Raw genomic sequence first — 48,353 nt, 5'->3', positions numbered from 1 at the left:
GCGGCTCTGGCTTTTTGGGGTGGGTTCGGGGTCGGGGGTGGCGGGGGCCTCTCAGGGTGGGGACTTCGGGTTTGCGGCAGGGCGGGCTGGAGGGCCCGGCGGGGATCTGTGCGGTGCTCGGTTCCGAGCCGCCCCCTGATGCCCCGCGAACGACGCCCCTTTCGGACCCGATGGCATGGCCGAGCACATGGAGACGAAGGCCCCGGGCGAAGCCTGAATCCGCCCAGGCTCACCGGAACTCCATGGCCCGCCGTCGTCAGCACATCTCTCTGCGCACCGGGCGGCTGACCTTGCGGCAGCTCCCTGTTCCTATGCATTTCTCTCCCTGGCTCCGTCCCCGGCGACCAGCAAGCATGAAGGACGTCCCCTCCTCTGCGCTGCACACGCGCACGGGGCCCCTCGATCGGGACACCGTCGATCTCAGCCGTCAAGGAGCAACTCATGAGTACGTGGTTCATCACCGGCGCATCGCGCGGATTCGGCCTGGAGATCGCCCGTCAGGCACTGGAGCGCGGCGACAACGTCGTGGCGACCGCCCGCAGGCCCGAGACCATTGCACACGCACTGTCCCACCATGGTGACCGCGTGCTCGCGGTCGCCCTCGATGTCACCGACGAGGATCAGGCCCGTACAGCGGTCTCCTCCGCGGTCGAGACCTTCGGCCGGATCGACGTGCTGGTCAACAATGCCGGACGTGGCCTGCTGGGCGCGGTGGAGGAGTCCACCGATGCCGAGGTCCGCTCGATCTATGACACCAACGTCTTCGGCCTGCTGAACGTCACCCGCGCGCTGCTGCCGGTCATGCGCTCCCAGCGCTCGGGCAGGATCCTCAACGTCAGCTCCCTGGGCGGCTTCAGCAGTTCATCGGGCTTCGGGATCTACTGCTCCACCAAGTTCGCCGTCGAAGGAATCTCCGAGGCCATGCACGAGGAGCTGGCAGACCTCGGGATCAGGGTCACCGTCGTGGAGCCGGGCTACTTCCGCACCGACTTCCTCGACGACCGCAGCCTGAGCACCGAGACCACCGTGATCGAAGACTATGCCCACACCGCCGGGGTGGTCCGCGGAACGGTCCCCGGACTGAACCACACCCAGCCAGGGGACCCTGTCAAGGGAGCGACCGCGTTCCTGACCCTGGCTGACGCGGAGAATCCGCCAGTGCGGGCTCAGCTGGGCAGCGACTGCCTGAAGGAACTGGACGCCAAGATCACTCAGCTGCGCACAGAATCAGAGGCCTGGCGGGATCTGGCGGCCTCCACCGACCACGACGACGTGCTGGTCTGAGGACACTGGGCACGGACCCGGCACCGGGCGCTCGGTGCTCCCCTCGCGGAGGTGGCGGCTCTCAGCTCGTCACCTCCGCCCCGGGAAGCTCGCACAGGGCGCTGGCGTTGGCCGAGAACAGATAGGAAGAGGACGCGATGACCGAACTGGGTGATTACCTGCGCGCATGCCGCGCCAAGGTCAGCCCCGAGGCCGCCGGAATACCGAGTGCCGGTCACCGGCGGGTGCCAGGCCTGCGGCGGGAGGAGCTGGCCATGCTGGCCGGAGTCAGCGCGGACTACATCGTGCGCCTGGAACAGGGCCGAGCGAGAACCGCCTCACCAGAGATCCTCCGAGCACTGGCTCAGGCACTCGACCTCCGCCCCGACGAGGAGGAGTATCTGTTTCGCAGCGCGGCCGAGGCCACGGGCCCGGCAGCACCGGCACGGAAGACACCACCTGAGTCGCAACGTGTCTCGGCACCCACCCGGGTGCTGCTGGACAGCATGACCGGCGTGCCCGCACTGGTGCTGGGCAGGCGGATGGACATCGTCGGCTGGAACACCTTGGGGGCCGCCCTCTTCACAGACTTCGACGCACTCGCCCCGCCGCAGCGCAACCACATCCGGCTGGCGTTCCTCGACCAGCGGATCCGCAGTCTCTATCGCGATTGGGAGACGGTCGCCAAGGAATGCGTGGCCTACCTCAGGATGGACGCCGGACGCTACCCGGAGGACCCTGCACTGGCACGCCTCATCGGTGAGCTGTCCATGAAGGACGAGGACTTCCGTCACTGGTGGTCCACCCACCGGGTTCGCGCTCAGCGTTCTGGACGCAAGCACTTCCTCCACCCCACCGTCGGGGAGCTCTCACTGGACTTCCAGGTCCTCGACGTGCGCGGCGCACAGGACCAGACTCTGCTCACCTATACCACGGAACCGAACTCCCGCTCCGCACAGGGGCTGGCCTTCCTCAGCGCCTGGGCCGACTCCGACCGCACCCCCTCGGCAGATGGTGAGACCACGGAACCCGCCGGTCCTCACAGCGACCCAGCCGGCGCCGAAGAACGCTGACACCGCTGGGCTGAGGAGCCGCTTCGGAGGTGCACCGCTGCTCCACCGAAGAAGCGGCCTCTGACCTGGAAGTCCATCCAGCAGAGGCCGCCTCTTCAGTGTCCTGCCGCCCCGCTCAGGGGACGGTGTATCCCGCGGCGCGGAACAGCTCGTACCACTCCGAGCGCTCCAGCGGGACCTCGGAGCCGAGCGCGGCATCAGCCACCCGCTGGGGCGTGGTGGTGCCGAGCACGACCTGCATCCGGGCGGGATGACGGGTGATCCAGGCGACGGCGATCGCGATCACCGGGACGTCGTACTTCGCCGCCAGGCGATCGATCGCCTCGTTGAGCTCCGGATAGTCCGCAGAGCCGAGGAAGGGCCCGTTGAAGAACCCGGCCTGGAACGGCGACCATGCCTGCAGGGTGATGTCGTGGAGCCTGCAGTAGTCGACCAGGCCGTCGTCGCGGGTGATCGACTGATCGAGGCCCTGCATGTTCGCGGCCACGCCCTGGGCGACCAGCGGCGAGTGCGTGATCGACAGCTGCACCTGATTGGCCACGATCGGCTGCTTCACGTACTTGCGCAGCAGGTCGATCTGGCGGGGCGTGTGGTTGGAGACGCCGAAGGCGCGGACCTTGCCCGCCGCCTCGAGCTCGTCGAAGGCACGGGCGACCTCCTCCGGCTCCACCAGTGCGTCCGGCCGGTGCAGGAGCAGGATGTCGATGTAATCGGTGCCCAGTGCCTGCAGCGACCCCTCGACGGATTCGATGATGTGCTCGTAGGAGAAGTCGAAGTACGGCCCGGAGGGGACGATCCCGGCCTTGGTCTGGATCACCCAGTCGGCCCGCTCGCTCGCGGAGAGCTGCAGCGATTCGGCGAACCGCCGCTCGCAGCCGTGCAGATCGGATCCGTAGACGTCGGCATGATCGAGGAAGCTGATGCCGGCGTCCCGTGCTGTCCGGACCAGGGTCCGCACCTCGTCGTCGGTCTTGTCCTGGATGCGCATCAGGCCCAGGGTCACGTTGGGCACCGTGAGATCGGTGCCGGGCAGGGTGAAGGTCTTCATCGTCGAGATCATGCTCCTGTGATGTGGCGGGTTCCCGCTGCGATGCATGAGCACTGCGACGAGTGCGCACTGCGGCGGGTGTGAACAGCGGTGGACGCGTGGTGGTGGAGGTCCTGCGGTGATTCTGCCCTGTGCGGGCCGCGGCAGGCAGCCCACGGTGGATGGTGCGGTCAGTTGACCTCAAGGGGGTGGCCGCCGACGCGGCCGGAGCCGTCGCCGGGATCGAGGGCATCGATCCTCACGATCTCGTCCGCGCTGAGCTCGAAGCCGAAGACGTCGAGGTTCTGGGCCATGCGCTCACGGTGCACCGACTTGGGGAAGACGATGATCCCGCGCTGCAGATGCCAGCGGAGCACCACCTGTGCGGGTGTCACCTCGTGGGAGGCGGCGGCCTCGGCCACGGGCGCGGCCTCGAACAGCGGATACTTGCCCTGGCCCAGCGGGCCCCAGGACTCGATGTGCATGCCGTGCTCGGTCGCCCACGAGAGGATGTCGCTCTGCTGGTGGGCGGGGTGCAGCTCGATCTGGTCGACGGCGGGGACGACGCCCGTGTCCTCGACGATGCGGTCCAGGTGCTCGGGGAGATGGTTGGAGACTCCGATCGAGCGGGACAGTCCGGCGTCGCGGATCTCGATGAGCTTCTCCCAGGCGTTCGAGAAGGTGTTCTTCTCGGGGGTGGGCCAGTGCGTGAGGTAGAGGTCCACGTACTCCAGGCCCAGCTTCTCCAGGCTGGTGCGGATCGCGTCGTGCGGGTCCGTGCCCGCCTGCTTGTCGTTCCACAGCTTGGTGGTCACGAACAGCTCGTCGCGCGGGATGCCGCTGCGCGCGATCGCCGCGCCGACTCCCTTCTCGTTGCCGTAGACCGCGGCGGTGTCGATGTGCCGGTAGCCGAGCTCGAGAGCGGTGCTCACGGCGGACTCGGCCTCCGCCGGGTCGATCTTGAAGACGCCGTAGCCGAGCTGGGGGATGCTGTGGCCGGAGTTCAGGGTGAGGGTGGGAACTGATGTCATGTCGGAGAGAGTAGAAGCGCGTAATCTATACGTCCAACAGCTTGGATCGATGGCATTGAGAAGCAGGAGTGGTCAATGGAGCTTCGTCAGATGGAGTACGTGGTCGCACTCGCCGAGGAGCGGCACTTCACCCGCGCCGCCGACCTCGCCGGGATCTCCCAGTCGGGCCTGTCCTCAGCGATTCGCAGCCTCGAGGCGGAGCTCGGCACGACGCTCTTCGACCGCACCACCCGCAGAGTCGAACCCACCGCCGCAGGCCACGCGCTGGTCCCGCATGCGCGGACGATCCTCGACGAGGCGGCCCGGGCCCGTGACGCCGTGGTCCGGGTCAGTCGCACCGTCACCGGCTCGCTGCGGGTCGGAGCCGAGCAGTGCCTCGGCCTCGTCGACGTCTCCGCCCTCCTCGAGCGCTTCCATCGCCGCTACCCCCTGGTGGAGACCGAGTTCGTCCAGTCCGGATCCCATGAGCTGGTCGAGGCGGTGCGCACAGGGGACCTGGACGTCGCCTTCGTCGCGACCACCCGGCATCTGGGCGCCGTGCGGCACCTGCCGCTGGGGCACGAGCCGCTCGTGGTGCTCCTGCCCCCGGATCATCCCCTGGCCGCTCACTCGGAGCTGAGCTGGGAGCTGCTGGACGGCCAGGGGTTCGTGGACTTCGGCGCGTCCTGGGGCGTGCGCACCCTGAACGAGGAGTCGCTCGCGGCCCACGGGATCTCCCGCCGGGTGCGCTGCAGCGTCAACGACGTCCACACTTTGCTCGATCTGGTCGGGCGCGGTCTCGGCATCGCCATCGTCCCGCAGCACGTCGCTGCGAAGCCGCAGGCCGAGCAGCTGGTCAAGGCGTCCCTGCCGGGGTCGACCTCGAAGGAGTGGACGGTCAGCGCGATCAGCCCGATGCACGAGCGCACGGACATCCCGGCGGGGATGCTGCTCGAGCTGCTCGGTGAGCACTGTCCCGGGACCGATGGGGCGGAGCTCTGCGACCAGGCAGAGGCGATCGCCGGCGAGAAGGACGGCGCCTCACACGCTGCGCAGCGCGTCGACGTCAAGAAGCCGAGCGTCACGCGCTGAGAGACTCCGGCGAGGCGCGGCTCAGCCTCCCGCCGGGGGATGCTCGCGTGAGGGGCCCAGTGCGGCGTCGAGCAGCTGCGTGGCGATGCTCCGGGCCCGCCGGGCGAGGTGGCCGTCGCCGTCGATGCCACGGTGGGCGATCGCGCCCTCGAGCAGCAGGAACAGGTGCTCGGCGGTGATCTCGGCCTGGAGCTCCGGGCGCTCCTCGCGAAGGAGTTCCTCGAGCCGCCGACGGACCGCGCGCTTGTGCACCTGGACCACGCGGTAGCCGGGATGCTCGCGCGGGAGCTCTGCGGCGGCGTTGAGGAAGCCGCAGCCGCGGTCGGCCGGCAGCAGGTCCTCGGCGTAGGCGTCGAAGACCGCGAGCGTGCGCGACCCCGGGGCTGCGGCGAGGCGCTCCTCGAGCCGCTGCCACCAGGCGCGATGGCGGGCCCGGAGGTAGGCGGTGACCAGGTTGTCCTTGGAGCCGAAGCGGTCGTAGAGCGTCCGCTTCGTCACCCCGGACTCGGCCGCGATGGTGTCCACCCCGACGGCATGGATGCCCTGCCGGTAGAACAGCTCGGACGCCACCTCCAGGATCCGCCGGGCACGGGGGGTGAGCTCCGGCACCGCCATGTCCTCGGTGTGCTCTGCTGTGGTCGTCATGGCCATCCCTCCTGAAGTTCACAGATCAGTATACTCACCGGGCCAGCGGTATACAGATCTGTGAAGTAGGAGTGGTGATGAGCATCAGCACGGACCCCCACATCGACCGTGGGAAGAGGGCTCCGGCCGGACGCGGTGCGTGGGGGCTCGCTGCGGCGGGACTGTCCTTGATCGCGGTCTGCTACGGCCTGGCCCGCTTCTCCTACGGCCTGTTCGTGCCGATATTCCGCGAACAGTTCGCGCTCGGCGGCGCCACTGCGGGGGCCATCGCCTCCGGCTCCTACGCCGCCTACTGCATCGCGATCGTGCTCGCCATGCTGCTCACCCCACGGTGGGGCGGTCGGAGCGTGGCGGTCGCCGCCGGTCTCGTCGCGACGGCGGGAACACTCGTCGTCGCCCTCGCGCCGAACGCGGCCGTCCTCGCAGCTGGGGTGATCATCGCCGGTGCCAGCACGGGCGTCGCCTCCCCGCCGCTCGCCCATGCGGTCACCCGCGCGGTGCCGGGACCCCGCCGGGACCGGGTCCAGACGGTCATCAACGCCGGCACCGGGGTGGGCGTCGCGGTCGCCGGCCCGGTCGCGCTGCTCACGCACGAGCACTGGCGGCTCGCCTGGCTCGCCTTCGCCGCGCTGTGCGCGCTGGTGACGCTCTGGGCCCTCCGATCCGTCCCCGGCCCCCGGGTGGAAGTGCGGGAGGCAGAGGGTCCGACCTCCCTGCCGCGTCCGCTGCTCCCGCTGGGCAGCGGCCGGCTGATCAGCGCAGCCCTGCTGATGGGGGCCTCGAGTGCAGCGATATGGACGTTCGGCCGAGATCTGCTCGTCACGGAGGGCGGCATGAGCGGGCAGGCGTCGACTCTCGGGTGGATCGTGCTGGGGATCTTCGGCGTGCTCGGTGCCGGAGCCGGAGACCTCGCCCAGCGGATCGGACTCCGGGCGGGGTGGGGGGCCGGGATGCTCGCCCTCGCACTCTCCACCTCTCTGCTCGCGGCATGGCCGGGGATCATCGGCCCGGCCTGGGCGGCACTTGCCGGATTCGGCGCGGCATACATCGCGCTGACCGGGTTCCTCCTGCTCTGGGGGACCGCCGTCCATGCTCGGCATCCGGCATTGGGTGTCGGCACCGCCTTCCTCATGGTCGCCCTCGGGCAGGCGCTCGCCGCTCCGGTGATCGGGGCCCTAGGTGTTGCGGGTCATGACGTTGTGGACACCGCGTAGGGGATGAAGGAACGGGCCCCTGGACTGCACGATGGGTGGTGTCTAAGCAACCGTCTCGCAGGAAGAGGCCCGTTCCATGCACCACCGTAATGCGCCACTGACCGTCGTTGGAAGGCAGCGTGCTGTCGCCCAGGTCATCGACTCCGGCCGCCCGATCGCCCACGTCGCAGCCGAGTTCCACATCGCCCGCACCACGCTCTCGAAATGGGTCGGTCGCTACCGTGACCACGGCGAGGCTGGGCTCGAGGACCACTCCAGCGCGCCGGCAAACCGCCCCACCCGCCTGCCGATCTGGGTGCTCGAGCTGATCGAGTCCTGGCGACGGAAGAAGAAATGGTCCGCCCGCCGGATCGCCCGCGAACTCGCCGACGGCCACGGCTTCGCATGCTGCGTGAGAACGGTGACGCGGTGGCTGGACCGGCTCGGACTGAATCGGATCCGCGACATCACCCCGGACGGCGAGAACCTCCGCTCACCAGGGAAGATCATCGCCCGCTATCCCGGCCACATGGTCCACATGGACGTGAAGAAGGTCGGCAAGCTCCGAGACGGCGGCGGGTGGTGGGCCCATGGCCGCGGCTCCGTCCAGGACAAGAAGAAGCATGGCCAAAGAGTCGGCTACAACTATCTCCACTCGATCATCGACGGGTTCTCCCGCCTGGCCTACACCGAAGCGCTCGAGGACGAGAAAGCCGCCACGACCATCGGGTTCTTCCATCGCGCCCGAGTGTTCTTCGCTGCCCACGGCATCACGAAGATCTCCCGCCTGGTCACCGACAACGGCAGCAACTACACCGCCAAAGCGTTCCGCCGCTCGACCAGCGCGTTCATCGGCCGCCACCAGCACACGCGGATCTACACTCCCCGCCACAACGGGAAGATCGAGCGCTACCAGCGGATCCTCACCGACGAATGCCTCTACGCCCGCCCCTACGCCTCCGAGAACGAACGGCGAGAGGCCATCGCGGTCTGGGTCCATCACTATGACTACCATCGCCCCCACACCGCCTGCGGCGACCAGCCCCCGGCCTCACGCCTCCACACCGGCGTCGACAACGTCATGACCAACTACACCTAGGGGAGATGATCGGCCTGCGGGGAGCCTTCCTGATAGCGGCCCTGCTGGCCCTGGCCGGGAGCGGCTGTCGGCCTCCTCGCAGGGGGCGCGGTCGCGAGACGAGGCACGGCGGAGCTGCACCGGCTACGCTCACCCGTGAGCGGGCGGAGGACGTCGGCGCACGCGGCAGCCATCGGGGGTGCACCAGGGATGAGTGAGGCAGCAGAGCGGACCAGGCAGTCGGGGGAGTCGGTCCCGGCATCGGATCCCGCCGCGATCGCGAGCGCGACGCCGAGGAGCACCCGCAGCATCGTGCTGATCCATGCCATCCGCTCCTCCCGCACGATGTGGAAGGGGCAGCGGCGCAGGCTGAGGAACTGGGGATTCGAGGTGATCGCCCCGGACCTGCCCGGTCACGGCCTTCGCCGCGGCGAGACCTTCACCCTCGACGGCGCCCTGGCCACGATCGACGAGGCCGTCTCCGCCTGCGAGCAGCCGCCGCTGCTGGTGGGACTGTCTCTCGGCGGCTATCTCACCCTGCACTGGGCGGGGACCCATCCGGGACGGCTGTCCGGAGTGGTCGCCGCGGACTGCACGATCGTGCCGGGCCCTGCGAGCGCGCGCCTGTACGGGCTGTGGATCACGATGAAGGACTTCCTGCCCGGCGATTCCGACTCCCGGGTGGCGCGCTCCTTCGCCCGCCGTCACTCGCGCAAGGCCGCGAAGCGCTACTACGGCGGCGGCCGCGCCCACGGCGTGGTGCGGGCCGTGGTGCGGCTCATCGGCGGCCTCGACCTGCTCGCCGACATCGCCGCGATCGACGTGCCGCTCACCCTCGTCAACGGCGAGCACGACCCCTTCCGCCGGCACGAGGCCCTGTTCCTCGAGGCCGCCCGGGACGGCGAGCTGGTGATCCTCGAGGACGCCGGACACATTGCGAACCTCTCCCGGCCCAAGCGCTTCGCGAAGCTGCTGCGCGACCGTGCCCGACCGCGGACACCTCTCGGGTCGATCGCATGACCGGCGCACAGCTGCGCGACCCGTGGCCTGTGGTGCTGGTCCACGGCACCCGCACCTCTCACAGCCAGTGGGACTTGCAGCTGCCTGCCCTGCGGGCCGCCGGGCACCCTGTGCACACCCCGGACCTGCCCGGCCACGGCGAGCGACGCGACGAGGCCTTCGTCCTCGATGATGCCCTCACGACGATCCTGGATGCCGTGACCCGGGCCGGGACCGACAGCGGACTGCCCGTGCACCTGGTGGGGAGCTCCCTCGGCGGGATGCTCGCGATCCACGCCGCCGCCCGGCTCGCGACCGGCCGCGCCGACGGGGCCGCCTCGGACGGGACCACGAACGCGCTCGGTTCGCTCACCGCGTGCGGCGCGGCGCTCCAGCCGAGCCCGCTGCTGGCCCGCCTGTACGCCGGGCTGATCGGTCTCGCCGAGGCGGTCCCGGGGATGGGTGATGGCACCGCCCCGCTGTTCGTCGCTCTCCTCGGGGCCGACGGGGCCCGTGCGTACCACCGGGGAGGGAGGGCCGACGTCTCCGTCGTCGCGCCTGCCTTCGCCGCTCTCGCCGGCTTGGATCTCGCCGCAGACCTCGCCCGGATCCCGGTCCCGGTGACGTTCCTGCACGGACGGTTCGACCAGATGCGCTGGGACGAGCAGGCCTTCGTCCGCGCCGCACCGCAAGCGCGGCTCGAACTGCTCCCGTACGGCACCCACATGGTCAATCTCAACGCCCCGCACCGATTCAACGCCGACCTGCTGCGCGTGCTGGCCCGGGCGCAGCGCGAGCACGGCCGCGCGACCGGGTCCGGCGGGTCGTAGGCTGGGGACATGGATCGCACCACCCTCCGCATCGGCTTCGTCCCGGGCGTCGAACCCGACCGCTTCCTGCGCCGCTGGAAGTCCGGCCGACGCGAGGCCTGGCTCGCGCTGACTCCCGTCCCGCTCTCGAGGCAGGCCGAGGCGCTCACGTCGGGCGAGGTCGACATGTGCTTCGTGCGCCTCCCGCTGGAGTCGGAGGACCTGCACGTCGTGCCGCTGTGGGAGGAGCGGGCGGCGATCATGGTCGGCACCGAGAACGTGCTCAGCCTGCTGGACGAGGTGGGCGAGGAGGACCTCGCCGAGGAGACCGAGATCCCTGCCGCTCACGCAGACGACGCCGCCGAGCGCATCGCCGTCGCCGCCACCGGCGTCGGCTACACCCGGGTACCGCTGTCGCTGGCGCGCCTCCATCATCGCAAGGACGCCGTCGCCCGCCCGCTGCGGGATGCGGAGCCGACCCGTATCGCGCTCGCCTGGTCCCGCGCGCAGGACGACCCGCTCCGCCAGGAGTTCGTCGGCGTGGTGCGCGGTCGCACGGCACGATCCAGCCGCTGACCGCAGAGGCGTTCCCGCCTCGCCCTTGACGCACCGCCTCGCCGCGCCCCCGCCCCGCCAGCCCGTCCCGTCCAGCGTGACCCCGTCCCGCTCACCACGGCCTAATTCCATCCGCCGCACCTCGAAGGAGCCTCACCGATGACCGAGCAGCCCCGCATGAACGTCGAGAGCTTCAACCTCGACCACCGCACCGTCGCCGCGCCCTACCTGCGGATCGCCGACCGCAAAGAACTGCCCGGCGGTGACGTGCTGACCAAGTTCGACGTCCGGTTCACCCAGCCGAACACGGAGCATCTGGAGTCAGAGACCGTGCACTCCCTCGAGCACATGATGGCCGAGCACATGCGCAACCACTCGGGCGACGTCGTGGACGTCTCGCCGATGGGCTGCCGGACGGGCTTCTACGTGCTGCTGGTCGGCGACCACACCCCGGAGGGTTTCGCACCGGTCCTCGAGGCCACGCTGCGCGAGCTGATCTCCGCCGACGAGGTGCCCGCCGCCAACGAGGTGCAGTGCGGCTGGGGCGCCCACCACGACCTCGCCGGAGCACAGGACGCCGCCCGGGCGTTCCTCGACCAGCGCGAGGCCTGGGGACAGGTCACCGCGGGCTGAGGCCCGCCGAGCCACCTGGGCCGCACGGCGCTGACGGCATCGTCCTGCCAGCATCGTCCTGACGGCAGGGGCCTGTCGGCAGGGTCCTGACCGGTTGCGGTTCAGCCCTGCGCGAGGCCGTCCCGCACCGCGGTCAGCAGGCGCGCGGTGCGCTCGTCGGTCGCGATGTCATCGATCGACACCGCGGCCCCTTGGGCATCGGCGAGCGGAATCCGCCAGTTCGGGTACTCCTCGTCGGTACCGGGCTGGTTCTGGATCCGGCGCTCGCCCACGCAGTCCACCAGCGAGACGCCCAGGAGCATCGACGGCGTGCGGGCCAGATGCCGGTGCAGGGCGAGGACGGTCTGCTCGATGTCCCCGCCCTCGAGCGTGCCGGTGCCGGTGGGGTCCTCGTCACCGTGGGGTGCCAGCGCACTGTCGCGGGGCGCGAGCTCATCGCGTCGGGGCGCCAGCAGGCCCTCCGCGCGCAGCAGGTCCAGGACCTGCTCGCGCCCGGCGGCATCGGCCGCATGCTCCTGTGCGAGGTCGCGCTCCAGCAGCCCCAGCTCATGGCGCAGGGTGACGTGGTCGCCGGCGAGATAGCCGGCCGTCGGCGGCAGATCGTGCGTGTTCACCGAGGCCATGCACAGGGTGCGGTAGTCCTCGGCACGCAGCGGCCTGCCCTCGGCGTCGTACTCGAACCACAGGATCGAGGTGCCCAGGATCCCGCGGGCCGAGAGGTAGTCGCGCACCCACGGCTCGAAGGTGCCGAGGTCCTCGCCGACCACCAGGACGTGGGATCGGTGAGCCTCCAGGGCGAGGATGCCGATCATCGCCTCATGGTCATAGGAGACGTAGGCGCCGTCGGCCGCCTCATGGCCCTCGGGGATCCACCACAGCCGGAACAGGCCCAGCACGTGGTCGATCCGCAGCGCCCCGGCGTGGCGCATCAGGGTGCGCAGCATGTCCCGCCAGGGTCGGTAGGAGGCGTCCCGCAGCCGCTCCGGGTGCCAGGGCGGCTGGTGCCAGTTCTGCCCCTGCTGGTTGTACTGATCGGCCGGGGCGCCCACGGCGGCGCCGCGGGCGAGCACCTCGCGCAGCCCCCAGGAGTCCGCACCGATCTGCTCGACGCCGACGGCCAGGTCGTGCATGATCCCGATCCGCATGCCGGCATCGCGCGCCGCGGTCTGGGCGGCGCTCAGCTGCTCGTCCAGCAGCCACTGGGTCCAGACATGGAAATCGATCCGAGAGGACAGCTCGCGTCGGGCCCCGGCGAGAGCGGACTCGTCGAGATCCAGGAGCATGGATTCGTCGGCCGTGCCGCGCACCGACTCCGCGATCGCGGACCACAGCGCGAAGTCCTCCAGGCCCTGACCCTCACGGGAGCGGTAGGAGTCCAGCAGCGCTCGCCGGCCTGCGGTCAGCGGCACCGCGAACAGCTCCTCGAGGGCCTGCAGCTTCGTCGTCAGCACCTCGTCGCGCTCGAGCCGATCCACGCGGTCGTTCCAGTCGGCGACCGACTCCCGCAGCAGCGCCACACGCTGGCGCGCGAAGTCGGTGAGCTCGCGGTACTCCGGCACGTCCTCGATGCGCAGGTACAGGGCGCTGGTGAAGCGGCGGGTGACCGGGAGATAGGGGGAGGGCTCGACCGGTGGCGTCGGGTAGGACGCATGCAGGGGATTGACCAGGAGGAAGTCCGCACCATGGCGGGCGCCTCCGATGGCGGCGAGGTCGCGCATGTCGCCGAGATCGCCGATGCCCCAGGAACGCTGCGAACGGACCGAGTACAGCTGAGCCTGGAGACCGAAGGCGCGCTTCGCCGCGAACTCCTCGTGGACCGTCAGCCGGGTCGGGGTCACGACGACGTCCGCCTCGAACGGTCCCTGCACGGTCTCGGCCACGATCCGATGCCAGCCCAGAGGCAGTCCGGCCGGCAGGTGGAAGCGTGCCCGGCCGCGCAGCGTGCCGTCGAGGTCGAAGGGCGCAGTATGGTCCTCGGCCTGCTCGAGATCCCGCCGTCCGCCGTCCTCGAGCAGCAGGTGGGCGCGGACCGCGGTGCCGTGGTCGACGTGCACGGGCACGGTGGTCGCGACATCCTGGCGGAGCACCGTCACCGGCGGCAGCGAGCGCTCCCAGGGGGCGCGCTCGCGGTCGCGCCGCACGGCGGCGATGTCCTGCTCGGAGGAGACCGGCGAGCCGAGGGCGGCGAGGATCGCGTGCAGGGTGGCGTCGGCGACGTCCTTGAGAGTGCCGTCCCAGCCCCAGTACTGGGTGCTGACACCGAGGTCGCGGGCGAGATCTCGCAGCGCTGAGGAATCTGGGGCCATGCGGCAATCGTAGCGCTCGCGAGGATCCTCACACGCACTCTGCGAGGGTGCCCGACGGGCGGGGACGGAGCCTTCCGCTCAGGTCCAGGACGGCAGCCACATCCGGTAGCGCCACTGCTCGACGTCCATCACCTGACCGGTCCAGATCGGCCAGAAGAACGCCGAGACGAGCACGATCAGCACCAGCAGGGAGCCGACGAACAGCCCCCCGGCAAGGCGCCGCTCCGGCTCCGCCCGGGCGGAACCGATCACCAGCGTCATCACATAGGCGAGACACAGGATCACCCACGGAGCGAAGGCCACGGTGTAGAAGGTGAAGATCGTCCGATCGCTGTACAGCAGCCAGGGCACGTAGCCGGCGAGGATCCCCGACAGCGCCGCCCAGGCACGGCCGTCGCGGTGCACCACCCCGCACAGCAGGGTCACCACGAGAGCGAGGGTCCCCAGCCACCAGATCAGCGGATTGCCCACCGAGAGGATGTGGGCCCCGCACGTCGCGACCTCGCAGCCCTGCTCGCCGTACTCGAAGGAGCGGTAGTAGAAGTTCGTGGGACGGATCTGCAGCAGCCAGCCCCACGGATTCGCCTCATAGGGGTGCTCGGAGTCGAGACCCACATGGAAGGTGTAGGCCTGGGCGTGATAGAGCCACAGCGAGTGCAGCGAGTCCAGCACCCCGATCCCGGTGGCCTCGCCCTCCGCTGCCGCGAGGTGGCGGTGGTAGCCGGTGTCGGAGGCGAACCATCCGGCGAAGGAGACCACGTACGTCACCAGCGCGGTGCCGACCATCGCGAAGAACGCGGGGATCGCGTCCTTGACCAGACCGCCGAGCAGCCAGTCCCGCTGACCGACGGTGCGGCGCGCCCACCAGTCCCACAGCACCGTCATGATCCCGAAGACCGCCACGAAGTAGAGCCCCGACCACTTCACCGCGCACGCCATGCCCAGCAGCAGTCCGGCAGCCAGCCGCCACGGTCGCAGACCGCCCGAGACCCCGAGCGGCGGGGGCGCCTCGGAGCTCGTGTGCAGCTCCGCGGCGGCCAGCGCAAGTCGCGCACGGAAGCGGTCGCGATCGATGAGCAGCGCCCCGAAGGCCGCGAGCACGAAGAACATCAGGAACGGATCCAGCAGGCTGGTGCGCGAGTGCACCAGGTGCACTCCGTCGATCGCGAGCAGCAGCCCGGCGATCATGCCGGCCGTCGTCGAGCGGAAGAGCCGCCGACCGATCCGGGCCAGCAGCAGGACGGCGACCGCCCCCAGCACGGCCGAGGAGATCCTCCAGCCCCAGGCGTTGTCGGCCCCCAGCAGCAGCATGCCGGCACCGATCAGCCATTTGCCCAGCGGCGGATGGACGACGTACGCGCCGTCGGGCTGGTAGGAGTCGACGTCGCCGGCTTCGAAGGCGGCGTCGGGCTCCTCGGGCCAGGACATCTCCACCCCCTCCTGGGTGAGGGTGTATCCGTCCTTGACGTAATAGGTCTCGTCGAAGATCAGCTCATCGATCGATCCGAGCCCCCACATCCGCAGCACCAGCGCGAGCCCGAAGAGCGCCATCGCCCCCGCCCAGGCAAGACGGGAGAGCGGGAGGTCGAAGGTGTTCAGCCGTCGCCGGTAGGAGGCGGCCAGGGCGCGCGGCTCGTCATCGACGGCGGCGCGATGGGCGCTCGGTGTCGCTTCCTCCTCCGTGGGCACCCGCACATGCTAGGACATGGGCGGTGCCGCAGCGGGTGGAGGCCGGCGCGTCGGACGGGCCCGGCCAGGAGGCGGCGCCGCACTGTGTCCCGCTGCACCGCACGGGGCCGAAGCCTGGCGGCCGGAGCATGGCGAGGTCGGTCGACGCGGCCGCTGGTGGCTAGCATGGCCGGATGCTCGAACCCGGAGTCCTCACCCTCGCCGCCACCCCGATCGGGAATCCGCTGGATGCCTCGGTGCGCCTGATGCGCGCGCTCGGCGAAGCCGATCTCATCGCCGCCGAGGACACGCGCCGCCTCCACCGGCTGGTGCGCGAGCTCGAGGTGGAGATCACCGGCACCGTCCTGTCGTACCACGAGCACAACGAGGCCGAGCGCACCGGGACGCTGCTCGAGGCGCTGGCGGAGGGGCAGCGGGTCCTGATCGTCACCGACGCCGGCATGCCGGTCGTCTCCGATCCCGGGTTCCGTGCCGTGCGGTCGGCGACCGAGGCCGGTCATCGGGTCACCGTGCTCCCCGGTCCCTCTGCGGTGCTGACGGCGCTCGCCGCCTCCGGCATCGCCCCGGATCGCTTCACGTTCGAGGGCTTCCCTCCGCGGCGGGAGGGACGACGGGCCGGCGCCCTCGAGCCGCTCGCCGCCGAGCAGCGCACGATGGTGTTCTTCGAGTCCCCGCGGCGGACCGCCGCCACCCTCGCCTCCATGGCGGAGGCCTTCGGACAGGAACGGCACGCGGCCGTGGCCCGGGAGCTGACCAAGACCTACGAGGAGATCCGCCGCGGCACTCTCGCCGAGCTCGTCGAATGGGCCGAGGCCGAGGAGGTGCTCGGGGAGGTGGTGATCGTCGTGGCGGGCGCGGAGCCGGTCACCGCGAGCGCGGAGGACCTGGTCGAGCAGGTGCTGGCCCGCGCCGCGGCCGGAGAGCGGCTCAAGGACGCCGCGAAGGACGTCGCGCGCGGCCACGCCGGCGTCGGTGCGAGCGAGCTGTACGACCTGGCACTGCAGCGGCGCTGACCGCGTCGGGCGGTGCGGGCGCTGTCCGTGCCGCTGCTCCGCGCTCGCCGGAGGTTCGCACCGGGGGTCGTGCCGGGGCCTGGCGGTCGGCATCTGACGGCCGGTCCAAGTGCCCGGTCCAGCTGCCCGGTCACGTCGGCCGCACGTCCAGGGCATACGACGACGTCCCCGGCACTGGGTGCCGGGGACGTCGGGTGAGGTGATGCGGTGCGGGCGTGGCCCGCTCCGGATCAGTCCTCGATCTGGATCAGACCGCGCTGGTACGCCTTCGCGAGGCGACGCGGCACGGACGCGGTGCGGCCGCGGACCGTCACCTGCACGAGGTCGGCGTTGTTGGCCTTCCACTGCGAGCGACGGGAGTGCGTGCGCGCACGGGACATCTTGAACTTGGGCACTGCCATGGGACGCTCCTTGACGGTCCGGAGGGTGAACGAGCGTTGGCATCCGCCCGAGCAGCGACCCGAACCCGGTGCGGTGTGAACACTGCGATCGGGGCGCTCGGGTGCACGAAGGGACGCGCAACGACGCCCCATCTTGCCATATCCCGGCCTCCACCGCGCCCCCGGGGCCCGTGAGCTATCACACCGCACCGGCCATGGCCGGGCCTCGCGATGCAGGCCGGAGCGCCCCGCGGGGCACGGTCCGGTCACGGCGCGGGCGATGAGCAGGGGGTTGGTCCGGGGTGCTCGTCGGCCCTCCTACGATAGTCGCATGCCGTCACCGCACGAGACCCCGCCCCGCACCGATGCGTCCGCGCCGGTGCGCGATCGCGAGGACATCGACCCGCGCGGGAAGAAGCGCGACCGCTCCTGGCCGCCGGCGCCGGAGCCGCTGCCCTTCCCGGTGATCGACAACCACTGCCATCTCGACTTCGCCGACGGCGACGAGCAGCTCAGCGTCCACGACCACGTCGCCCGCGCCGCGGCCGCCGGGATCGATGCGCAGATCACCATCGGCTCGGACCTCGAGGCGGTGCGCTGGACCGCCGCACTGCTCGCCTCGGAGGACTGCCCGCCGTCCCTGGCCGGAGGTGTCGCCGTGCACCCCAATGAGGCGGCCCTCCATGCGCGTGGGCGTGATCACGAGGGTCATGAGCTGGTGGGCCTCGAGACGGCGCTCGCCGAGGTCTCCGAGCTGCTGCGCGGTCCCAGGATGATCGTGGTGGGGGAGACGGGACTGGACTGGTTCCGCACTTCGAGGAAGGACGAGCAGGCCCGGGCGGCGCAGATCGAATCCTTCCGCGCCCACATCGCGCTCGCCAAGGAGCTCGACCTGCCGCTGCAGATCCACGACCGCGACGCCCACCGCGACGTGCTCGAGGTGCTCGAGGCCGACGGAGCGCCCGAACGCACCGTCTTCCACTGCTTCTCCGGAGACGCCGAGTTCGCCCGTGAATGCGTCGACCGCGGCTGGTACCTCTCCTTCGCCGGCACCGTCACCTTCAAGAACGCGACGGACCTGAGGGGCGCGCTCGCCGAGGTGGGCCTCGGCCAGGTCATGGTCGAGACCGACGCCCCCTTCCTCACCCCGGTGCCCTATCGAGGCCGCCCCAACTCCTCCTACCTGATCCCGCTGACGATGGCCACCCTCGCCGAGGTGACCGGCACGGACCTGGAACAGGCCTGCCGCACGATCCGGGCCACCACCGAGCACGTGTACCGCTGGCCCGAGGGCGTGGCCGCATGACGGGGGCGGAGGGCTCGACCACCGCCGGAGACGGCGGCGCGGGGATGCTGCTCACGGCCCGCGACATCCGCGAGCTCGCGGAGGCCGCCGGGATCCGCCCGTCGAAGCAGCGCGGTCAGAACTTCGTGATGGACCCCAATACGGTCCGCACCATCGTGCACCGCGCCGGAGTGCAGCCCGGGCAGGCCGTTCTCGAGGTGGGACCCGGCCTCGGCTCCCTGACGCTCGGGCTGCTCGAGGCCGGAGCCGACGTGGTCGCCGTGGAGCTCGACCGCGGCCTCGCCGAGCTGCTCCCGCTCACGCTGCGCGCCCGAGGGGTCGAGGAGGAGCGCTTCCGCCTCGTGCACGCCGACGCCCTGCAGATCACCGAGCTGCACTCCCTGCCTCGAGCAGGGGAGCCGACGGCGCTGGTCGCGAACCTCCCGTACAACGTGGCCACCCCCATCCTGCTCACGATGCTGGGACGCTTCCCGTCGATCCGCTCCGCCGTGGTGATGGTGCAGTCCGAGGTGGTGGACCGGCTCAGCGCCGGGCCCGGATCGCGCACCTACGGCGGTCCGAGCGTGAAGACCGCCTGGTACGGCCGGGCCGTGCATGCCGGGCGCATCTCACGGCAGATCTTCTGGCCGGTCCCCAACGTCGACTCCGCGCTGGTGGAACTGGTGCGGCACGAACAGCCACTGGGCACCGACGCGGAGCGGGAGGCGGTGTTCGCCGTCGTGGACGCCGCCTTCGCTCAGCGACGGAAGACGCTGCGCGCCGCGCTCGCCGGCTGGGCCGGCTCTGCGGCCCGGTCCGAGCAGATCCTGCGAGCTGCCGGGATCGATCCGGGCGCCCGCGGCGAGACGCTGGGCATCGAGGAGTTCCGGGCGATCGCCCGCGCCGAGAACGGGATCACCTGATGGCACCGGACCTGCAGCGGGTGGTCGTGCGAGCTCCCGGCAAGATCAACCTCTCCCTCGGGGTCGGCGCGGTCGACGACCGGGGCTATCACGCCCTGGCGACCGTGTTCCAGGCCGTGGACCTCTACGAGACGATCAGCGCGACCCGCGCCGACGAGCTGAGCCTCGAGGTGACGTCCGAGGTGCCCGGCGAGGTCCCGCTGGACGGGACCAACCTGGCGCTGCGTGCCGCCGAGCTCCTGCGGGAGGAGTGCGATGTCCGGGAGGGCGCGGCGCTCCACATCCACAAGCAGGTCCCGATCGCCGGCGGCATGGGCGGTGGGTCGGCCGACGCCGCCGCCGTCCTGGTCGCCCTGGATCGGCTGTGGGGCCTCGGGCTCGCCGGTGAACGCCTGCGACGCCTCGGCGCGCGTCTGGGAGCGGACGTCCCCTTCGCGATGCTGGGGCACACGGCGCTGGGCCGCGGCAACGGCGCGGAGCTCACCACGGTGCTCACCCATGGCGAGTGGACCTGGCTGCTCGCGGTGCCCGGTGGGCATCTGTCCACCCCGGAGGTCTTCCGCAGGTTCGACGAGATCGCCGCCCGGGGAGGACGCACACCTGCCGAGCAGCCCACCGTCGACGAACGCCAGCTCCAGGCCCTCAGCAGCGGGAACATCGAGCTGCTCGCCGACACCCTGCACAACGACCTGCAGGTCGCCGCCTTCGCCCTCCACCCGGGTCTGGAGCCGGTCGTCGAGGCCGCCGAGCAGCTCGGAGCGCCCGCCGCGCTGGTCAGCGGCTCCGGCCCGACGATCGCGGTGCTCGTCGAGGATGAGGTGCAGGCGCGGTCGATCGCCGCCGGCCTGATGCGCGAGTCGCTGGTGGAATCGTGCCTGGTGGCACGGGGATCCGCAGCGGGAGCGAGCGTGCTCGACGAGGAGTGATCGGGGCGGCAGGGGACCGGTTGCAGAGCTCGATCGATGAGCTCGATAGCAGGACCCTGGGGCCCATCGTTGGGCTCGGAGTTCCACCCTGGGGCCCAGATCGCGACGCTCAGGACAGCGGTGCCCGGGGCGACCGGGCTCGTCCACAATTCTGCAGACCCGGTGGCAGGGTGTGGCGCACGCGGTTAGGTTGAGGCCCCCTGTCGCCTTCTCAGGAAGTTCCACACGATGGCCTCTCCTCGCCTCTGTGCTCTGTCGGTCACCGCTCTCCTCGTGCTCGGGCTCTCTGCATGCGACAGCACTCCGGAGCCGGTGAAGACGCCGCCGCCTTCGATCGGCATCTCGGCTCCCAGCGACGGTGGCGGCGATAGTGGCGGCGGGGGAGAGCGCGACGGCGGGGGCGAGGAGACGGCGTCTGGCCCCGAGGACATTCCTGCCCCGGACCCCGCCGACTTCGCCGGAATGGACGAGGAGACCCCGGAGGGCGCGGAGCAGGCGTACCGGTACTACTGGGCGGTGCTGGTGTGGGCGCACCAGACCGGCGACTCGGAGCGGGTTGAGAGTCTTTCCAGTCAGGACTGCGGTGCATGCAGCTCCTACGCCGACGAGATCAAGCAGCTCGCAGAAGATGACGGTCTTTGGATTGGCTCAGCGCATAGAGACGAAGATATCTCCCACATCGCCGGGACGAAGGAACTGGAAGAAGAAGGGTACGACGTGGCCGTAATCTACGAATTTTCCCTTTCAGAGCACTCGATAAAGGATCCCCAAACCGGTGACCGGGTGTCAGAACCGGAAGCTAATTACCGGACCACAGGCGGCCTGGTGTGGAGTGGCGAGGGATGGGTGGTGGCTGGACTTGCCATCGAGTGGGTCCGGGGGAGTTCGACGTGATCCGGCGACGGATATTATTCTCCGCCTTCATGGCGGTTCTATTTCTACACTTCGGTGGGCTTGCGCATGCTGGATTCGAATCCAAGTGTGTCGATGATGAACTGCTCTGTGAGATCAACGGAGAAAGCGAAGCTCCGGTGTCCGGGGCTACGACGGGCGGCGTTAGCGGCGGCAACAGCGGCACTGGCAGTGGAAGTGGCGCGGGAAAGGTGCCGCCCCCACCGCCACGCTTCGTCAACGTCTGGAACCCTGTTGAAGAGGAGCTCGGTGAGTGCTCCGAAAGTGGCAACGGAACTACTCTCTGTGGACCCGAGCGCGGGACATGCGAGTTTAATGGCTCACAAGTGATCCAGGTCGACACCGATGTCTTCGACCTCGTCGAGGTCGGGCCTGCAACTGAGGCCCCCGACGGGGGTGAGAACTTTGAAGGCACCCGGCGAGACACTGTGGAGGGATCGGAATCGTCGTTGGGCTACGCCTGCATGGAACCTGGAGAGGGTGCGACATCAGCGGGTGGGGAGCCGGTCGTCATCGCCGTGACCCAATCGGACTTCGCGAAGCTCCCGGTCTCCCCGCCGCAGGCTCATGCCGGTCCTGAAGCAGGATGGATCCCGGTCAACATGGTGGTCGTACTCCATGCCAGCGGTGAGGATCAGGTGCTGGAGACGACGATCCTCGACACCCCGGTGAGCGTACGGGCGGTCCCGATCGAATACTCGTGGGATCTCGGAGATGGGAACACGATCACGACCACCAAGCCCGGGCAGCCGTACCCGAGCACCGAGGTGGCCTCCGAATATCGCTACGAGGGCTGGTATGACGTGACGCTGACGACGACCTTCGCCGGTCAGTTCTCGGTGGACGGAGGTGAGTGGCAGGACATCGACGGCACCATCACGGTGGAGTCCGAACCGGTGGAGATCTTCTCGAAGTCCCTCGAGTCCCGCCTTGTGAACGGGGACGTCCCGGTCGACGAGGAGGAGGACCCTTGGATCCCGCCTCGAACCGATGAGACGGAAGGCTCTCCAGATCCGAATGCCCAGAACCGCAGCATCTGACACATCGGCGGGAGCTCAACGTCTCGCCCGAGATTCGAAAGTTCCTGAACGGGTTGCCGCGCATCTAGGTATGTGACTGTTCCTCCCGGACGAGAGTTATCCACAATTCGAGCATACTGCCGAGTATCTTCTATGCACCCCTTCCCGCGTTCGAATCCGCGTGCGAAAATAGCTTCATGACGCAGAATCGGAGCAGCGCGAGCGCAGGGCCTCAGGGTGCCGATACCGGCCCACGTGGGGCCGCTCGACGCGACTCGGATTCGATGAGCTGTCATGGCGTGCCGGTGGATGCCTCGGTGCCCGGTCGCCGTCCAGGCGCGATTCCGGTCTTCGCAGATGCAGACAGGCTCTGGATCGGTGATGTCGATGTCGCCTCGGCACGGGCCGCACTCTCCGAGATAGGTGCCGAGGGGACGACATCGCTTCATGACCTCTCGCCCGCCGGCACCATTGCTCTGCTCGCCCGGCTCCAGGACCTGAGCGGTGCTGTCGCGGCTGTACAGGCTCGGGCGCTGGTCCACCTGGAGAGCGCGGTCAAGGAGGACTGCCGACGGCGAGGCGAGACGGCGGAGGCCGCGGTGAAGGTCGCGAGGTCGGAGACCTCTCAGGCCTTGAAGCAGTCGACCTCCTGTGCAGGCCAGTCGATCTCGTCCTGCCGCCGCCTGGTGCACTCAATGCCCGGAATGCTCGCAGCGCTCGCCCACGGTCGTATCGTCCCCGCCTCCGCTCACAGGGTGGGACGGACGGTGTCACCGGCAACCCCCGAACAGCGCACTCGCGTCGACGAGATCCTGACAGCACACCTTCCCTATCTCGAAGGGTGCGGCCCGGAGGAATGGGCCGGCGAGGCAGCGAAGGTGCTCCACGGGCTCGATCCCCACGGCGCGTCGGATCGCCATCGCGCGGCGAAGCAGGAACGCAGCGTGACAGTTCGTCGAACGGAGCACGGTATGTGCACCGTGACCGCCCGGCTCAGCGGCCTCGACGGCGCACGCATCCGCAATGGCCTCTCGATCGCAGCGGAGAAGGCCCGCGCCCACGGAGATCGACGCGGGCACCAGCAGATCATGGCGGACCTCTTCGCCGATGCTCTGATCGGACGGGGCGACGGAATCGATCCGTCCACGCTCGAGATCGGTGTGATCATCACCGACCGATCCCTTCTCGCCCCCGATCACTCCGATGCCGCCACCATCGAAGGCTTCGGGGCGGTCCCGTACGAGCACGTCCGGGAAGAGATGCTCGATGCGGTGAACCGCGCCGGTGAGGATCCCGAGCTCTCCATGGTCTTGCGCAAGCTCTATGTCGACGCCGAGGACGGTCAGCTGGTCGGCGTCGAATCCACGGCGCGCAACTTCCCTCCGTCGCTCGCTCGTTTCCTCAGGATCGCCCATCAGACCTGCCGCGCCCCCTACTGCGATGCGAACATCCGCCAGAACGATCACATCGTCCCCTGGGCACAGGGTGGCAAGACCTCGCTGGACAACGGCAATGGGCTGTGTGCCGCGGACAACCAGAAGGAGGAGTCCGGCGAGACGGCCCGAATGATCCGTGATGAGAAGGGGCGACGCCGCACCGTTGAGTGGACCAGTCGATACGGGCAGAAGGCCAGCCGCCGCGGCACCAACTTCAACCCCCTCGGAACGGGAGAGAAGATCCTCGAGCGAGCGGCGGCGGCCGTCGCCGAGTCGCGAGGATCCGATGCCGCGGCCCAAGCATCCGACTCTGTGGCCCGAGGATCCGATGCCGCGCGACCACTGACCGCACCTGACCCGCCAGGCGGCCACAAGATGCCCCTACACGAAGGCGTGATCACCTCGTCGACGTGCGGAGACCTCCCGCCCGACTCCGCCTCGACGAAGGACTTCCTCAGCGACGAGTCGAAGTCCCCGCACCATCGAGCACTGTCACTCGTCGAACCGCTCGGCACCGAGCGGCAGAGGATTGCCCGAGAGCTCGGCGCCGCGCTGCCGCGCAGGGATTACCACTTCTCCCCGCACCTCATCATGATCACCGACGAGCGGTGGAATGACACGGCAACGGACGCGGCGTGACCCGGTGCGGCGTGCGACATGCGGCGTGACCCGGTGCGGCGTGCGACATGCGGCGAGTCCCGGTGCGACGTGACCTGACGCGACCACGATGAGTCGCACAAGGGCCTCCTCGGCGCAGGTCGTGCAGGAATGGGCTCTAGCAGCGCGAACAGCACCGCAGGGACGGCGGAGAAGTGAGACTCGGCCCGGCGGCTTTCTCGGTACCGGAAGAGCGCCGCCGCTTCAGCCGAGCAGCTCCGACAGCTCCAGCCAACGCTCCTCGAGGCTCTCGATCTCGGACTCGACACCCCGCAGCTGGGACGTGATCTCCGCGAGCCCCACATAATCGGACTGGTCGTGATCTGCGAGCTTCACGTGCAGGGACTCCGTCTGGCGCTCGAGCTTCTGCATCCGCCGCTCCACAGCCCCCAGCTCCTTCTGCGCCGCGCGCGACTCAGATCCCGAGAGCCCCGCCGAGGAGGCGGCCGACGAAGCAGCGGAGCCAGCCGGACCGGGAGCCTCCACGGATTCGTCCGAGCCGCGCGAGCTCTCCGAGCCGTCGGATCCGCCCGAGCCGCCGGCGCCGTCGCGGACTGCGCCGCTCGAGCGATTCCCACGACCCCCCGAACCGGCGTCCGCCCCCGTACTCGCAGCTCCCGTCGCCTCGCCGGAGGCGCGCAGCGCCAGATACTGCTCGACCCCGCCCGGCATGTGACGCACGTGGCCGTCCTCCAGCACGGCGTACTGGGTGTCGGTGACCCGCTCCAGCAGGTAACGGTCGTGGGAGACCACCAGCAGCGGACCGGGCCATGTGTCCAGCAGGTCCTCCATCGCCGCGAGCATGTCGGTGTCCATGTCGTTGGTCGGCTCGTCGAGCACCAGCACGTTGGGCTCGTCCAGCAGCGTCAGCAGCAGGTCGAGTCGGCGCTGCTGGCCACCGGAGAGTGCCCCCACCTTCACCTTCTGGTGCGCAGTGGTGAAGCCGAGACGCTCGAGCAGCTGCCCGGGGGAGACTTCGTCCTTGCCCGCACGGAAGGTGGTGCGGTACCTGCCCACCACATCGCTGACCCGGGATTCCAGATGCTCCTGCAGGCCCTCGAGCTGCTGGGTCACCTGCTTCACGGTCACGGTCTTGCCCTTCTTGACCCGACCGGACTGCGGCTCGACCGCACCGGTGATCAGGCCCAGCAGCGTCGACTTGCCCGCGCCGTTGGGGCCGAGCACGCCGATCCGGTCGGCAGGCCCGATGTGCACCGTGACGTCCCGCAGAACGGTCACGTCTCCGTAGCCGGCGTCCACATCCAGCACGTCGATCACGTCCCGGCCCAATCGGGACGTCGCCAGCTGCGTCAGCGCGACGGTGTCCCGCACCGGCGGCTCCTCGGAGATCAGCTCGTTCGCGGCATCGATGCGGAACTTCGGCTTCGACGTGCGGGCCGGCGCACCGCGGCGCAACCAGGCGAGCTCCTTCCGCATGAGATTCTGCCGCTTCGACTCGATCGCCGCGGCCTGGCGATCACGCTCGACCCGCTGCAGCACGTAGGCCGCGTAGCCGCCCTCGAAGGGTTCGACGACGCCGTCGTGCACCTCCCACATACGGGTGCAGACCGCATCCAGGAACCAGCGGTCGTGGGTGATGACGACCAGGCCGCCGTCCTTGGGGCTCCAGCGTCGCCGCAGGTGCTCTGCGAGCCAGGCGATGCCCTCCACATCGAGGTGGTTCGTGGGCTCGTCCAGCAGCAGCACGTCCCAGTCGCCCACCAGCAGCTCCGCGAGATGCACCCGGCGCAGCTGACCTCCCGAGAGCGAGACGAGCGGGGACTCGAGATCGATACCGCCCAGCAGCCCGGCCAGCACATCGCGGATTCGCGGGTCGGAGGCCCACTCGTACTCGGGACGGTCGCCGACCACCCGGTCGCGGACGGTGGTGTCCTCCGTCGCCTCGTCCTGCTGGCTCAGCACGCCGACGCGCACGCCTCCGCGCACGGTGACTCGTCCGTCGTCGGGCGTGGTGATGTGGGCCAGCAGACGCAGCAGGGTCGACTTGCCGTCGCCGTTGCGGCCGACGACGCCGATGCGGTCGCCCTCATCGATGCCGACCGTGATGTCGTCGAGCAGCACGCGATCAGGGAGCGCGACGTGGAGGGACTGGGTGCCGAGCAGATGGGCCATGCGGAAAGTCCTCAAGATAGAGCGGAAGATCGTGCGGCGGGAGGCGGCCGGAAGGAGCGGCGAGGGGTAGGGGCGGCGATCCTGCGACTCCCGCGCTCCCAGCCCTGATGCTCAGCGCTCAGGGGGGTCGTCCGCCTCGAAGGTCAGCAGCAGGGTGCGCAGGGTGTCGGCGAGTGCGGCGCTGCTGTCCTGGGCGAGCGGTTCGAGCAGCTCCCGCTCTGCCTCCAGCAGCTTCTCCATCGCCGCATCCACCCTCGCGATGCCATCGGGCCGCAGCCGCACCTCGACCGCCCGGCCGTCGTGCGGGCTGCGGTTCTTGCTCACCAGACCCCGCGCCACCAGCTTGTCGATCCGCGTGGTCATGGTGCCGCTGGTCACCAGGGTCTCGTGCATGAGCGCGCCGGGGGAGAGGGCGTCCTCGCCGCTGCGACGCAGTGCGGAGAGCATGTCGAACTCCCAGCCCTCGAGGCCCGCATCCGTGAAGGCTCCCCGTCGCGCGACCTCGAGGTATCTCGAGAGCCGGGAGATGCGGGAGAACACCGAGAGCGGCGCGACGTCCAGATCGGTGCGTGCCCTCCGCCAGCCGTCGACGATGCGGTCGACCTCGTCGTGGCGCGGTGCGGCGGCGTCAGGCGTGGTGGGCATGAACCGAGTCTAGGTGCCAGCCCGGCACCCGTCAGCCGTCGGTGCTCTCCCGCAGCGAGGGCTTCTTCTGCAGGGCGCTCAGCCCGTGCCAGGAGAGGTTCACCATCCTCGCGGCGACGACCTCCTTGGCGGGCTTGCGGGTCTCGAGCCACCACTGGCCGGTGTACGCCACCATCCCCACCAGCATCTGCGCGTAGAGGGTGGCGTCGCGAGAGGGATAGGAGTGGAGCTTCAGCTGGGTGGCGAGGATCTCCTCGACCCGCTGTGCGACATCGGTGAGCAGCGAGGAGAAGGTGCCCAAGGAGTGGCTGACCGGGGAGTCCCGCACGAGGATCCGGAACCCGTCCTCGTTCTCGTCGATATAGGAGAGGAAAGCCAGCGCCGCGCGCTCCATCAGCACTCGAGGATGGGCACGCTGGTTCTTGAGCGAGTCCTCCAGATCGGCCAGCAGCGTGGAGACCTCACGGTCCACGACCACCGCGTACAGCCCCTCCTTGCCGCCGAAGTGCTCGTAGACGATCGGCTTGGAGACCTTCGCCCGTGCCGCGATCTCCTCGACGGTGGTCATGTCGAAGCCCTTCTCGGCGAACACGCGCCGACCTACCGCGACCAGCTGTTCGCGCCGTTCCTTGCCGGACATGCGTGTGGACCGACCGCGAGGGGCTTCCTTCTCCGCCATGGCCGGAGTCTCCCACAACCGGTGACCCCATGGTCATCGGGTGCGACGTGGGTCCGGCGCGGGGTCCCCCCGCAGGCGGTGCAGGGACGACGCGGGGGATGACGTGAGGCCTGTTCGGACACGGCGAGGGGCCGGTTCGGGCACCGCGCAGGGCCGGCTCGCAGGCGGGGGGGGGACCGCGTCCGGCCACCGCGCGACGAACGATAGGATCGGGCCGCGCCTGCGGCGCCGCCTGCATCTGTCGGTGCCCGGAGGGGTCGATGCTGCGGCGGCCCGAGGGTCGCGATCCGCCATGGTGTAATCGGCAACACCTCAGATTTTGGTTCTGAAGTTTCAGGTTCGAGTCCTGATGGCGGAACGCCCGACGCCCAGCGCCTCGTCCCCGCGGCGAGGTCGCAGGACGACCGCGGCGCTGCCGCATGCCCCACCCGTCGTAGATCCCGAGGAGCCGCAGACGTGGGAACCGAAGAGACCCCTGCCCCCGCCGCTGTGATCGTCCTGGCAGCCGGTGCCGGGACCCGCATGAAGTCGCGCAGACCGAAGGTCCTGCACGAGATCGGGGGCAGATCCCTCCTCGTGCACGCAGTGACCGCCGCCGAGGGCACCGGCCCCGCGGAGCTGGTGGTGGTGCTCCGGCACGAGCGCGAACGCGTCGCCGCGCACCTGGGTGAGCATGCCTCCGAGGTGACCGTCGCCGATCAGGACGACATCCCCGGCACCGGGCGCGCCGTGCAGTGCGGTCTCGAGCAGGTCTCCGCGCAGCAGGGGACGGTGCTGGTCACGTACGGCGATGTGCCGCTGCTGGACCCCGCCACCCTGCGCGAGCTGGTCGCCGCCCACGAGGGCGCCGCCGCCGCCGTCACCGTGCTCAGCGCCCGGGTCCCGGACCCGAGCGGCTACGGCCGGATCCTGCGCAGCGAGGACGGCGCCGAGGTGCTGGGGATCGTCGAGCACAAGGACGCCGACGACGCCCAGCGCGAGATCGACGAGATCAACTCCGGCATCTACGCCTTCGACCTGGCCGTCCTGCGCGACGCGCTCGGCCGCATCGGCACGGACAACGCCCAGGGCGAGATGTACCTCACCGATGTGCTCTCGATCGCGCGCGAGGACGGCCGCTCCGTGCGCGCCGTCGTCACCGAGGACGTGATGATGGTCGAGGGCGTGAACGACCGCGTGCAGCTCGCCCAGCTCGGCGCGGAGATGAATCGCCGCACTCTCGAGCGGCACATGCGCGCCGGGGTCACCATCGTCGACCCCTCCACCACCTGGATCGATGCCGATGTGACCATTGCGCAGGACGCGGTGATCCTCCCAGGTGTCCAGCTGCACGGCGCCACCGACATCGGCGAGGAGGCCGTGATCGGCCCGGACACGACCCTGCGCGACACGGAGGTGGGGGCCGGGGCCGAGGTGGTCCGCTCCCATGCGCTGCTCGCCGTCGTGGGCCCGGGCGCGACCGTCGGCCCCTTCTCCTACCTGCGGGCAGGGACCGATCTCGGGGCGAAGGGCAAGATCGGCGGCTTCGTCGAGACGAAGAACGCCCGGGTCGGAGAGGGCGCGAAGGTGCCCCATCTCAGCTACATCGGCGACGCAGAGATCGGTGAGGGCACGAACATCGGCGCCGGCACGATCGTGGCGAACTACGACGGTGTGAACAAGCACCGCACCACGGTGGGCCGCCACGTGCGGGTCGGCTCGCACAACGTGCTGGTGGCGCCCGTCACGATCGGGGACGGAGCGGCGACCGGCGCTGGCACCACGGTCCGCAAGGACGTTCCTGCCGGAGCACTGGGAGTGAACGCCGTGTCCCAGCGGAACATGGAAGGATGGACCCTGCGACGCCGTGCGGGGACCGCGGCCGAGGCAGCGGCGCGAGCCGCCCTCGGCACTGACGATGAGTCCGCTGCCAGGACGCCTGCAGACACTGCCGCCGACGAGCACAAGGAGCACGAGCAGCGATGAGCGGAATCGTCACCACCGGGGAGAAGCGCCTGGTCCTCGCCTCTGGACGGGCCCACCCGGTCCTCGCGCAGGAGGTCGCCGCCGAGCTCGGCGTCGAGGTCCTGCCGATGGACGCCTGGGACTTCGCCAACGGCGAGATCTACGTGCGCTACGGCGAGTCCGTGCGCGGCACCGACGTCTTCGTGCTGCAGTCCCACCCCGCGCCCATCAACACCTGGGTGATGGAGCACCTCATCATGATCGACGCGCTCAAGCGCGCCTCGGCCAAGCGGATCACGGCGATCGCGCCCAGCTTCCCCTACGCCCGCCAGGACAAGAAGCATCGCGGTCGCGAGCCGATCTCCGCCCGTCTGGTGGCGGACATGTACGAGACCGCGGGCATGGACCGCATGATCTCCGTGGACCTGCACGCCCCGCAGGTGCAGGGCTACTTCGAACGGCCTGTCGACCACCTGATGGCGCTGCCGATTCTCGCGGATTACATCCAGGAGAAGTACGGCCAGGAGGACATCGCCGTGGTCTCCCCGGATGCCGGGCGGATCCGGGTCGCGGAGCAGTGGGCCAAGCGGCTCGGAGGCGTCAACCTCGCCTTCATCCACAAGTCCCGCGACCCCAAGCGGCCCAACCAGGCTGTGGCCAAGCGTGTGATCGGTGATGTCACCGGCAAGACCTGCATCCTGGTGGACGACATGATCGATACCGCCGGCACCATCGTGCAGGCGGCCGACGCCCTGGTCGCCAACGGGGCTGATTCGGTGGTCATCGCGACCACACATGCGATCCTCTCCGATCCGGCGACCGAGCGGCTGAAGAACAGCGCGGTGCGCGAGGTCATCTGCACCAACACGCTGCCGGTCCCGGCCGAGAAGCAGTTCGACCGGCTCACCCAGCTCTCCATCGCCCCGCTGCTGGCCCGCGCGATCCGCGCGGTCTTCGACGACGGCTCCGTGACCAGCCTGTTCGATGGTGAGGTCTGATCGACGTACTGCGAGGTACGAGCGGTAGGAGATCAGGCGGTGGGGTCGAGGTCTGATCGACGTACTGCGAGGTGCGAGCGGTAGGAGGTCAGACGGTAGGGCCGAAGTCTGATCGAGTCACCTCGCACGGGGGACACAGCATGAGACCCCGCCTCCTCGGGAGGCGGGGTCTCGTGCTGTGCGAGGTCCTGCTCAGGTCAGGAAGCGGTTCCCCTTGACCAGCCGCTTCCACTGCGTGCCGAGCCCCACGTGGTCCCCGGCGGCGAGTCCGGCCATCGCGATGACGGCGACGGCCAGCAGCAGGTGGGTGTCGTAGAGCGGGTTCGAGGCGATCGGGAAGGCCGCGAGGTACATCAGGGTGTACATCGCCGCGGCGGAGACCGTGGCCACGCGGGTGGCGATGCCGAGCATGAGAGCGAGGCCCACGCCCAGCAGCCCGAGCATGAACAGCACGTCCGTGAGCGGGTTGATCGAGAGGAAGAACTCCCAAGCACCTGCGAAGGGGTTGCCGTTCGCGATCGATCCGCCCAGGAAGCCGCTGGTGGGCGAGCCGCCGTTCCGCCAGGCCGCCTCGACAGGGGTGGCGAAGCCGAGGCCGAAGAGCTTGTCGAGGAAGGCCCACAGGAAGGTGAAGCCGACCATCAGTCGTGCGATGCCGAGGACTGTGTAGCCCCACCCCTTCTTCTCTGTCCCGACGGTGGCATGTGAGGGTGCGGCAGCGGTGGGGTGGGATCCGGATGCGGCGGGAACAACGGTGGCGGCAGTCACGTCTGGTGCCTTTCGGTCGGTCCCGGAGGGGACGCGGTACGGGGTGTTGTGACATCTGCACAATAGGGACCGCGGAAGAGCGTCCGCGGGGACCTAGGTCACTGATTCCGGCCTCCGACCTGCAGGGACGTAGGTCCTTCTCGGCGGGGGAGGGGTGTGGTGGCATGGCCCGGGCAGCGGCCGACGGGGCCGCGGCGCCCGGACATGCGGCACCCCTCACGTTCCGTCTCCCGGACCCTGGTCGCGTGCTAGTCTCACCGGGTCACTTCGGCGAGGGAGCGGGCAGCAGCCCCTCCGTGATCGACGCGGTGCGGATCTCCGGGAGCACGCTCCCAGTGCCCCGTGGCGTCGCTCATCGTCGAGCCACCCCTCTACGAGGAGCACCCCCATGGCTGAGAAGCTGAACGTCGAACTGCGCGAGGACTTCGGCAAGGGCGCCTCGCGCCGCCTGCGCGCCCAGAGCCGTGTCCCCGCCGTCCTGTACGGCCACGGCGAGGACCCCATCCACCTGTCGCTGCCCGGCCACGAGACCGCGCTCGCGGCCCGTAACCCCAACGCGCTGCTCGAGCTCGAGCTCGCGGGCGGCGAGAAGCACCTGGCGCTGATCAAGGAGATCCAGCGTCACCCTCTCAAGCGCTCCCTGAACCACCTCGACCTCATCACCGTCCGCAAGGGCGAGAAGGTCGAGGTCGAGATCCCGGTCGTCCTCATCGGTGAGCCCGTCGCACCGTCCGCGGCGTTCGTGGACCTGCAGACCCTCACCCTCTCGGTCGACGCGCTCAACGTCCCCGAGCAGGTCGAGGTCTCCGTCGAGGGCGCCGAGGACGGCTACCAGCTGTTCGCCGGCGACGTCACCCTGCCGGGCGACTCCGAGCTGGTCACCGACGCTGAGATCCTCGTCGTTTCCGTGGCGCTGCCCCGCGTCGAGGAGGAGCCCGCTGAGGGCGAGGCCGCTGAGGGCGAGACCGCCGAGGGCGAGTCCACCGAGGAGTCCGCCGAGGAGGAGTGACCCTCCGGAGCAGCGGTCCGGACCACCCCGGTGGCCGGGCCCCGCTCCGTTGCTCACACCCCAGGCCCCGGGGCGTCGCGCACTGCGCGGCGCCCCGGTACCGTGTCCGGGGTCGTGCGACCTCCCACAGGCTGTCGCGCATCCCAGAGAGCAGGCCCGTCCCGATCGGCGCGTGAACCGGTCGGACCGGACCGCGCCGGCAGACAGCACCGAGCCGGCGCCCGGCAGCAGCGAGGAGCACCCCATGACCGAGAGCGGACGTCGCCCCGGCCCCTACCTGGTCGTGGGGCTCGGGAATCCCGGCTCGAAGTACGCCGCGACCCGGCACAACGTCGGCCAGATGGTCCTGGACCACATCGCCGACGCCGGCGGCGGCCGCTTCGCCGCGGCCCGGCGCGCCCAGGCCGTCGTGCTCGAAGGCCGTCTCGGCCTGCCGGGCAGCGACGAGCGCGTCATCCTCGCCAAGACCACCACCTACATGAACGTCTCCGGTGGCCCCGTCAAAGCCCTCGCCGCCTACTACGACATCCCGGCGGAACGGGTCATCGCCGTGCACGACGAGGTCGACATCCCCTTCGACGCGGTGCGGCTCAAGCTCGGCGGCGGCGAGGGCGGGCACAACGGGCTGCGCGACATCAGCAAGGCGCTCGGCACCAAGGACTACCTGCGGGTGCGCGTGGGCGTCGGCCGACCCCCGGGCAGCCGCGACACCGCAGATCACGTCCTGGCCCCCTTCAGCTCCACCGAGCGCAGGTCCCTCGAGATGCTCGTCTCCGACGCGGCCGACGCCGTCGAATCCCTGATCCTCGAGGGCCTCACCGCCGCGCAGCAGCGCTTCCACTCCCGAGAGACCCGATGACCGCTCAGAGCACCGCCCCCGAGACGTCCACCGCACGCCCACCGCTGAGTCCGCTGCTCGACCAGCTGGCGTCCGGGCGTGATCTCACCGCCGCCCGAGCCCTGATCGAGGAGGGCGCGGAGAGCGGGGAGGGCGGCAGCATCGTCGCCGCGACCGGGCTGTTCCCCTTCCTCGTGGCGGATCTCGCCCGTCGCGCCACCGCCGAGCAGCCGCTGGTGATCGTCACCGCCACCACCCGCAGCACCGAGGATCTGCGTTCGGCGCTCTCCGCCCTGGTGGGCACGGCACACCTGGCCGAGCTGCCCGCCTGGGAGACCCTGCCCCATGAACGGCTCTCCCCGCGGGCAGACACCGTCGCCAAGCGGCTCTCGACACTGCGCCGGATCGCGCATCCCGAGACCGAGGACCCCGCGCACGTGCTGCTGATGCCCGTCCGCTCCCTGCTGCAGCCGATCGCCACGGGCCTCGGGGATCTGCGACCCGTGCGCGCTGCGGTGGGCGACACCTATGCGCTCGAGGACATCGAGCGCGACCTGGTCGATGCCGCCTACGTGCGGGTCGACATGGTCGAGAAGCGCGGCGAGTTCGCCGTGCGCGGCGGGATCCTCGACGTCTTCCCGCCCACCGAGCCGCACCCCGTGCGCGTGGATCTGTTCGGCGACGAGATCGACGACGTCCGCTACTTCTCCGTCGCCGATCAGCGCTCCCTGGACCCTGCCCCGCGGGGCCTGGACGCCCCGCCCTGCCGCGAGATCCTGCTGACGCCCGAGGTGCGCGAACGCGCCCGGGCCCGCGCCGAGGAGCTTCCCGGGGTGCGGGATCTGCTGCTGCGGATCGCCGACGGCATCGCGGCCGACGGCATGGAGTCGCTCAGCCCCGTCCTCGTGGACGGGATGGAGCAGGTCGCCGACGTGCTCCCCGCCGGTGCCCGCTTCCTCATCGTGGACCCGGAGAAGGCCCGGGCCAGGGCCGACGAACTGGTCGCCACCACCGACGAGTTCCTGGCCGCGGCCTGGTCCAGCGCCGCCGCCGGCGGAGGACTGCCGATCGACGTGGGGGCGGCGAGCTTCGTGCCTCTTTCCGAGGCGAAGGGCCACGCCCGCGACGGCGGTCGACCCTGGTTCACCCTGGCCGCCTTCGGCCTGGACACCGACGTGGACCTCACCACCTCCGCGATCACGCATCCCGGCTACTCCGGCAAGCCCGGCGACGCCGCGAAGGACCTCGAGCGCCGCCGGGCCGAGGGCTGGTCGGTGCTGGCCACCATGGTCGGCCCCGGCGGTGCGCGGCATGTCGCGGAGAACCTCCGCGCCGAGGGGCTTCCCGCCGTCTTCAGCGGCGAGCTCGACGCACCCGTCGCCTCCGGCGAGGCCGTGGTCACCGTCGGCCCCTTCGTCGAGGGGCTCATCCTGGAGGATCTCCGGCTGATCCTCGCCGCCGAGCGCGACCTCACCGGCAAGTCGGGGGCGCGCCGCGGCGAGGAGCGCAAGATGCCCTCGCGTCGCCGCAACGTCGTCGATCCGCTCCAGCTCCGCCCCGGGGACCACGTCGTCCATTCCCACCACGGCGTGGGCCGATTCGTGGAGATGACCAGCCGCACCGTCGGCGCCGGTGCCAAGCGCACCACTCGCGAGTACCTCGTCATCGAGTACGCCGCCTCGAAGAAGGGCCAGCCCGGGGACCGCCTCTACGTCCCCAGCGACCAGCTCGACCAGGTCACGAAGTACGTCGGCGGCGAGGAGCCGAGCGTCAACCGGATGGGCGGCGCGGACTGGGCGAAGACCAAGTCCAAGGCGCGCAGGGCGATCCGCGAGATCGCCGACGAGCTGGTGCGGCTCTACTCCGCGCGCCAGTCCGCCCCCGGGCACGCCTTCGGCCCCGACACCCCGTGGCAGCGGGAGCTCGAGGACTCCTTCGAGTTCGTCGAGACCCCGGACCAGCTCTCCACCATCGAGGACGTCAAGGGGGACATGGAGAAGTCCGTCCCGATGGATCGGCTGATCCTGGGCGATGTCGGCTACGGCAAGACGGAGATCGCGGTGCGCGCCGCCTTCAAAGCCGTCCAGGAGGGCAAGCAGGTCGCCGTGCTCGCCCCCACCACCCTGCTCGCGCAGCAGCATCTGGACACCTTCACCGAGCGGTACACCGGCTTCCCGGTCACCGTGCGCGGGCTGTCCCGGTTCCAGAACCCCGCGGACTCCAAGGCCACCATCGACGGTGTCGCGGACGGCAGCGTCGATGTGGTGATCGGCACCCACCGTCTGCTCACCGGCAGCGTGCGCTTCAAGGACCTGGGCCTGCTGATCATCGACGAGGAGCAGCGCTTCGGCGTCGAGCACAAGGAGACGCTCAAGGCGCTGCGCACGAATGTCGACGTGCTCTCGATGTCCGCGACCCCGATCCCTCGCACCCTCGAGATGGCGGTCACCGGGATCCGTGAGCTCTCGATCCTGGCGACCCCGCCGGAGGAGCGCCATCCTGTGCTCACGTACGTCGGCGCCCAGGAGGACAAGCAGGTCACCGCCGCCATCCGTCGTGAGCTGCTGCGCGAGGGCCAGGTCTTCTACATCCACAACCGGGTCGAGGACATCGACCGGGTTGCCGCCCACCTGCGCGAGCTGGTGCCGGACGCCCGGGTCCAGGTCGCCCACGGCAAGATGAACGAGCACCAGCTGGAACGGGTGATCGTCGACTTCTGGGAGCGGGACTTCGACGTGCTGGTGTGCACCACCATCGTCGAGACCGGCCTGGACATCGCCAACGCCAACACCCTGATCGTGGAGAACGCGGACAGGTTCGGGCTCTCGCAGCTGCATCAGCTGCGCGGTCGCGTCGGCCGCTCGAGCGAGCGGGCCTACTCCTACTTCCTCTACAACCCGTCCAAGCCGCTCACCGAGCTCGCGCACGACCGCCTCACCACCCTGGCCACCAACACCGACCTCGGCGCCGGCATGAAGGTGGCGATGAAGGACCTCGAGATCCGCGGCGCCGGCAACCTGCTCGGCGGCGAGCAGTCCGGGCACATCGCCGGGGTCGGCTTCGACCTCTACGTGCGGATGGTGGGGGAGGCGGTGGCGGCCTTCCGCGGCGAGAGCACCGCGCCGGAGAAGGAGATCCGCGTCGAGCTGCCGCTGGACGCTCACGTCCCGCACGACTACATCGGCTCCGAGCGACTGCGCCTGGAGGCCTACGCGAAGCTCTCCGCAGTGCGCGAGGTCTCCGAGATCGAGCAGATCCGGGCCGAGCTCACCGACCGCTACGGCACCCCACCGGCACCCGTCGAAGTGCTGCTGGACGTGGCACGCTTCCGGATCGATGCCCGCACGGCCGGCGTCGACGAGGTCCAGGCCCAGGGCAAGATGATCCGCTTCGCCCACCTCGAGGTCCCGGACTCCGCCGCGCTGCGGATGAAGCGCCTGTACCCGGGGACGGTGCTGAAGCCCGCGACCCGCCAGGTGATGGTGCCGCGGCCGATGACCGCCCGCTTCGGCGGCACGGAGATGCGGGACCATGACCTGCTGGAGTGGGCGCGCGAGGTGCTGCGCACGCTGGTCCCCGCCGCGGCGGAGCAGATCGGCCCGCCCACGGTGAGGGCCGTCGCCGAGTAGCCTCGCTCCCGTGAGCGAGCCGCAGACCCCCCACGAGCACGAGCACGAGCACGAGCACGAGCACGGACTCGAGCGTGATGTCGAGCTCGGACGTGAGCGCGATCTCGAGCGCGGACCGGGGCGCAGGCACGTGCCGGAGCAGACGCCGATCCGCGGGGACGATCCCGGAGCCGGAGCCGCCCGGCCCGGCCGAGGCAGCGCTCTGCTGCGCGCCGTGGAGGTGATGGAGGCGCTGCGGGCGCCCGACGGGGACGCCTGGACCCATCAGCAGAGCCACGTCTCGCTCGCCCGCTACCTGCTCGAAGAGACCCATGAGGTCCTGGAGGTGATCGACGACCCCGCCGCACATGGGCCAGGGGCTCTCGCCGACGAGCTCGGTGACCTGCTCTTCCAGATCCTGTTTCATGCCAGAGTGGGCGAAGAGGAGGATCCGCCGTGGGACGTCGACGACGTCGCCCGAGCGTTCGTCACGAAGATGGAGCGCCGCAATCCCCACATCTTCGGGGAGCGTCCGGAGCAGGCCCTCGAGAACCGGGAGGACGTCGAGCAGATCATCGCCCAGTGGCATGCCGTCAAGGCGGCGGAGAGTGCGGCGAACGGTGGCCGTCGCAAGGGCTGGTTCGACGGGATACCTGCCGACCTGCCGTCGTTGCAGACCGCGGCGAAGGTCGTGCACCGTGCGCGTTCCGAGGGGCGGCTCACGGAGCTGCTCGAAGCCGCTGACGCCGCCGCCGGCGCAGAGGACGCTGCGCGATGGAGCGGGGACCTCTCCCGCTCGCTGCTGGATCTGGTGGTCGTCGCCGAATCCCGGGACGACGATCCCGAGACGGCGCTGCGCGCCCTGCTCTCCCGCACCCGGCGGATCCTCGACGCAGACGCAGACGCAGACGCAGACGCAGACGCAGACGCAGACGCTCCAGCCGGCCCGGACCGGCAGGCTCCGGCGACCGAGCGCCCCGCCACCGAGGGCACTGAGGATCGTGATCCCGGTGTCTCGGCCTAGACTGTCCGATGGACGGTCAGCGCCGACCGGCCGTGACGGAACTTCACCCGAAGGAAGGAACAGCCCATGGCAGCCCTGATCGATGCCCTGCACGCCCGCGAGATCCTCGACTCCCGAGGAAACCCCACCGTCGAGGTGGAGATCCTGCTCGACGACGGCACCTTCGCCCGTGCCGCCGTGCCCTCCGGCGCCTCCACCGGCGCCTTCGAGGCCGTCGAGCGCCGCGACGGCGACAAGGCCCGGTACCTGGGCAAGGGCGTCCTGGACGCCGTCGGCGCCGTGGTGGCCGACATCCAGCCGAAGATCCTGGGCATGGACGTGCAGGAGCAGCGCGCGATCGACGCCGCGATGCTCGAGCTCGACGGCACCGCGAACAAGGGCACCGTCGGTGCCAATGCCATCCTCGGCGTCTCCCTGGCCGTCGCCCGTGCCGCGGCCGATTCCGCCGGGATCCCGCTCTACCAGTACGTCGGCGGCCCCAACGCCCACGTCCTGCCGGTCCCGATGATGAACATCCTCAACGGCGGCTCCCACGCGGACTCCAACGTCGACATCCAGGAGTTCATGATCGCGCCGATCGGTGCGGAGACCTTCTCCGAGGCCATGCGCGTCGGCGCCGAGGTGTATCACGCGCTCAAGGCCGTGCTGAAGGAGCGGGGCCTGGCCACCGGTCTGGGCGACGAGGGCGGCTTCGCGCCGAACCTCGACTCCAACCGCGCAGCGCTGGACCTGATCGTCGAGGCCATCGGCCGCGCCGGGTTCGAGGCGGGCACGGACGTCGCCCTGGCGCTGGACGTCGCCGCCTCCGAGTTCTTCGAGAACGGCAGCTACCTGTTCGAGGGCCAGAAGCGGACCTCCGCCGAGATGGTGGAGTACTACGCGGAGCTCGTCGACGCCTACCCGCTGGTCTCGATCGAGGACCCGCTGGATGAGGACGACTGGGAGGGCTGGAAGGCCATGACCGATCGGGTCGGCACCAAGACCCAGCTGGTCGGCGACGATCTCTTCGTCACCAACCCCGAGCGTCTCGCCCGCGGCATCGCCGAGGGCTCCGCGAACGCGCTCCTGGTCAAGGTCAACCAGATCGGCTCGCTGTCCGAGACCCTCGACGCGGTGGATCTCGCCCACCGTGCAGGCTTCAAGGCCATGATGTCCCACCGCTCCGGTGAGACCGAGGACACCACCATCGCCGATCTCGCCGTGGCCACCAACTGCGGTCAGATCAAGTCGGGCGCCCCCGCCCGTGGCGAGCGCGTGGCCAAGTACAACCAGCTCCTGCGCATCGAGGAGGAGCTGGGGGAGGCCGCCCGCTACGCCGGTGCCGACGCCTTCCCGCGTTTCACCGCCTGAGCTCCCCAGGACGAGGTTGTAACCTCGTCCCATGAGCAGCAGACGACCGGGCGCCCCGCGATCGACGAGGCGCCCGGTCCCTGCGTCCGGAGGACGACGCCCCGGGGCACGGACCAGCTCCCGCCCCTCCGCGACCGGCTCACGCTCCGGCTCCTCGAAGAGCTCCCGCTCTCGCGGTCCGGCCGCGGCCTCCCGCCCCGCGGCCGCGCCGGCGAACGGCCCGGAGGAGGACGGCCCCGGCATCACCATCACGCGGCGCACGCTCGCATTGGTCGCGCTGGTGGTCGTCGCCCTGGCCGCACTCGTGCCGACGGTCAACACCTACGTCGCGCAGCGCCAGCAGCTCGCGGAGCTGCAGACCCAGGTCGGCCAGCAGGAGGAGCAGGTCGAGGATCTGCGCGAGCAGGTCGCCCGCTGGGAGGACCCCACCTATGTCGCCGCCCGTGCACGCGAGCGGCTCCTGTTCGCGATGCCGGGCGAGACCCAGTACCGGCTCACGGACACCTCCGGCCGCGACGTCCCCCTCACCGAGGCCGAGCAGGCTGCGGAGGCCGCGAAGGAGGGGGAGTGGTTCTCCGTGCTCTGGGAGAGCGTGGAGGGCTCCAGCCGACTCACCCCCGAGGACATTCCCGACGAGACCGGGTCGACCGACGACGACGTCTCCGAGCAGGACCCCGCCGACGACACCACCGATCAGGATCCCGACCAGTGAGCACACTGCCCCCTCTGCCTTTCGAGAGCCCCGCGACGGAGCATGACCACGAGGTGATGCGCGCGCAGCTCGGACGCGACATGCGCGGCGTCGTCTCGATCGCGCGCCGCTGCGGCTGCGGCCGGCCGGCCGTGGTCCGCACCGCTCCGCGGCTCGAGGACGGCACCCCCTTCCCGACCTCGCTCTACCTGACTCTGCCCTGGCTCACGTTGGAGATCTCGCGCCTCGAGGCCATCGGCCTGATGGCCGAGCTCACCGAGCAGATCGAGCAGGATGACGAGCTCGCCGCCGCCTACCAGCGCGCCCACGAGCGCTATCTCGCCCGTCGGGCGGAGATCGGCCGGGCGGAGGAGGTCGACCATGTCAGCTCCGGGGGCATGCCCACCCGGGTGAAGTGCCTCCACGCGCTCGCCGGTCAGGCGCTCGCCGAGGGGCCGGGTATCAACCCGATCGCCGACGCGGTGCTGCCGAGGATCGAGGGCGTCGTGCCGGCGCTGCTGTGCCGCTGCGAGGACGAGGCCGCGACGGACGAGGCAGGGACGGGCGAGGCAGGGACGGACGAGGCAGGGACGGACGAGGCCGCGACAGATGAGGACGCTGCGGGGGAGACCCGATGAGCGCCCCCGTCGCCGCGATCGACTGCGGCACCAACTCGATCCGGCTCCTCATCGCCCGACGGGACGAGGCGTCCGGGGCCGTCGTCGACATCGAACGGCACCTCGAGATGGTCCGCCTGGGGCTCGGCGTGGACCGCACCGGACGCTTCGACCCGGTGGCGGTCGAGCGGACGCTCGACGCCGCGCGCGGGTACCAGACGCTCATCGAGCACCATGGCGTCGCCGTGCAGGACGTCCGCTTCGTCGCCACCTCCGCGACCCGTGACGCCTCCAACCGGGACGACTTCATCGAGGGCATCCGCGGGATCCTCGGCGTCACCCCCGAGGTGATCAGCGGGCAGGAGGAGGCCGCTCTGTCCTTCCGCGGTGCGGTGAGCACCGTCGCGGACCTTCCCGAGGGGCCCCGGCTGGTCGTCGACATCGGCGGGGGATCCACCGAGCTGGTGCTCGGGATCACGGCGCCGACCCATCGGATCAGCATGGACATCGGCTCGGTGCGTCTGACCGAGCGGCACCTCGCCTCGGACCCGCCCACCGAGGCCGAGATCGCGGCGGCCGTCGGCGACATCGACGACCACCTCGAACGGGCTGCGGCCGTGGTGCCCCTGGCACGCGCCGCCGCCCTGGTGGGTGTCGCCGGAACAGTGACGACTGTCACTGCCGTCGCCTCCGGCCTCGAGGACTATCGTCCTGAGGTCACCCATGGAGCGACCCTGAGCGTCGACGAAGTGGCCGAGGTGTGCGGCGAGCTGCTCGGTGAGACCCGCGAGCAGCGTGCGCGGCGAAAGGTCATCCACCCTGGTCGCATCGATGTCATCGGGGCAGGCGCACTGATCTGGGCGCGTGTCGTGGAGAGGGTCGCGGCAGAGGCGCAGCTCACCGTGACCCGCACCAGCGAGCACGACATCCTCGACGGACTGGCGCAGGATCTGCTCGACCGGGTGCCCTGACCCGGGGGTGCTCACCAGGCGGGCTCTTTTGTGTCAGGGCCTTCGCGGTTCTAGGCTGTGCATATGACCAATACTTTCGGCGGCAAGCCCCATGTCCTCATCCTCGGAGGCGGTTCCGTCGGTCTGACGACCGCGTCCGAGCTGCGCAAGACCCTCGGCGCGGAGGTCGCGATCACGGTCGTGGACCCGCGCCCGTACATGACCTACGCGCCCTTCCTCCCCGAGGTCGGCGCCGGCAGCATCAACCCGCGCGACGTGCTCGCGCCCCTGCGCAAGGTGCTTCCCGGCGCCAAGGTCGTCACCGGTTCGGTCTCCGCGATCCGCAGTGCGGAGAACACCGTCGTGGTGGACCTCGAGGATGACGAGAAGCTCGAGATCGCGTACGACTACCTGGTCGTCGGGCTGGGTGCGGTGCCGCGCCTGCTGCCCATCCCGGGCCTCGCGGAGAACGCGATCGGCTTCAAGCAGATCGAAGAGGCGACCGCTGTCCGCGACCGGATCCTGGCGAACCTCGCCGAGGCCGCGACCACGAAGGACCCGGCCGTCCGCAAGCGCCTGCTGACCTTCACCTTCATCGGCGGCGGCTTCGCCGGCGGCGAGGCGGTCTCCGAGGCCGAGGACATGGTCCGCGACGCCCTGCGCTACTACCCCGATCTGCACGCCTCGGACATCCGTTTCGTGCTCGTCGACGGTGCACCCTTCATCTTCCCCGAGCTCACCGAGGATCAGCGCGCCTATGTGCTGAACCAGCTGCGTGAGCGCGGCATCGAGGTCAAGCTCGAGACGTTCCTCAACTCGGCCGAGAACGGCGTCATCAAGACCAGCGACGGCGACGAGTTCGAGACCGACCTGCTGGTCTGGAACGCCGGTGTGAAGCCCGCCCCGGTGCTCTCGGACTCCGAGGTCTCCGACCTCCCGGTCGTCACCGAGCGCGGCCCGCTCATGGGCAAGCTCGAGGCGCTCGCGGACCTGCGGGTCAACGGCGTCGACGGCCCGCTGGAGAACGTCTTCGCCGCCGGCGACTGCGCCGCGGTCCCGGACCTGGCCTCCGGGGAGGGCAAGTTCTGCCCGCCCAACGCCCAGCACGCAGTGCGTCAGGCCAAGCGCCTGGCCGACAACATCGCGCGCTCCGTCCAGGGGCGCCCGCTGGTGGACTACTACCACAAGAACCTCGGCGTCATGGCGACCCTCGGCATGTACAAGGGCGTCGCTCGCCTGCAGCTGGGCGACAAGGAGGTCGACGTGCGCGGCCTCCCGGCCTGGGTCATGGCGCGCTCGTACCACGTGTACGCGATGCCCACCCTGGGTCGCAAGGCATCCGTCATCGCGGGCTGGGCCACCAACCTGATCTCGCGCCGCGACATCATCGGCATCCCGCAGAGCGAGACGCCCCGCGCGGCCTTCGAGTACGCCGCGAACGCCGGCAAGAAGAAGTGATCCGGCCGGGAGCGCCTGCCTGAGCAGGCACTCCCGTCCCCTCGCAGCGAACGCTGCCGTACACACGATGTACGGCAGCGTTCGTGCGTCCGGGGAGGTGCAATGAGCGTCTATGCTCGGTATCGCCAGAGAACGCGCAGAAACGACCAGCGGTGACCCGGACAAGGCGTGCCGTGATGAAGGGCAGGACTATGGAGATCCACATCGTGGCCGATGCCGCCGCCGGTGCGCACGTCGTCGCTGACGTCTTCACCCGTACGCTGCAGGAGGCAGGGGAGTCCGGCGCGGTGCTGGGGCTCGCGACCGGATCCTCACCGGTCCCGGCCTACGCCGAGCTGATCCGTCGCCACCGCGAGGACGGCCTCTCCTTCGCCCGTAGCCGCGCCTTCCTGCTCGACGAGTACGTGGGTCTGCCCGCAGGGCACGAACAGAGCTATCACCGCTTCATCCGGGAGAACTTCACCGCGCACATCGACATCGACGATGCCGCGGTCGTCTCCCCGGACGGTGCCTCGAGCGATCCCGTCGGCGAGGCGGCGTCCTACGACCGACGGATCGGCGAGGCCGGGGGAGTGGACCTGCAGATCCTCGGGATCGGCTCCAACGGTCATATCGCGTTCAACGAGCCCGGCAGCTCACTGTCCTCCCGTACCCGAGTGGTCGGACTGACCCGTTCCACGATCGAGGACAACGCCCGCTACTTCTCCAGCGCGCAGGAGGTCCCGCTCCGCGCGCTCAGCCAGGGCCTGGGCACGATCCTGGAGGCTCGGCGGATCGTGCTGACCGCCTCCGGGGAGGGCAAGGCAGAGGCGGTCGGGAAGCTCGTCGAAGGCGCGATCAGCGCTCGCTGGCCCGCGACTGCTCTGCAGATGCACCCGGATGTCACCGTGGTGGTCGACGAGGCCGCGGCCTCCCGGCTCGAGCTCGCGGACTTCTACCGCTACTCGCGACGGCTCGACGTCGAGCACCCGCTGCACGCCCGCGGCTGAGCCCGCGCGACAGCGCCCTCACCGAAGCGATCTCACGGCAGCGCTCTCACCGCAGCGACGGCTCGGCACCGCCCTCACAGCAGGAACCGGGAGATCGCGCACGTCCGCCCCTCGGGCGCTGGCCCGGGAGGAGCTGGCGGATACGATTCCTCCCATGCAGCAGGCTGATCCCCCCTCCTCCCAGACCGCCATCGCCGTCGACACCGCGCCCCGGTCCTCCCTGGACCGCTACTTCAAGATCTCCGAGCGCGGATCGACCGTGGGTCGGGAGATCCGCGGCGGGCTGGTCACCTTCTTCTCGATGTGCTACATCGTGGTGCTGAACCCGCTCATCATCGGTACCGTGCCGGACTCGACCGGGATGTATCTCGGTGGTGGCACCGAGCCGAACCTGCCTGCGGTCGCCGCGGGCACGGCGCTCATCGCGGGCCTTCTGAGCCTGGTGATGGGGGTCTGGGCGAAGTTCCCCCTGGCCCTGGCCGCCGGGCTCGGTTTGAACGCCTATCTGGCCTACTCCGTCGTCTCCCTGCCGGGGATGACCTGGGGCGGTGCGATGGGCCTGGTGCTCCTCGAGGGCATCGTCATCCTGGTGCTGGTGCTCACCGGCTTCCGCCGGGCCGTCTTCAACGCGGTTCCGCCCTTCCTCAAGACGGCGATCGCCGTGGGCATCGGCCTGTTCATCGCGTTCCTGGGGCTGTTCAACGCGAAGTTCGTGACCAGCGCAGCCGGCACCCCGGTGCAGCTGGGCAACGACGGCTCGCTCACCGGCTGGCCCACCTTCGTGTTCGTCACCGGGCTGCTGCTGATGTTCGTGCTGTGGATCCGGAAGGTGCCCGGCGCGATCCTCATCGCGATCGTGACGGCGACCGTGCTCGCCCTGGTGATCGAGAAGGTCCTGCATCTCGGCGCATTCACCCCCGCTGCCGGTGAGGATCCGGGCAACCCCGCCGGTTGGGCGATGAACGTCCCAGCGATCACGGGCCCGCCGATCCAGCTGCCCGACTTCGCGACCCTCTTCACCGTCGACCCGATCGGCGGCATCACCGCCGCCGGTGTCATCGGCGCCAGCGTGATCGTCTTCTCCCTGCTGCTGGCGGACTTCTTCGACACCATGGGCACGATGGTCGGGGTGGCGTCCGGTGCGGGTCTGGTCGACGAGGCCGGAGACATCCCGCATTCCCAGCGGATCCTGGTCGTGGACTCGGCGGCCGCGATCGCTGGCGGCATCGGCGGCGTCTCCTCGAACACCAGCTTCGTCGAGTCCACCTCCGGGGTGGCCGAGGGTGCCCGGACCGGCCTCTCGGCCGTGATGGTCGGCGGCCTGTTCCTGCTGACCACCTTCTTCTCGCCGCTGGTCGCGATGGTCCCCTACGAGGCGGCCACCCCCGCACTCGTCATGGTGGGCTTCCTGATGATGACTCAGATCACCGATATCGACTTCACCGATGTCGAGGTCGCGGTCCCGGCGTTCCTCACGATCATCCTCATGCCGTTCGCATACTCGATCACGGTGGGGATGGGCGCCGGCTTCGTGATGTACGTGCTGATCCGCGTGGTCCGCGGCAAGGCACGGGAGATCCACTGGCTGATGTATCTCATCGCGCTGCTGTTCGTCGCGTACTTCCTGCGCGGCGCGATCGAGGGTCTCCTGCTGTGAGTGTGCGGGAGCCCGCCCCGGAGGAGGCCCCCGACGAGGCCGGTCCCGCAGCTGATCGTGCTGAGGGGCGGACCGCCGAGTTCGCTGACGGGCCGACCGCCGAGCTCGCCGCCGAGCTCCAGCGGGTGCTGCTGGTGTCCTCGCGCATCCTGCGTTCCCAGTCGGCCTCGGGTGACGTCTCTGCGCCGCAGTTCTCGGTCCTCGCCTACCTCGAGCGCACCGGCGAGTCCACACCGGGCGCGCTCGCGGACTTCGAGCACGTCAGCCCTCCGGTGATGACTCGGATCCTGGGCCGTCTGGAGCAGGCGGGGCTCGTGAGCCGGTCAGCGCATCCCGGAGACGGTCGTCAGGTGAGGGTGACCCTCTCCGAGGAGGGGAAGCAGGTGGTGCTCGCGGGCCGCGAGCATCGGGATGCCTGGCTCCGAGAGAGGATCGATGCCGCCTCGCCGGATCAGCGGGCGTCGCTGCGCGAGGCGGCAGAGGTGCTGCGGGAGATCCTCATCCCGCCTCGCCAGTGACTCTTCCTGCGGAACCAGGACGAGGACGGCCGGAGCATCCGCGCGGGTGCTCCGGCCGTCCTCGTCGGTCGCGTTCTCAGGCGTCGGCGGTGGCATCCAGCACGTGGTCGAGCACGGCGATCAGCGCCGCCACGTCCTCCTCGCCCACCGCGGGGAAGGTCGCGATCCGCAGCTGGTTGCGGCCGAGCTTCCGATAGGGCTCGATGTCCACCACTCCGTGGGAACGCAGCACGGACGTGATGGCGGTGGCGTCGATGCTCCCGTCCACATCCAGCGTGGTCACCACCTGGGATCGGGACGCCGCATCCGTGACGAACGGCGTGATCTCCTCACGTCGCGATGCCCAGTCCTGCAGCATGCCGCTGGTGGTCCGGGTCCGCTCGTCCGCCCAGGACAGGCCGCCCCGTGCGAGCAGCCAGTCGATCTGCTCGGCGAGCAGGACCAGGGTCGCCACCGCCGGGGTGTTCAGGGTCTGGTCCTTGCGGGAGTTGTCGATCGCGCTGGTGAGCGACAGGAACGACGGGATCCACCGGCTTCCGTCTGCCGCGAGGCGCTCCGCCCGGGCGATCGCCACGGGGGAGAGCACGCTCAGCCAGAGGCCGCCGTCGGAGGCGAAGGCCTTCTGGGGCGCGAAGTAGTACGCGTCGGTCTGCGCGACGTCCACTGCGGCGGCGCCGGCCACGGACGTCGCATCCACGAGCACCAGCTGGTCCTCGCTCGCCCCGGCAGGGCGCCGCACCGGGACCATCACCCCGGTCGAGGTCTCGTTGTGCGGCCAGGCGTAGGCGTCGACATCGGCGTTCGCCCGGGGCGAGGGGCAGGTGCCGGGCGCCGCGGACAGCACCTCGGGCTCCCCGAGATGCGGCGCGCCGGCGGACTCGGTCGCGAACTTCTGGGAGAACTCCCCGAGCACGAGGTGCTGGGAGCGGCGCTCGATCAGGCCGAACACCGCCATGTCCCAGAAGGCGGTGGACCCGCCGTTGCCGAGCACCACCTCGTAGCCCTCGGGCAGCTCGAACAAGGAGGACAGCCCCGCGCGAATGCGACCCACGAGCTGCTTGACCGGTGCCTGCCGGTGTGAGGTGCCCATCACCGTGCGGGAAACGGACTGCAGCGCCTCCATCTGCTCTGCGCGGATGCGAGAGGGACCGGAGCCGAAACGACCGTCGCCGGGCAGCAGCTGCTCGGGAATGGACAGAGCGCGGAGGGCATCGGTGCGAGCAGTGCTGGCTGCGGTCATTCGGAGTCTCCTCATGAAGAGTGGGCCGTGGGCGCCGACGTGCTGGGCGCCGCCCCCATTGTTCCAGCGCCCGAGCCTACTGCCGAGCGCGGTCCGTGAGCGCGGCGCAAGAGCGCGGCCCACGAGGCCGGTCCGTGAGGGCGAACCGGCATGCGAGGATCTAGGCATGAGCCGTGCCGATCTGGAGAAGCAGCCGTACGACGTCGCCACGATGTTCGACGGCATCGCCAAGCGCTACGACCTGATGAATGACGTCGCGGCGCTGGGACAGGTGGGGATGTGGCGCGATCTCATGGTCGACGCACTGCAGATCGCTCCCGGCGCGCAGGTCCTGGACCTCGCCGCCGGGACCGGGACGTCTACGACGGCGATCGCACAGGCAGGAGCCCAGGTGGTCGCCGCGGACTTCTCGCTCGGCATGATGGCCGAGGGGCGCCGGCGCGGTGCACCGGTCCCGTTCGTGGGGGCCGACGGACAGCATCTGCCCTTCGCCGACGACTCCTTCGACGCAGCGGTCATCTCCTTCGGGCTGCGCAATGTGCATGAGCCCCGCCTGGCGCTGGCCGAGATGGTCCGGGTGGTGCGCCCCGGCGGCCGCGTGGTCGTCTGCGAATTCTCGACCCCGACGTGGGGACCGTTCCGCACCGTCTACGAGAAGTACCTGCTGCGCGCACTGCCGGCGGTCGCCGGCACGGTCGCCACGACCGTGGATGCCTACGAGTACCTCGCCGAGTCGATCCTCGAATGGCCGGACCAGGAGCAGCTGCGGGCATGGTTCCTCGCGGCCGGTATGGAACAGGCCCAGTACCGCAACCTCAGCGGTGGAATCGTCGCCCTCCATCGCGGAGTCGTCCCCGCCACCTGAGGCGGTTCGGCCCCTTCAGGAGGAGGCCCGCCCGGTGACGAGCGCGAAGCGCGCACAGCCTCGCCACCTGCACGGACGTTCCCACAGGCGGGGTGTGGTCGAGGCCACTTCGAAAAGGGGCGTTCTGGCTTGACGGGGTGTTGGGGGGTGCGTAATGTTCTTCCTCGTGCCCCGGACAACGGGAACGAGGAACGGACATGGATCCGGACCGAGATTCCCGCACTGACCAGGCATGCTAGGTCTTCCGAGAGAGGATCGCGGCGCGGATCACACCGCAGCGATTTGACTTGGGGAGCTGGGCCGCATAGGTTAGCGGAGTTGCCTCGGAACGGAAGCCCGGAAGGGTGAGTAGGACTGAGTGCGCGTGTTGCTTGATATCTCAATAGCGTGTCTGTTTGTTGATGCCATTTAGTTTGAATGGCAATTTTATAACGGATGATACAGCAGTT

General features: G+C 70.0%; 42 protein-coding genes and 1 tRNA gene. 32 read left to right on the top strand and 11 right to left on the bottom strand.

Annotation, left to right across the window (positions count from 1 at the left end):
* The first annotated feature begins 441 nt into the window (after window positions 1-441).
* Together VF289_RS02860 and VF289_RS02855 are read left to right on the top strand one after the other, a co-directional pair.
* On the top strand, window positions 442-1,284 hold the full coding sequence (locus VF289_RS02860; protein WP_330880892.1) for an oxidoreductase: 843 nt from the start codon (window positions 442-444) through the stop codon (window positions 1,282-1,284).
* Window positions 1,285-1,421: 137 nt separating this feature from the next.
* Entirely contained in the window at window positions 1,422-2,336 is a 915-nt protein-coding gene (locus VF289_RS02855) for a helix-turn-helix transcriptional regulator (RefSeq protein ID WP_330880890.1), read from the top strand.
* A 115-nt stretch (window positions 2,337-2,451) separates the two neighbouring features.
* Here the strand turns inward: VF289_RS02855 and VF289_RS02850 are convergent, their stop codons facing one another.
* Together VF289_RS02850 and VF289_RS02845 are read right to left on the bottom strand one after the other, a co-directional pair.
* Window positions 2,452-3,384 carry an aldo/keto reductase gene (locus VF289_RS02850; RefSeq protein WP_330880887.1) on the bottom strand — a complete coding sequence of 311 codons (933 nt, stop codon included), beginning with the start codon at window positions 3,382-3,384 and terminating at the stop codon, window positions 2,452-2,454.
* Between the two features lie 170 nt (window positions 3,385-3,554).
* Entirely contained in the window at window positions 3,555-4,394 is an 840-nt protein-coding gene (locus VF289_RS02845) for an aldo/keto reductase (RefSeq protein WP_330880885.1), read from the bottom strand.
* A 75-nt stretch (window positions 4,395-4,469) separates the two neighbouring features.
* Here VF289_RS02845 and VF289_RS02840 point away from each other — a divergent pair, with 75 nt between their 5' ends.
* Window positions 4,470-5,465, top strand: coding sequence for a LysR family transcriptional regulator (locus VF289_RS02840; protein ID WP_330880883.1), 996 nt, complete (start codon window positions 4,470-4,472; stop codon window positions 5,463-5,465).
* 21 nt (window positions 5,466-5,486) lie between these two features.
* Here the strand turns inward: VF289_RS02840 and VF289_RS02835 are convergent, their stop codons facing one another.
* Window positions 5,487-6,110: a helix-turn-helix domain-containing protein gene (locus tag VF289_RS02835; protein WP_330880881.1), complete on the bottom strand. Its 624-nt coding sequence runs from the start codon at window positions 6,108-6,110 to the stop codon at window positions 5,487-5,489.
* A gap of 77 nt (window positions 6,111-6,187) precedes the next feature.
* Here VF289_RS02835 and VF289_RS02830 point away from each other — a divergent pair, with 77 nt between their 5' ends.
* From VF289_RS02830 to VF289_RS02805, 6 genes are all read left to right on the top strand, one after another.
* Window positions 6,188-7,324 carry an MFS transporter gene (locus VF289_RS02830; protein WP_330880879.1) on the top strand — a complete coding sequence of 379 codons (1,137 nt, stop codon included), beginning with the start codon at window positions 6,188-6,190 and terminating at the stop codon, window positions 7,322-7,324.
* Between the two features lie 76 nt (window positions 7,325-7,400).
* Window positions 7,401-8,402 carry an IS481 family transposase gene (locus tag VF289_RS02825; protein ID WP_330880878.1) on the top strand — a complete coding sequence of 334 codons (1,002 nt, stop codon included), beginning with the start codon at window positions 7,401-7,403 and terminating at the stop codon, window positions 8,400-8,402.
* Window positions 8,403-8,693: 291 nt separating this feature from the next.
* Window positions 8,694-9,401 carry an alpha/beta hydrolase gene (locus tag VF289_RS02820; RefSeq protein ID WP_330880876.1) on the top strand — a complete coding sequence of 236 codons (708 nt, stop codon included), beginning with the start codon at window positions 8,694-8,696 and terminating at the stop codon, window positions 9,399-9,401.
* Window positions 9,398-10,210, top strand: a complete 813-nt coding sequence (locus VF289_RS02815) for an alpha/beta hydrolase (protein WP_330880874.1) — start codon at window positions 9,398-9,400, stop codon at window positions 10,208-10,210. The genes VF289_RS02820 and VF289_RS02815 overlap by 4 nt, the downstream gene beginning before the upstream one ends.
* 9 nt (window positions 10,211-10,219) lie before the next feature.
* Window positions 10,220-10,765, top strand: a complete 546-nt coding sequence (locus VF289_RS02810) for a LysR substrate-binding domain-containing protein (RefSeq protein WP_330880873.1) — start codon at window positions 10,220-10,222, stop codon at window positions 10,763-10,765.
* Window positions 10,766-10,903: 138 nt separating this feature from the next.
* Window positions 10,904-11,377, top strand: a complete 474-nt coding sequence (locus tag VF289_RS02805) for an S-ribosylhomocysteine lyase (protein ID WP_330880871.1) — start codon at window positions 10,904-10,906, stop codon at window positions 11,375-11,377.
* Between the two features lie 101 nt (window positions 11,378-11,478).
* On the opposite strand, the gene malQ is transcribed toward VF289_RS02805, so the two are convergent.
* Window positions 11,479-13,683 carry a 4-alpha-glucanotransferase gene (gene malQ, locus VF289_RS02800; RefSeq protein WP_330880869.1) on the bottom strand — a complete coding sequence of 735 codons (2,205 nt, stop codon included), beginning with the start codon at window positions 13,681-13,683 and terminating at the stop codon, window positions 11,479-11,481.
* 78 nt (window positions 13,684-13,761) lie between these two features.
* A complete protein-coding gene (locus tag VF289_RS02795) occupies window positions 13,762-15,372 on the bottom strand; it encodes a dolichyl-phosphate-mannose--protein mannosyltransferase (RefSeq protein WP_330880868.1) in 1,611 nt (536 codons plus the stop codon).
* 173 nt (window positions 15,373-15,545) lie between these two features.
* On the opposite strand from VF289_RS02795, the gene rsmI reads away from it, so the two are divergent.
* Complete coding sequence (gene rsmI, locus VF289_RS02790) at window positions 15,546-16,385, top strand: 16S rRNA (cytidine(1402)-2'-O)-methyltransferase (protein WP_330880866.1); 840 nt, start codon at window positions 15,546-15,548, stop codon at window positions 16,383-16,385.
* Window positions 16,386-16,615: 230 nt separating this feature from the next.
* Here the strand turns inward: rsmI and rpmF are convergent, their stop codons facing one another.
* Window positions 16,616-16,786 (bottom strand): 50S ribosomal protein L32, encoded by a 171-nt coding sequence (gene rpmF, locus VF289_RS02785; protein ID WP_330880864.1) that lies wholly within the window; start codon window positions 16,784-16,786, stop codon window positions 16,616-16,618.
* 310 nt (window positions 16,787-17,096) lie between these two features.
* Between rpmF and VF289_RS02780 the strand changes: the two genes are divergently transcribed.
* The 6 genes from VF289_RS02780 (at window position 17,097) to VF289_RS02755 (ending at window position 23,905) form a co-directional block, all read left to right on the top strand.
* Entirely contained in the window at window positions 17,097-18,071 is a 975-nt protein-coding gene (locus VF289_RS02780; protein WP_330880862.1) for a TatD family hydrolase, read from the top strand.
* Window positions 18,068-18,973: a 16S rRNA (adenine(1518)-N(6)/adenine(1519)-N(6))-dimethyltransferase RsmA gene (gene rsmA / locus VF289_RS02775; protein WP_330880860.1), complete on the top strand. Its 906-nt coding sequence runs from the start codon at window positions 18,068-18,070 to the stop codon at window positions 18,971-18,973. The genes VF289_RS02780 and rsmA overlap by 4 nt, the downstream gene beginning before the upstream one ends.
* Window positions 18,973-19,899 (top strand): 4-(cytidine 5'-diphospho)-2-C-methyl-D-erythritol kinase, encoded by a 927-nt coding sequence (locus VF289_RS02770; RefSeq protein WP_330880858.1) that lies wholly within the window; start codon window positions 18,973-18,975, stop codon window positions 19,897-19,899. The genes rsmA and VF289_RS02770 overlap by 1 nt, the downstream gene beginning before the upstream one ends.
* Window positions 19,900-20,127: 228 nt before the next feature.
* Window positions 20,128-20,793, top strand: coding sequence for a DUF6318 family protein (locus VF289_RS02765; protein WP_330880857.1), 666 nt, complete (start codon window positions 20,128-20,130; stop codon window positions 20,791-20,793).
* 29 nt (window positions 20,794-20,822) lie between these two features.
* Window positions 20,823-21,851: a hypothetical protein gene (locus VF289_RS02760; RefSeq protein WP_330880855.1), complete on the top strand. Its 1,029-nt coding sequence runs from the start codon at window positions 20,823-20,825 to the stop codon at window positions 21,849-21,851.
* A gap of 176 nt (window positions 21,852-22,027) precedes the next feature.
* Window positions 22,028-23,905 carry an HNH endonuclease signature motif containing protein gene (locus VF289_RS02755; RefSeq protein ID WP_330880853.1) on the top strand — a complete coding sequence of 626 codons (1,878 nt, stop codon included), beginning with the start codon at window positions 22,028-22,030 and terminating at the stop codon, window positions 23,903-23,905.
* A gap of 222 nt (window positions 23,906-24,127) precedes the next feature.
* Here the strand turns inward: VF289_RS02755 and VF289_RS02750 are convergent, their stop codons facing one another.
* The 3 genes from VF289_RS02750 to VF289_RS02740 all read right to left on the bottom strand — a co-directional run bounded on the left by VF289_RS02750 (window position 24,128) and on the right by VF289_RS02740 (window position 27,380).
* Entirely contained in the window at window positions 24,128-26,056 is a 1,929-nt protein-coding gene (locus VF289_RS02750; RefSeq protein WP_330880851.1) for an ABC-F family ATP-binding cassette domain-containing protein, read from the bottom strand.
* 111 nt (window positions 26,057-26,167) lie between these two features.
* Window positions 26,168-26,701, bottom strand: coding sequence for a MarR family winged helix-turn-helix transcriptional regulator (locus tag VF289_RS02745; RefSeq protein ID WP_330880849.1), 534 nt, complete (start codon window positions 26,699-26,701; stop codon window positions 26,168-26,170).
* 31 nt (window positions 26,702-26,732) lie between these two features.
* Entirely contained in the window at window positions 26,733-27,380 is a 648-nt protein-coding gene (locus VF289_RS02740) for a TetR/AcrR family transcriptional regulator (RefSeq protein WP_330880848.1), read from the bottom strand.
* A gap of 286 nt (window positions 27,381-27,666) precedes the next feature.
* Here VF289_RS02740 and VF289_RS02735 point away from each other — a divergent pair.
* The 3 genes from VF289_RS02735 to VF289_RS02725 all read left to right on the top strand — a co-directional run bounded on the left by VF289_RS02735 (window position 27,667) and on the right by VF289_RS02725 (window position 30,322).
* Window positions 27,667-27,738, top strand: a tRNA-Gln gene (locus tag VF289_RS02735).
* Between the two features lie 98 nt (window positions 27,739-27,836).
* Window positions 27,837-29,345, top strand: a complete 1,509-nt coding sequence (glmU, locus tag VF289_RS02730; RefSeq protein ID WP_330880846.1) for a bifunctional UDP-N-acetylglucosamine diphosphorylase/glucosamine-1-phosphate N-acetyltransferase GlmU — start codon at window positions 27,837-27,839, stop codon at window positions 29,343-29,345.
* Window positions 29,342-30,322 (top strand): ribose-phosphate diphosphokinase, encoded by a 981-nt coding sequence (locus tag VF289_RS02725; protein WP_330880844.1) that lies wholly within the window; start codon window positions 29,342-29,344, stop codon window positions 30,320-30,322. The genes glmU and VF289_RS02725 overlap by 4 nt, the downstream gene beginning before the upstream one ends.
* A gap of 192 nt (window positions 30,323-30,514) precedes the next feature.
* Here VF289_RS02725 and VF289_RS02720 read toward each other — a convergent pair whose 3' ends face one another.
* A complete protein-coding gene (locus VF289_RS02720; RefSeq protein ID WP_330880842.1) occupies window positions 30,515-31,090 on the bottom strand; it encodes a hypothetical protein in 576 nt (191 codons plus the stop codon).
* 388 nt (window positions 31,091-31,478) lie between these two features.
* Here VF289_RS02720 and VF289_RS02715 point away from each other — a divergent pair, with 388 nt between their 5' ends.
* The 12 genes from VF289_RS02715 (at window position 31,479) to VF289_RS02660 (ending at window position 45,799) form a co-directional block, all read left to right on the top strand.
* Window positions 31,479-32,099: a 50S ribosomal protein L25/general stress protein Ctc gene (locus tag VF289_RS02715; protein ID WP_330880840.1), complete on the top strand. Its 621-nt coding sequence runs from the start codon at window positions 31,479-31,481 to the stop codon at window positions 32,097-32,099.
* 244 nt (window positions 32,100-32,343) lie between these two features.
* Window positions 32,344-32,958 (top strand): aminoacyl-tRNA hydrolase, encoded by a 615-nt coding sequence (gene pth, locus VF289_RS02710; protein ID WP_330880838.1) that lies wholly within the window; start codon window positions 32,344-32,346, stop codon window positions 32,956-32,958.
* Window positions 32,955-36,566, top strand: coding sequence for a transcription-repair coupling factor (gene mfd / locus VF289_RS02705; RefSeq protein ID WP_330880836.1), 3,612 nt, complete (start codon window positions 32,955-32,957; stop codon window positions 36,564-36,566). Before pth ends, mfd begins: the two co-directional genes overlap by 4 nt.
* A 10-nt stretch (window positions 36,567-36,576) precedes the next feature.
* Window positions 36,577-37,569 carry a MazG nucleotide pyrophosphohydrolase domain-containing protein gene (locus VF289_RS02700; protein WP_330880834.1) on the top strand — a complete coding sequence of 331 codons (993 nt, stop codon included), beginning with the start codon at window positions 36,577-36,579 and terminating at the stop codon, window positions 37,567-37,569.
* Window positions 37,570-37,635: 66 nt separating this feature from the next.
* Window positions 37,636-38,919: a phosphopyruvate hydratase gene (gene eno / locus VF289_RS02695; RefSeq protein WP_330880832.1), complete on the top strand. Its 1,284-nt coding sequence runs from the start codon at window positions 37,636-37,638 to the stop codon at window positions 38,917-38,919.
* A gap of 31 nt (window positions 38,920-38,950) precedes the next feature.
* Window positions 38,951-39,631 (top strand): septum formation initiator family protein, encoded by a 681-nt coding sequence (locus VF289_RS02690; protein WP_330880830.1) that lies wholly within the window; start codon window positions 38,951-38,953, stop codon window positions 39,629-39,631.
* Window positions 39,628-40,248, top strand: a complete 621-nt coding sequence (locus VF289_RS02685; RefSeq protein WP_414644430.1) for a DUF501 domain-containing protein — start codon at window positions 39,628-39,630, stop codon at window positions 40,246-40,248. The genes VF289_RS02690 and VF289_RS02685 overlap by 4 nt, the downstream gene beginning before the upstream one ends.
* Window positions 40,245-41,198: a Ppx/GppA phosphatase family protein gene (locus VF289_RS02680; RefSeq protein ID WP_330880828.1), complete on the top strand. Its 954-nt coding sequence runs from the start codon at window positions 40,245-40,247 to the stop codon at window positions 41,196-41,198. Before VF289_RS02685 ends, VF289_RS02680 begins: the two co-directional genes overlap by 4 nt.
* Before the next feature lie 63 nt (window positions 41,199-41,261).
* A complete protein-coding gene (locus VF289_RS02675) occupies window positions 41,262-42,635 on the top strand; it encodes an NAD(P)/FAD-dependent oxidoreductase (protein ID WP_330880826.1) in 1,374 nt (457 codons plus the stop codon).
* A 191-nt stretch (window positions 42,636-42,826) separates the two neighbouring features.
* A complete protein-coding gene (nagB, locus tag VF289_RS02670; RefSeq protein WP_330880894.1) occupies window positions 42,827-43,624 on the top strand; it encodes a glucosamine-6-phosphate deaminase in 798 nt (265 codons plus the stop codon).
* Between the two features lie 154 nt (window positions 43,625-43,778).
* Window positions 43,779-45,281 carry an NCS2 family permease gene (locus VF289_RS02665; protein ID WP_330880824.1) on the top strand — a complete coding sequence of 501 codons (1,503 nt, stop codon included), beginning with the start codon at window positions 43,779-43,781 and terminating at the stop codon, window positions 45,279-45,281.
* Window positions 45,278-45,799: a MarR family transcriptional regulator gene (locus VF289_RS02660; RefSeq protein WP_330880822.1), complete on the top strand. Its 522-nt coding sequence runs from the start codon at window positions 45,278-45,280 to the stop codon at window positions 45,797-45,799. Before VF289_RS02665 ends, VF289_RS02660 begins: the two co-directional genes overlap by 4 nt.
* A 76-nt stretch (window positions 45,800-45,875) precedes the next feature.
* On the opposite strand, the gene serC is transcribed toward VF289_RS02660, so the two are convergent.
* Window positions 45,876-47,039, bottom strand: coding sequence for a phosphoserine transaminase (serC, locus tag VF289_RS02655; RefSeq protein WP_330880820.1), 1,164 nt, complete (start codon window positions 47,037-47,039; stop codon window positions 45,876-45,878).
* 166 nt (window positions 47,040-47,205) lie between these two features.
* Here serC and VF289_RS02650 point away from each other — a divergent pair, with 166 nt between their 5' ends.
* Window positions 47,206-47,904 (top strand): demethylmenaquinone methyltransferase, encoded by a 699-nt coding sequence (locus tag VF289_RS02650; RefSeq protein WP_330880818.1) that lies wholly within the window; start codon window positions 47,206-47,208, stop codon window positions 47,902-47,904.
* Window positions 47,905-48,353: the final 449 nt, after the last annotated feature.

The organism is Brachybacterium sp., assembly GCF_036379615.1.
GTDB lineage: Bacteria > Actinomycetota > Actinomycetes > Actinomycetales > Dermabacteraceae > Brachybacterium.
This window is presented reverse-complemented; position numbering and strand designations above follow the sequence as displayed.

Bases quoted from the DNA above. Each gene is read 5' to 3' on its own strand.
- VF289_RS02860 (WP_330880892.1), top strand. From the start codon at position 442: ATGAGTACGTGGTTCATCACCGGCGCATCGCGCGGATTCGGCCTGGAG.
- VF289_RS02855 (WP_330880890.1), top strand. From the start codon at position 1,422: ATGACCGAACTGGGTGATTACCTGCGCGCATGCCGCGCCAAGGTCAGC.
- VF289_RS02850 (WP_330880887.1), bottom strand. From the start codon at position 3,384: ATGAAGACCTTCACCCTGCCCGGCACCGATCTCACGGTGCCCAACGTG.
- VF289_RS02845 (WP_330880885.1), bottom strand. From the start codon at position 4,394: ATGACATCAGTTCCCACCCTCACCCTGAACTCCGGCCACAGCATCCCC.
- VF289_RS02840 (WP_330880883.1), top strand. From the start codon at position 4,470: ATGGAGCTTCGTCAGATGGAGTACGTGGTCGCACTCGCCGAGGAGCGG.
- VF289_RS02835 (WP_330880881.1), bottom strand. From the start codon at position 6,110: ATGACGACCACAGCAGAGCACACCGAGGACATGGCGGTGCCGGAGCTC.
- VF289_RS02830 (WP_330880879.1), top strand. From the start codon at position 6,188: ATGAGCATCAGCACGGACCCCCACATCGACCGTGGGAAGAGGGCTCCG.
- VF289_RS02825 (WP_330880878.1), top strand. From the start codon at position 7,401: ATGCACCACCGTAATGCGCCACTGACCGTCGTTGGAAGGCAGCGTGCT.
- VF289_RS02815 (WP_330880874.1), top strand. From the start codon at position 9,398: ATGACCGGCGCACAGCTGCGCGACCCGTGGCCTGTGGTGCTGGTCCAC.
- VF289_RS02810 (WP_330880873.1), top strand. From the start codon at position 10,220: ATGGATCGCACCACCCTCCGCATCGGCTTCGTCCCGGGCGTCGAACCC.
- VF289_RS02805 (WP_330880871.1), top strand. From the start codon at position 10,904: ATGACCGAGCAGCCCCGCATGAACGTCGAGAGCTTCAACCTCGACCAC.
- malQ (WP_330880869.1), bottom strand. From the start codon at position 13,683: ATGGCCCCAGATTCCTCAGCGCTGCGAGATCTCGCCCGCGACCTCGGT.
- rsmI (WP_330880866.1), top strand. From the start codon at position 15,546: ATGCTCGAACCCGGAGTCCTCACCCTCGCCGCCACCCCGATCGGGAAT.
- rpmF (WP_330880864.1), bottom strand. From the start codon at position 16,786: ATGGCAGTGCCCAAGTTCAAGATGTCCCGTGCGCGCACGCACTCCCGT.
- VF289_RS02780 (WP_330880862.1), top strand. From the start codon at position 17,097: ATGCCGTCACCGCACGAGACCCCGCCCCGCACCGATGCGTCCGCGCCG.
- rsmA (WP_330880860.1), top strand. From the start codon at position 18,068: ATGACGGGGGCGGAGGGCTCGACCACCGCCGGAGACGGCGGCGCGGGG.
- VF289_RS02770 (WP_330880858.1), top strand. From the start codon at position 18,973: ATGGCACCGGACCTGCAGCGGGTGGTCGTGCGAGCTCCCGGCAAGATC.
- VF289_RS02765 (WP_330880857.1), top strand. From the start codon at position 20,128: ATGGCCTCTCCTCGCCTCTGTGCTCTGTCGGTCACCGCTCTCCTCGTG.
- VF289_RS02760 (WP_330880855.1), top strand. From the start codon at position 20,823: ATGGCGGTTCTATTTCTACACTTCGGTGGGCTTGCGCATGCTGGATTC.
- VF289_RS02755 (WP_330880853.1), top strand. From the start codon at position 22,028: ATGACGCAGAATCGGAGCAGCGCGAGCGCAGGGCCTCAGGGTGCCGAT.
- VF289_RS02750 (WP_330880851.1), bottom strand. From the start codon at position 26,056: ATGGCCCATCTGCTCGGCACCCAGTCCCTCCACGTCGCGCTCCCTGAT.
- VF289_RS02745 (WP_330880849.1), bottom strand. From the start codon at position 26,701: ATGCCCACCACGCCTGACGCCGCCGCACCGCGCCACGACGAGGTCGAC.
- VF289_RS02740 (WP_330880848.1), bottom strand. From the start codon at position 27,380: ATGGCGGAGAAGGAAGCCCCTCGCGGTCGGTCCACACGCATGTCCGGC.
- VF289_RS02725 (WP_330880844.1), top strand. From the start codon at position 29,342: ATGAGCGGAATCGTCACCACCGGGGAGAAGCGCCTGGTCCTCGCCTCT.
- VF289_RS02715 (WP_330880840.1), top strand. From the start codon at position 31,479: ATGGCTGAGAAGCTGAACGTCGAACTGCGCGAGGACTTCGGCAAGGGC.
- pth (WP_330880838.1), top strand. From the start codon at position 32,344: ATGACCGAGAGCGGACGTCGCCCCGGCCCCTACCTGGTCGTGGGGCTC.
- mfd (WP_330880836.1), top strand. From the start codon at position 32,955: ATGACCGCTCAGAGCACCGCCCCCGAGACGTCCACCGCACGCCCACCG.
- eno (WP_330880832.1), top strand. From the start codon at position 37,636: ATGGCAGCCCTGATCGATGCCCTGCACGCCCGCGAGATCCTCGACTCC.
- VF289_RS02690 (WP_330880830.1), top strand. From the start codon at position 38,951: ATGAGCAGCAGACGACCGGGCGCCCCGCGATCGACGAGGCGCCCGGTC.
- VF289_RS02680 (WP_330880828.1), top strand. From the start codon at position 40,245: ATGAGCGCCCCCGTCGCCGCGATCGACTGCGGCACCAACTCGATCCGG.
- VF289_RS02675 (WP_330880826.1), top strand. From the start codon at position 41,262: ATGACCAATACTTTCGGCGGCAAGCCCCATGTCCTCATCCTCGGAGGC.
- nagB (WP_330880894.1), top strand. From the start codon at position 42,827: ATGGAGATCCACATCGTGGCCGATGCCGCCGCCGGTGCGCACGTCGTC.
- VF289_RS02665 (WP_330880824.1), top strand. From the start codon at position 43,779: ATGCAGCAGGCTGATCCCCCCTCCTCCCAGACCGCCATCGCCGTCGAC.
- serC (WP_330880820.1), bottom strand. From the start codon at position 47,039: ATGACCGCAGCCAGCACTGCTCGCACCGATGCCCTCCGCGCTCTGTCC.
- VF289_RS02650 (WP_330880818.1), top strand. From the start codon at position 47,206: ATGAGCCGTGCCGATCTGGAGAAGCAGCCGTACGACGTCGCCACGATG.